48 protein-coding genes, 5 tRNA genes and 5 pseudogenes (2 of these 58 only partly in view) are annotated in these 56,757 nt (G+C 68.7%); 32 read left to right on the top strand and 26 right to left on the bottom strand.

Annotated elements, in window-relative coordinates:
• Window positions 1-451: pseudogene (locus OG413_RS01725) on the top strand (discoidin domain-containing protein); its annotated part reaches 47 nt to the left of the window's first position; the annotation flags it as partial.
• 87 nt (window positions 452-538) lie between these two features.
• Here OG413_RS01725 and tnpA read toward each other — a convergent pair.
• Window positions 539-940: pseudogene (gene tnpA, locus OG413_RS01720) on the bottom strand (IS200/IS605 family transposase); the annotation flags it as partial.
• Window positions 941-966: 26 nt separating this feature from the next.
• On the opposite strand from tnpA, the gene OG413_RS01715 reads away from it, so the two are divergent.
• The 3 genes and pseudogenes from OG413_RS01715 to OG413_RS01705 all read left to right on the top strand — a co-directional run bounded on the left by OG413_RS01715 (window position 967) and on the right by OG413_RS01705 (window position 4,101).
• Window positions 967-2,193, top strand: a complete 1,227-nt coding sequence (locus OG413_RS01715; protein ID WP_266802505.1) for an RNA-guided endonuclease TnpB family protein — start codon at window positions 967-969, stop codon at window positions 2,191-2,193.
• 19 nt (window positions 2,194-2,212) lie between these two features.
• A pseudogene (locus OG413_RS01710) lies at window positions 2,213-2,689 on the top strand (family 16 glycosylhydrolase); the annotation flags it as partial.
• Between the two features lie 44 nt (window positions 2,690-2,733).
• Window positions 2,734-4,101, top strand: a complete 1,368-nt coding sequence (locus OG413_RS01705; protein WP_266802503.1) for a hypothetical protein — start codon at window positions 2,734-2,736, stop codon at window positions 4,099-4,101.
• A 239-nt stretch (window positions 4,102-4,340) separates the two neighbouring features.
• On the opposite strand, the gene OG413_RS01700 is transcribed toward OG413_RS01705, so the two are convergent.
• The 3 genes from OG413_RS01700 to OG413_RS01690 form a co-directional block, all read right to left on the bottom strand.
• Window positions 4,341-4,892 (bottom strand): hypothetical protein, encoded by a 552-nt coding sequence (locus OG413_RS01700; protein ID WP_266802501.1) that lies wholly within the window; start codon window positions 4,890-4,892, stop codon window positions 4,341-4,343.
• Between the two features lie 1,195 nt (window positions 4,893-6,087).
• Window positions 6,088-6,657 (bottom strand): hypothetical protein, encoded by a 570-nt coding sequence (locus tag OG413_RS01695; RefSeq protein ID WP_266802499.1) that lies wholly within the window; start codon window positions 6,655-6,657, stop codon window positions 6,088-6,090.
• 79 nt (window positions 6,658-6,736) lie between these two features.
• A complete protein-coding gene (locus OG413_RS01690) occupies window positions 6,737-7,240 on the bottom strand; it encodes an NUDIX hydrolase (protein ID WP_266802497.1) in 504 nt (167 codons plus the stop codon).
• A 330-nt stretch (window positions 7,241-7,570) separates the two neighbouring features.
• On the opposite strand from OG413_RS01690, the pseudogene OG413_RS01685 reads away from it, so the two are divergent.
• Window positions 7,571-8,098: pseudogene (locus OG413_RS01685) on the top strand (IS701 family transposase); the annotation flags it as partial.
• Between the two features lie 657 nt (window positions 8,099-8,755).
• On the opposite strand, the gene OG413_RS01680 reads toward OG413_RS01685, so the two are convergent.
• Together OG413_RS01680 and OG413_RS01675 are read right to left on the bottom strand one after the other, a co-directional pair.
• Window positions 8,756-9,301, bottom strand: coding sequence for a hypothetical protein (locus OG413_RS01680; protein ID WP_266802495.1), 546 nt, complete (start codon window positions 9,299-9,301; stop codon window positions 8,756-8,758).
• 1,176 nt (window positions 9,302-10,477) lie between these two features.
• On the bottom strand, window positions 10,478-11,104 hold the full coding sequence (locus tag OG413_RS01675) for a hypothetical protein (RefSeq protein WP_266802493.1): 627 nt from the start codon (window positions 11,102-11,104) through the stop codon (window positions 10,478-10,480).
• Window positions 11,105-11,376: 272 nt separating this feature from the next.
• Between OG413_RS01675 and OG413_RS01670 the strand changes: the two genes are divergently transcribed.
• Window positions 11,377-12,192 (top strand): trypsin-like serine protease, encoded by an 816-nt coding sequence (locus OG413_RS01670; RefSeq protein ID WP_266802491.1) that lies wholly within the window; start codon window positions 11,377-11,379, stop codon window positions 12,190-12,192.
• Between the two features lie 59 nt (window positions 12,193-12,251).
• Here the strand turns inward: OG413_RS01670 and OG413_RS01665 are convergent, their stop codons facing one another.
• From OG413_RS01665 to OG413_RS01655, 3 genes are all read right to left on the bottom strand, one after another.
• Window positions 12,252-12,521, bottom strand: coding sequence for a DUF397 domain-containing protein (locus OG413_RS01665; protein WP_266802489.1), 270 nt, complete (start codon window positions 12,519-12,521; stop codon window positions 12,252-12,254).
• On the bottom strand, window positions 12,518-13,339 hold the full coding sequence (locus tag OG413_RS01660; RefSeq protein ID WP_266802487.1) for a helix-turn-helix transcriptional regulator: 822 nt from the start codon (window positions 13,337-13,339) through the stop codon (window positions 12,518-12,520). The genes OG413_RS01665 and OG413_RS01660 overlap by 4 nt, the downstream gene beginning before the upstream one ends.
• Before the next feature lie 127 nt (window positions 13,340-13,466).
• Window positions 13,467-14,705 (bottom strand): MFS transporter, encoded by a 1,239-nt coding sequence (locus OG413_RS01655; RefSeq protein ID WP_266802486.1) that lies wholly within the window; start codon window positions 14,703-14,705, stop codon window positions 13,467-13,469.
• Between the two features lie 96 nt (window positions 14,706-14,801).
• Between OG413_RS01655 and OG413_RS01650 the strand changes: the two genes are divergently transcribed.
• The 3 genes and pseudogenes from OG413_RS01650 to OG413_RS01640 all read left to right on the top strand — a co-directional run.
• Window positions 14,802-15,254 (top strand): helix-turn-helix domain-containing protein, encoded by a 453-nt coding sequence (locus tag OG413_RS01650; protein ID WP_266802485.1) that lies wholly within the window; start codon window positions 14,802-14,804, stop codon window positions 15,252-15,254.
• 100 nt (window positions 15,255-15,354) lie between these two features.
• Window positions 15,355-16,245 (top strand): NAD(P)-dependent oxidoreductase, encoded by an 891-nt coding sequence (locus OG413_RS01645; protein ID WP_266802484.1) that lies wholly within the window; start codon window positions 15,355-15,357, stop codon window positions 16,243-16,245.
• A gap of 146 nt (window positions 16,246-16,391) precedes the next feature.
• Window positions 16,392-16,799, top strand: a pseudogene (locus tag OG413_RS01640) (ATP-binding protein); the annotation flags it as partial.
• Window positions 16,800-16,828: 29 nt separating this feature from the next.
• On the opposite strand, the gene OG413_RS01635 reads toward OG413_RS01640, so the two are convergent.
• Entirely contained in the window at window positions 16,829-17,455 is a 627-nt protein-coding gene (locus OG413_RS01635; RefSeq protein WP_266802483.1) for a TetR/AcrR family transcriptional regulator, read from the bottom strand.
• Between the two features lie 192 nt (window positions 17,456-17,647).
• Between OG413_RS01635 and OG413_RS01630 the strand changes: the two genes are divergently transcribed.
• Window positions 17,648-18,607 carry an NAD(P)/FAD-dependent oxidoreductase gene (locus OG413_RS01630; RefSeq protein WP_266809811.1) on the top strand — a complete coding sequence of 320 codons (960 nt, stop codon included), beginning with the start codon at window positions 17,648-17,650 and terminating at the stop codon, window positions 18,605-18,607.
• 208 nt (window positions 18,608-18,815) lie between these two features.
• On the opposite strand, the gene OG413_RS01625 is transcribed toward OG413_RS01630, so the two are convergent.
• Window positions 18,816-19,427 carry a YceI family protein gene (locus tag OG413_RS01625; protein WP_266802482.1) on the bottom strand — a complete coding sequence of 204 codons (612 nt, stop codon included), beginning with the start codon at window positions 19,425-19,427 and terminating at the stop codon, window positions 18,816-18,818.
• A gap of 317 nt (window positions 19,428-19,744) precedes the next feature.
• Here OG413_RS01625 and OG413_RS01620 point away from each other — a divergent pair, with 317 nt between their 5' ends.
• Window positions 19,745-20,278, top strand: coding sequence for a hypothetical protein (locus OG413_RS01620; protein WP_266802481.1), 534 nt, complete (start codon window positions 19,745-19,747; stop codon window positions 20,276-20,278).
• A 170-nt stretch (window positions 20,279-20,448) separates the two neighbouring features.
• Here the strand turns inward: OG413_RS01620 and OG413_RS01615 are convergent, their stop codons facing one another.
• Window positions 20,449-21,108, bottom strand: coding sequence for a peptidoglycan-binding protein (locus tag OG413_RS01615; protein WP_266802480.1), 660 nt, complete (start codon window positions 21,106-21,108; stop codon window positions 20,449-20,451).
• Between the two features lie 253 nt (window positions 21,109-21,361).
• On the opposite strand from OG413_RS01615, the gene OG413_RS01610 reads away from it, so the two are divergent.
• Window positions 21,362-22,447, top strand: coding sequence for a DUF4185 domain-containing protein (locus OG413_RS01610; protein WP_266802479.1), 1,086 nt, complete (start codon window positions 21,362-21,364; stop codon window positions 22,445-22,447).
• Between the two features lie 92 nt (window positions 22,448-22,539).
• On the opposite strand, the gene OG413_RS01605 is transcribed toward OG413_RS01610, so the two are convergent.
• Entirely contained in the window at window positions 22,540-23,751 is a 1,212-nt protein-coding gene (locus OG413_RS01605) for a glycoside hydrolase family 64 protein (protein WP_266809810.1), read from the bottom strand.
• 429 nt (window positions 23,752-24,180) lie between these two features.
• Here OG413_RS01605 and OG413_RS01600 point away from each other — a divergent pair, with 429 nt between their 5' ends.
• The 4 genes from OG413_RS01600 (at window position 24,181) to OG413_RS01585 (ending at window position 32,727) form a co-directional block, all read left to right on the top strand.
• Complete coding sequence (locus OG413_RS01600; protein WP_266802478.1) at window positions 24,181-28,053, top strand: endo-alpha-N-acetylgalactosaminidase family protein; 3,873 nt, start codon at window positions 24,181-24,183, stop codon at window positions 28,051-28,053.
• A 347-nt stretch (window positions 28,054-28,400) separates the two neighbouring features.
• The gene (locus OG413_RS01595) at window positions 28,401-30,686 is read left to right on the top strand and encodes a polysaccharide lyase 8 family protein (RefSeq protein WP_266809808.1); all 2,286 of its coding nucleotides are present in this window, start codon (window positions 28,401-28,403) and stop codon (window positions 30,684-30,686) included.
• Between the two features lie 187 nt (window positions 30,687-30,873).
• Entirely contained in the window at window positions 30,874-32,457 is a 1,584-nt protein-coding gene (locus tag OG413_RS01590) for an acyl-CoA carboxylase subunit beta (RefSeq protein ID WP_266802477.1), read from the top strand.
• A gap of 66 nt (window positions 32,458-32,523) precedes the next feature.
• Window positions 32,524-32,727, top strand: coding sequence for an acyl-CoA carboxylase subunit epsilon (locus OG413_RS01585; RefSeq protein ID WP_266802476.1), 204 nt, complete (start codon window positions 32,524-32,526; stop codon window positions 32,725-32,727).
• Window positions 32,728-32,872: 145 nt separating this feature from the next.
• Here OG413_RS01585 and OG413_RS01580 read toward each other — a convergent pair whose 3' ends face one another.
• The 8 genes from OG413_RS01580 to OG413_RS01545 form a co-directional block, all read right to left on the bottom strand.
• The gene (locus OG413_RS01580) at window positions 32,873-33,454 is read right to left on the bottom strand and encodes an ATP/GTP-binding protein (RefSeq protein WP_014048542.1); all 582 of its coding nucleotides are present in this window, start codon (window positions 33,452-33,454) and stop codon (window positions 32,873-32,875) included.
• Window positions 33,435-34,145: a DUF742 domain-containing protein gene (locus OG413_RS01575; RefSeq protein WP_266802475.1), complete on the bottom strand. Its 711-nt coding sequence runs from the start codon at window positions 34,143-34,145 to the stop codon at window positions 33,435-33,437. The genes OG413_RS01580 and OG413_RS01575 overlap by 20 nt, the downstream gene beginning before the upstream one ends.
• Window positions 34,146-34,235: 90 nt before the next feature.
• Window positions 34,236-34,649: a roadblock/LC7 domain-containing protein gene (locus OG413_RS01570; protein ID WP_266809807.1), complete on the bottom strand. Its 414-nt coding sequence runs from the start codon at window positions 34,647-34,649 to the stop codon at window positions 34,236-34,238.
• Between the two features lie 10 nt (window positions 34,650-34,659).
• Window positions 34,660-37,866: a nitrate- and nitrite sensing domain-containing protein gene (locus OG413_RS01565; protein WP_266802474.1), complete on the bottom strand. Its 3,207-nt coding sequence runs from the start codon at window positions 37,864-37,866 to the stop codon at window positions 34,660-34,662.
• Between the two features lie 349 nt (window positions 37,867-38,215).
• Window positions 38,216-38,797: an ATP/GTP-binding protein gene (locus OG413_RS01560; protein ID WP_003966011.1), complete on the bottom strand. Its 582-nt coding sequence runs from the start codon at window positions 38,795-38,797 to the stop codon at window positions 38,216-38,218.
• Window positions 38,778-39,185, bottom strand: coding sequence for a DUF742 domain-containing protein (locus OG413_RS01555; protein ID WP_073726950.1), 408 nt, complete (start codon window positions 39,183-39,185; stop codon window positions 38,778-38,780). Before OG413_RS01555 ends, OG413_RS01560 begins: the two co-directional genes overlap by 20 nt.
• 134 nt (window positions 39,186-39,319) lie before the next feature.
• Window positions 39,320-39,742 carry a roadblock/LC7 domain-containing protein gene (locus OG413_RS01550; protein WP_003966009.1) on the bottom strand — a complete coding sequence of 141 codons (423 nt, stop codon included), beginning with the start codon at window positions 39,740-39,742 and terminating at the stop codon, window positions 39,320-39,322.
• Window positions 39,743-43,627, bottom strand: a complete 3,885-nt coding sequence (locus OG413_RS01545) for a sensor histidine kinase (protein ID WP_266802473.1) — start codon at window positions 43,625-43,627, stop codon at window positions 39,743-39,745.
• A gap of 580 nt (window positions 43,628-44,207) precedes the next feature.
• Here OG413_RS01545 and OG413_RS01540 point away from each other — a divergent pair.
• From OG413_RS01540 to gltX, 3 genes are all read left to right on the top strand, one after another.
• Window positions 44,208-44,390, top strand: coding sequence for a hypothetical protein (locus OG413_RS01540; RefSeq protein ID WP_266802472.1), 183 nt, complete (start codon window positions 44,208-44,210; stop codon window positions 44,388-44,390).
• Window positions 44,391-44,472: 82 nt separating this feature from the next.
• Entirely contained in the window at window positions 44,473-45,258 is a 786-nt protein-coding gene (locus OG413_RS01535; RefSeq protein ID WP_266802471.1) for a fumarylacetoacetate hydrolase family protein, read from the top strand.
• Window positions 45,251-46,723, top strand: coding sequence for a glutamate--tRNA ligase (gltX, locus tag OG413_RS01530; RefSeq protein ID WP_266802470.1), 1,473 nt, complete (start codon window positions 45,251-45,253; stop codon window positions 46,721-46,723). The genes OG413_RS01535 and gltX overlap by 8 nt, the downstream gene beginning before the upstream one ends.
• A 68-nt stretch (window positions 46,724-46,791) precedes the next feature.
• On the opposite strand, the gene OG413_RS01525 is transcribed toward gltX, so the two are convergent.
• On the bottom strand, window positions 46,792-47,421 hold the full coding sequence (locus OG413_RS01525; protein WP_266802469.1) for a TetR family transcriptional regulator: 630 nt from the start codon (window positions 47,419-47,421) through the stop codon (window positions 46,792-46,794).
• Between the two features lie 56 nt (window positions 47,422-47,477).
• On the opposite strand from OG413_RS01525, the gene OG413_RS01520 reads away from it, so the two are divergent.
• The 7 genes from OG413_RS01520 to OG413_RS01490 all read left to right on the top strand — a co-directional run bounded on the left by OG413_RS01520 (window position 47,478) and on the right by OG413_RS01490 (window position 49,792).
• On the top strand, window positions 47,478-48,362 hold the full coding sequence (locus tag OG413_RS01520; protein WP_266802468.1) for an oxidoreductase: 885 nt from the start codon (window positions 47,478-47,480) through the stop codon (window positions 48,360-48,362).
• A gap of 112 nt (window positions 48,363-48,474) precedes the next feature.
• The gene (locus OG413_RS01515) at window positions 48,475-49,194 is read left to right on the top strand and encodes an HAD family hydrolase (protein ID WP_266802467.1); all 720 of its coding nucleotides are present in this window, start codon (window positions 48,475-48,477) and stop codon (window positions 49,192-49,194) included.
• 87 nt (window positions 49,195-49,281) lie between these two features.
• Window positions 49,282-49,353: transfer RNA gene (locus OG413_RS01510), tRNA-Gln, on the top strand.
• A gap of 38 nt (window positions 49,354-49,391) precedes the next feature.
• A tRNA-Glu gene (locus OG413_RS01505) sits at window positions 49,392-49,464 on the top strand.
• A 60-nt stretch (window positions 49,465-49,524) separates the two neighbouring features.
• Window positions 49,525-49,597, top strand: a tRNA-Glu gene (locus OG413_RS01500).
• Between the two features lie 12 nt (window positions 49,598-49,609).
• A tRNA-Gln gene (locus OG413_RS01495) sits at window positions 49,610-49,681 on the top strand.
• 38 nt (window positions 49,682-49,719) lie between these two features.
• Window positions 49,720-49,792 (top strand) — tRNA-Glu (locus tag OG413_RS01490).
• A gap of 66 nt (window positions 49,793-49,858) precedes the next feature.
• Here the strand turns inward: OG413_RS01490 and OG413_RS01485 are convergent.
• Complete coding sequence (locus OG413_RS01485) at window positions 49,859-50,500, bottom strand: MerR family transcriptional regulator (protein WP_266802466.1); 642 nt, start codon at window positions 50,498-50,500, stop codon at window positions 49,859-49,861.
• Between the two features lie 92 nt (window positions 50,501-50,592).
• Between OG413_RS01485 and OG413_RS01480 the strand changes: the two genes are divergently transcribed.
• Window positions 50,593-51,090, top strand: a complete 498-nt coding sequence (locus tag OG413_RS01480; RefSeq protein WP_266802465.1) for a DUF4188 domain-containing protein — start codon at window positions 50,593-50,595, stop codon at window positions 51,088-51,090.
• 112 nt (window positions 51,091-51,202) lie between these two features.
• Here the strand turns inward: OG413_RS01480 and ndgR are convergent, their stop codons facing one another.
• Window positions 51,203-51,919, bottom strand: coding sequence for an IclR family transcriptional regulator NdgR (gene ndgR / locus OG413_RS01475; RefSeq protein ID WP_003966003.1), 717 nt, complete (start codon window positions 51,917-51,919; stop codon window positions 51,203-51,205).
• Window positions 51,920-52,093: 174 nt separating this feature from the next.
• Here ndgR and leuC point away from each other — a divergent pair, with 174 nt between their 5' ends.
• The 4 genes from leuC (at window position 52,094) to OG413_RS01455 (ending at window position 55,270) form a co-directional block, all read left to right on the top strand.
• Window positions 52,094-53,518 carry a 3-isopropylmalate dehydratase large subunit gene (gene leuC, locus OG413_RS01470; RefSeq protein ID WP_266802464.1) on the top strand — a complete coding sequence of 475 codons (1,425 nt, stop codon included), beginning with the start codon at window positions 52,094-52,096 and terminating at the stop codon, window positions 53,516-53,518.
• Window positions 53,519-53,523: 5 nt separating this feature from the next.
• A complete protein-coding gene (gene leuD, locus OG413_RS01465; protein WP_266802463.1) occupies window positions 53,524-54,117 on the top strand; it encodes a 3-isopropylmalate dehydratase small subunit in 594 nt (197 codons plus the stop codon).
• Between the two features lie 104 nt (window positions 54,118-54,221).
• Window positions 54,222-54,449 (top strand): hypothetical protein, encoded by a 228-nt coding sequence (locus OG413_RS01460; protein ID WP_073726930.1) that lies wholly within the window; start codon window positions 54,222-54,224, stop codon window positions 54,447-54,449.
• Window positions 54,450-54,592: 143 nt separating this feature from the next.
• A complete protein-coding gene (locus OG413_RS01455; protein ID WP_266802462.1) occupies window positions 54,593-55,270 on the top strand; it encodes an HU family DNA-binding protein in 678 nt (225 codons plus the stop codon).
• Between the two features lie 123 nt (window positions 55,271-55,393).
• Here the strand turns inward: OG413_RS01455 and OG413_RS01450 are convergent, their stop codons facing one another.
• Together OG413_RS01450 and cofC are read right to left on the bottom strand one after the other, a co-directional pair.
• Window positions 55,394-55,597: a hypothetical protein gene (locus OG413_RS01450; protein WP_266802461.1), complete on the bottom strand. Its 204-nt coding sequence runs from the start codon at window positions 55,595-55,597 to the stop codon at window positions 55,394-55,396.
• 10 nt (window positions 55,598-55,607) lie between these two features.
• Window positions 55,608-56,273 (bottom strand): 2-phospho-L-lactate guanylyltransferase, encoded by a 666-nt coding sequence (gene cofC / locus OG413_RS01445; protein ID WP_266809805.1) that lies wholly within the window; start codon window positions 56,271-56,273, stop codon window positions 55,608-55,610.
• Between the two features lie 171 nt (window positions 56,274-56,444).
• On the opposite strand from cofC, the gene OG413_RS01440 reads away from it, so the two are divergent.
• Window positions 56,445-56,757, top strand: partial view of a 1-acyl-sn-glycerol-3-phosphate acyltransferase gene (locus tag OG413_RS01440; protein WP_266802460.1) — the 5' portion only. Its footprint extends 440 nt past the window's final position; the window shows 313 of its 753 coding nt (coding positions 1-313); the start codon lies at window positions 56,445-56,447; its stop codon lies beyond the right edge, outside the window.

The following is a 56,757-nucleotide window of genomic DNA, read 5'->3' as shown; positions in this document are numbered from 1 at the left end:
CCTCTCCGCGCCCCACGCGTTCGCCGCCCCGGCGCCCGGCCCCGTACCCCGGGCGGCGGTCGCCGCCTGGGACACCGACCGCGCCGCGTCCGCCTACACCGCCGACCCGGGAGCCGTCACCGCCTCCGGCAGCGAGAACCCCGACACCACCCCCGGCAGAGCCACCGACGGCAACGGCACCACCCGATGGTCCAGCAACGCCGCCGACGACGCCTGGATACGCGTCGACCTCGGCGCCACCATCCGGATCAACCGGGTCACACTGGAGTGGGAAGCCGCCTACGGCCGTGAGTACGTCCTCGAAGTGTCGAAGAACGGCACCGACTGGACCACGTTCTTCACCGAGACGGAAGGCACCGGCGGCACCGTCACCGCCCACACCCACCCGCAGGAAGTCACCGGCCGCTACGTCCGCATGCGCGGCATCGCGCGCGCCACCGCCTGGGGCTACCGGGCCTAATCGCAGTGCATCGGGCTTCAGTCCGGTGGTGAAGCGATTCTGAACGCTGCTCTGACCGGCAGGCTGGAGCGAATGGTTCTGCTGCTCGATGTACTGACGGACGATGGGCAGAGGAGCCCCGCCCACCGATCCGGCGAAGTAGGAGCCGGACCACAGGCGCTGGGCCCGCCAGTAGTGCCGGACCAGTTCTGGGTACTCCTGGTGGAGCCTGCGTGAGCTGATGCCCTTGAGTGAGTTGACCAGCTTGGACAGGGCCACCTTCGGTGGGAAGTTCACCAGCGGATGCACGCGGTTGTTCTCGCCGTTGAACTCCACCAGCTCGCACTCGAAGTCCTCACAGACGGCTCGCATGATCTCCTCCATGCGTCTCGGGTGCATTTCCTCGAAGACCTTGTGCCGGTACTTCGTCACGAAGACCAAGTGTGTGTGGAGGACGAAGGCGCAGTGACGACCAGTACGAATGTTCTGATACTCACCCATAAACCAAGCGTAGTAGTTTGATTGGTATGCAGCTTCGGTACACCTTCCGCGTGTACCCGAACGGTCCTCAGCGTGCCGCGCTGGCCCGGGCGTTCGGGTGCGCCCGAGTCGTGTTCAACGACGCGTTGCGCGCCCGCAAGGATGCCCGCGATCAGGGCTTGCCGCACCCGAAGGCCGGCGACCTGTCCAAGCAGGTCATCACCGAGGCGAAGAAGACCGGGGCCCGTGCCTGGCTCGGTGAGGACTCTGCCGTGGTGCTGCAACAGTCCCTGCGGGACCTGGACACGGCGTACACGAACTTCTTCGCGTCACTGAAGGGCACCCGCAGAGGACCGAAGATCGCTGAGCCGCGGTTCAAATCCCGCAAGGACAGTCGGCAGTCGGTCCGCTTCACCCGGAACGCGCGGTGGAAGAACACTCCCGGCGGGGACCTGATGCTGCCGAAGATCGGTGCGGTGCGGGTGAAGTGGTCCCGTGCTCTGCCGTCGGTCCCCTCGACGGTGACCGTGATCAAGGACGCGGCCGGTCGGTACTTCGCGTCCTTCGTCGTGGAGACCGGGCCCGAAACGCTGCCCGAGGTGGAACCGGTCGTCGGCGTCGACCTCGGTCTGGGGCATTTCGCGGTCCTCTCCGACGGGACCAGGATCAGCAGCCCCCGGTTCCTGAGGCGTGCGGAGAAGAAACTGAAACGGGAGCAGCGCGGTCTGTCCCGTAAGGCGAAGGGGTCGAAGAACCGGGAGAAGGCCCGGATCAAGGTCGCCCGTGCACACGCACAGGTGGCTGATGCGCGGCGCGAGTTCCACCACCAGCTCTCCACACAGATCATTCGCGAGAACCAAGCGGTGGCTGTGGAGGACCTGGCGGTGAAAGGGCTCGCCCGTACGCGTCTGGCCAAGTCCGTGCACGACGCGGGATGGTCGGCGTTCGTCGCGATGCTGGAGTACAAAGCGGCACTTTATGGGCGTGTGTTCGTCCGGATCGGTCGTTTCGAGCCCACGAGCCAGGTCTGTTCCGGCTGTGGCGTCAAGGACGGTCCAAAGCCCCTGCATGTCCGCGTCTGGCAGTGCCAGGCGTGCGGGGCGGTCCTGGACCGGGACATCAACGCGACGGTCAACGTCGCACTGGCCGCCGGACTGGCGGTGACAGCCTGTCGAGCGCAGGTAGGACCAGGACTTCGTATCCCGGCACAGCGCGGAGAAGCAGGAACCCGCCGAGACGGTCAGTCGACCGTGGCAGGAATCCCCGTCCTTTAGGGCGGGGAGCGGAAGTCAATCCCTCTACGAGTTCCAGGTGTGGGGCACCGGAGGCAGCGCGTACGCCGCGTACCCCCCGCTGCCCAAGAATCCGGGAGGCGCCTACAACACCACCTTCTTCGACGACTTCACCGGCTCGGGCCTGGACCGCTCCAAGTGGCGTGTGGTGCGCACCGGTACGGAGATGGGCCCGGTCAACGGCGAGTCGCAGGCGTACGTCGACTCGCCCGCCACCATCCGCACCGAGAACGGGGCCCTGGTCCTGGAGTCGGCGTACTGCAAGGGCTGCACCACCACGCCGAAGGGCACGTTCGACTTCACCTCCGGCCGCGTCGACACCAACACCAAGTTCGACTTCACCTACGGCAGGGTCAGCGCCCGCATGAAGCTGCCCGTCGGCGACGGCTTCTGGCCCGCGTTCTGGATGCTGGGCAGCGACGTCGACAATCCGGCCGTCTCCTGGCCCGGCGCCGGGAAGACCGACATCATGGAGAACGGGCGGGCGAGGGCGGATGTCGCCCGCCTGGAGTAGCGTGAAGTATGAGGAAACGGCTTTTCCCCACGCTTCTGGCGGGCCTGCTGCTCATCTTCGCAGCCCTGGCTCTCGCCCCGGTGTCAGCTGCCGCCGCCCCCGCCGCGACCATCAACGACGCCGCACAGGCCCTGCGGAAAGATCCGGTCTATGTGGACCCCGGCGCCCGCGACCAGCTGTCCGCCGCCCAGGAAAAGGCCCTGGAGAAGAAGATCACGGACGCCGACAAGCCGGTGCTCGTGGCCGTCCTCCCCGCCACCTCCGCCTTCCCCGCGAAGGATCTGCTCAAGACCCTGCGCGCGGACACCGGCATCACCGGCGTCTACGCCATACGTCTCGGCAACGGCTTCAACGCGGGCGCGGACCCGCAGGTCATGCCGGCCCGCGCGGTCGTGAATCTCACCGACGCCGTGAAGACACCGGCCGCGGACACCGGCACCGCCGCCCAGCTGAACGCCTTCGTCGACCGTGCCGTCGAACAGGCCCGGGGCCGCGCCCCCGCCTCCTGGTCCGGCGGCAGCGCGGACAGCGGCGGATCCCCGTCGACCGGCCTCATCGCTCTCGGCGCGATCGTCGTGGTGGGCGGTGCGGGCGCGTACGCGGTCGTCCGCCGCAACCGGCGCCGCAAGGAGGAAGAGGAACGGGCCGCGCTCGACAAGCTCCGGGTCGTCGTGGACGAGGACATCACCGCGTACGGCGAAACCCTGGAACGGCTCGACTTCCATCCGGCGGAGAAGGGCGCGGACGACGCGATGCGGGCCGACTACGAAAGAGCCCTCGACTCCTACGAGAGCGCCAAGACGAAGATGGAGCACGCGCAGCGCCCCTCGGACGTGCGCCCGGTCACCCAGTCCCTGGAGGACGGCCGCTACTCCCTCGCCGTACTGGAGGCCCGCCGCACGGGCAAACCGGTCCCGGCCCGCCGCCCGCCGTGCTTCTTCGACCCGCGCCACGGCCCCTCGGTCGCCGACGTGCTGTGGACCCCGTCCGGCGGCGCGGCCCGCGAGGTCCCCGTCTGCGGCGCGGACGAGGTCCGGCTGCGCGAGGGCGAGGACCCGATGAGCCGCACGGTCGACGTCGGCGACGGCCGCCGCCGCCCGTACTGGGAAGCGGGCCCGGCCTACGGCCCCTGGGCGGGCGGCTACTTCGGCGGCGGCCTGCTCCCCGGCCTGCTGGTCGGTACGATGCTCGGCTCCATGCTCGCCACCCCGGCGTACGCGGGGGAGTACGGAGGCGGTGACTTCGGCGGAGGCGGCGGTGGCGACTGGAGCGGCGGCGACTTCTCCGGCTCGGACTTCGACTCCTCCGGCTTCGGCGGCGGGGGCTTCGGGGACGGCGGCGGCGGGGGAGGGTTCGACGGCGGTGGCGGGTTCTGAGCCGTTGTGCCGCGACATGGGCTGCGGGCTCGGCACCGGAAGCGGGAATCTCCCAGCGCTCACCGTTGCGCTGAGCCTTTGACGTGTAAGGCAATAGGGACACGCCTGCTGCGCGAGGGCGTAGTGGACTCGCCGACGGACAGTCTGACCTCTACGTGTGGGAGGACGCGCGTTCTGCTGAACCGGCGACGGGCTGGGAAGCCGCCCCGCCGGAGCGCCGACCCCTCCGGACACCGACATCAACTGCCGGTGAAGGCCATCCAGATCGCACCCACGGCGGCCAGCACAACACCCAGGGCAAGGGACGCGTCCGCACTCGGGCATCGCGTCCAGCGGATCTGCGGAGTGTCGGCCTTCGATTCGCTCCCCACTCGCGCGGAGCCCAGCCATGCACTGATCGTCCGCGCTGTTTCTTTGCTCGAACCTTTGAAGTGATCGATCAGAGATCCTCCAAAGGCATACACCGAAACAACGCGATCTCTGTCGAGCTCTACTTCCAGCGTGCCGTCGTCGCTGACCGCTACGTCATGGATCGCCGAGACCGGAAGGATATGGCTACGCAGTGGGTTAACTACCGTGAGTAAGCCCCCGCGCAGGATCACTTTGCAGTTCACGATTCTCCCGATGAATCCCGCGAGCAACATAAAGACGGGGATCCCTTGCCAACCCGTTCGGAATCCATTCACTGAGGTGACTTTATGCACCGCTGCAAGCATGGTGATTCCCGTACCCAGGATGATTATCCAGCAGATCACCATCCAGGAAACCCGCCGCAGCACAACCTCATTCATTTGGCTCGCCCAACTGCCGACTCATCGCGACGGATCGTGATCATGACCGAAGATTATTGATATGTGCATCCGGCGAGTGTCGGCGGAATTTCGGCTGACCCGTCGCTCCCGCATCGCAGAGTGTTGTCGAGAGTCCCGTATCAGGCTCACCGCGCGTACGTGCACTCTCCTGGACCACCGAAGCTCACCTGCTTCCACCGCCTCAAGGAATCCCTTCCGTAATCGCACTATGAGCTTTGGCGGCGAAGGAAGTGGAAATTCTTATCTCTGCGACGCAGGTTTTACCAATCCAATTCTCCAAGTATCTTCTTCCGGACTCTTCCGATAGAAGACATCCGGCTGGACGGGTTCACACAGCGCCATGAAGATGTCGCCCTGTTGTAGCGATATTTCTTTCTTGAAGGAAGTTTCGCGACTCCTTCGAGCGCGGACTACTCGAAAGGTAAGATCGTGATTCCCTGGTGGTAGATCAACGAACATGGGGCGCTTTACCGTCGTACTGCTCATCTCGCAAATCCTATCCCCCCCGGATTCGATCGAGACGATTGACCATTTAAGTGTCCAGCTGCGAAAATAGTCTCGCATCGCGCACCGAAACAGCAGCCCCGTCCGCTGCCTCTTCGTTACACGCCGGAGAAGGAGGCGAACAAGCCAAGGGAACACCTCGTCATCGCCTATGAAATCCACCCTTGGGGGCTGCTCTTTCGACATGTCCTATGCCTTCCTCTATTTCGTCCCAAATTATTGGTGGAGCTTTAGGTCGAATCTCATGATTTTCGCTGCCGCGAAGACCGCGCTCACGAAGCCGACGCCAATAGCCCTGGTCGCGCACCCACTCCAGCACCTTCTCGTACAAGCTTCGCCATCGTTACGGCGGTCAGAGGGCGGAATCGTCAAATTGTGACAGTCCGCCGAATTCCGACAGGACGCCACGAAAGATCCAGGCTATTTTGTTCCACTCGGCCGCTTAGCTCTAACGATGCGACCAACCAGTAGAGCCGAGCCTATCGCGAAAATGGGCGGAATGAATATCTCGTAGAACCCACCGGCATTCCTGGCCGACGCCGTGACTACCACTATCAAAGGTATCAGGGGAAGGAAATACGCTGCACGTCTGAGCAAGATTCCCCTCGTTCCTTGAATCGCACTTATCTACATTCTCTCGGCCCTCGCGCCCTTCGGGGGCAGTAGTGCCTCAGAGCTTCATGAGCAGTGGCGCCACGATGGGGGCCGCCAGCAAGAGTGCATCCACAGGCTGGACATAAATTTTCTTTCCGCTGCTCCCACTTGCGGCTACAGGAATTTCACCCTCCTTCAACCAGGCGGCGATGAATCTACGGGCACTCCGTGCCGACCTGCCTCCTATCAAGCTTTGCGAGAATGACCAGATGCCGTGACTGTGTCTTGGAAGCGCGATCATCAATCCATTATTCTCACATCTTACTGACATGATCTCCTTTCTTGGTATCGCTGTTCTGATGAAAGGCCCCACGTCCCACAGGACGCCGTCTCGATCTATGACCACTCTGGAAGTGATGGTGGCGCGAATAATCAACACATCAATGAGTGCGGTCACTCCTAGGATGCCGGTTCCTCGAAATCCATGTGCTTCGACCTCTGCCAGTCCAAAAAGGATCATAAATGGACTGAGAGGAAGGATGCCAAGCCATCCAAATATGACCGTCCCCTTCCTTCTCAGGTGAATAGATCCGTTCTTCTTGCGTCTAACAAATATGCCTTTGTTTGCCAATCCGGAAGACTTCACGGGCAGTACCCCTCATTGCTTCCGCTCTCAGCGCTTCAGCTGTAGATCGTGATCTTCATGTGGTGACCGTTGTCTGGCGTCACCAGCGGGCGACGAGCGTCTCTTCCATACCCCGGTTGCGATACAGCCAGGTGGTGCCAGGTGCGACGGCCCCGGTCAGATAGCCGACGACGGGGTCCCGCTGCGTTGCGCTGTCCAGCTCGCCGAGGAGCTTCAGTGCGTCAGGCAGGGGGAAGAAGGCGGCCTGTCTGATGTCGTCGTCCTTGGGCGAGAGGTCCCCCGACCACTCGTCGATCTCGAAGGCAACGGCCAACGCCGAAGGGTGCTGCTCGGAGTCGATGTGCATCAGGAATGCAGTCCGTATCGGGTTGCCCGCCAGCAGTCCGGTCTCCTCCCGCAGTTCGCGCTGGAGAGCTTCGTTCATGAGCTCGCCGTCCTCGACTCCACCGCCGGGGAGGGACCAGAGAATCTCGCCGTTGACGCCGAGGCTCTCTTGCACGAGCAGGATCTCGTCGCCTCGACGGATGATGCCGATGACCAACTGCACCCGCGGCTCAGGGGCCTTCGAATTCTCTGCTGTCATGCCGCAGACCGTATGCGATGGCCGGGTCGCCGGTAGCCCGGGACTCCCGAGGAGACGGTTGCGGCCACCGTTGATCATCGTGAGTTGTGTGGACTCACGAAGAGACGGTGGCCGCAGGTCGCAGAGTAGATCCTGGCCGTTGGCGCGAGGCGTTCGAGATCGCCATGGGCCGCATCGCGGGCCGGTTCGCCCGCGCTGAACCTCGGCTGCGGGCCGGGCGTCTGGTGCTGGGCCTGCTGTCGGACCTGCCGCGCAAGAATTGCCGGACGATCGCGGAGCGGGCCGGGGAGAAGGCTCCGGCGGCATGCGGCACCTGCTGTGCAGGGCGTCCTGTCCGCCGGACGCGGCGCCAAGGGCCACCGGTACGACGACTGGGCCGTCATCGACCTCCGCGACGCTGCGCCGGGCCACCGCCAGCTACTGATCCGACGCAACAGCGCCACCGGCGAACTCGCCTATTACCGCTGCCATGCCGCCTCGCCGGTCCCGCTGCACGTCCTGGTCAAGTCGGCCGGCTTCAGGTGGCGGGTGGAGGAGACCTTCCAGAACGGGAAGGGCCTGGCCGGACTCGATGAGCACCAAGTCCGCCGCTACCCGTCCTGGAGCCGCTGGGCCACCCTTGCCATGCTCGCCCATGCTTTCCTCGCCGTCGTCCGGGCTGACGAACATGCCCGACCCCTCAGCCCGGACGACCTGATCCCGCTGACCTGCAACGAGATCCAGCACCTGTTTCTCGCCGTCACTGTCCGGCCGTTGAACGACCTCGCCCACCGACTCGGCTGGTCCGACTGGCGCCGCCGCTACCAGGCACGATCACGGACCAGTCATTACCGCCAACAAGCCGCACCCCAAACATGAAGATCACGATCAACAGCTGGATTACTAATGATTCATGTGGTCAAATATGCGAATTCCGCCAAGACAGAACCCGGCTACGGACAAAATCCCCCAGATAAACCTTAGTGTATTAGGTGTAAATCTAGGGTCAGGAGGGCCGCCAGGCGTCGCCATGGACATGAGGTCATATACCCTGATCGCCAGACCTCGATAGTCCAACGCAATCAGCAGTCCGATCACGCCGACCGCGATACCCCAGATCGAACCTGCCATAATGCAACACCCAATCAATACAGTTCAAATTCTTGACACCCGTAAACTACTAGCCGAATGCGTCGATTCTCGGCTGAAATGATGGCTGATGGTTAATGGCCAGGGCAAGTGGCGGGTCGCGCGGGCGACCTGTTCCACCTTCTCGGGAAGGCTTCATCAGGCGTTGCAAGATTGACCAGAAGTGAGAAGCGTCGAAAAAAGGGAAATTTTGGAGCGCTCGCAACCCTGGATCACCATCAATTCGCAGCACCGGCTTGGTTCTGCAGCAGCCTTGAGTCTTTACTCAAGCCGTGCGAGCTTGAGAATCAGGTGGTCTTCGGCATTCCGAGTCACTCCTGGACGGTGGTGGTGCCGGGGGAGATGAACTATCCCGAGGTAGAGGCTGGTGGTGACCCAGCTCACGGGTCACCATCCGTTTCCTAGCACCACTGCCACCAGCCCACAAGCCAGGGCGCTCACAGTGCAAGCATCTGCAACCCACGCACGACTAAGGTGCCGTGATTCACCAGCAGAGCTGTCCGAGCCTGCTCTTGGCCGTGAGTTGAGGTGAACATTTATTTCACTGACCGCCTTTTCTGTCGACCCAACGAAATGATCGACAAGAGAGCCGCCGAAACCGGTCGCCTCGATTTCGCGACCCGAGCGCGTGATGATGCTCAGCGTGCCATTGGATGCCACGTTGACTCCGCCCACCAATGAGCGCGGAATGATGTATGTGAATACTGGATTGATCACCGTAAGCGTCGATCGATCGAGTACGACCCTCGACCCCAGGATTCTCCTCGACATACCCACAACGCCAAGACAGAGCGCCATCACGCCAAACGCATCGTAATTGATTCCTGTCTGCAGACTGATTGCCGCACCTGCGGACACGGCCAGAAAGATCGCCGTGACCACAACCGAAAGAATTCGAAAGGAAAGCCTGCGCAAGGTTTTCTCCTTCTTCACCCTCGCCTCTTTCCTTCGCTCCCGTTTCGAGCTACGTCGCTGGGGTTGATGCAGTGCGATAGTGAAAACAGGCCGCTGGTCATTTCTTGCACTGTGAGTAACCTCTAACAGGCGGACACTGTGATAAACGACCCGTAGGATTCGAGACTGGCGTTGCCGGACTCGCAGTAGGTGGTGTTGGGCTGTGCGACCAGATGGCAGGGTGGCGCCGTTCAGGTCTCGAAGGACTACGCAAGCAAGATGGAGAGGCACGTCCAAACCAGAGCGACACCCAAGAATGCTCCTAGAAGTCGAATAACGGCGGGACTGAGGCCAGGGCCAGGACCAAACGGTCCTCGGTTGAGGAAGAAGCTGTGTATTCGGTAGGCGGAATCACGAAAGTTCAATGCCAAGAGAATCCCAGCTACCCCGATAATCCCCTGCCCCGTGGCGTACGCATATGACGACCCCGCCCCAGAGGCTGCTGCAAGTATCTCCGCACCAATTGACACTATTTCCGCCTTGAATTTTGTCTGGCAATCTAGTCGCTAGGCAGGAAGATTCTTCAAATTCCTACCTAGCTGTCGCACCGCCAGTACCAGTGGCGATGCGACAGCAGTCGCTACCAGAACTTCAAGAAACCGCCAACGTCGTCGGCAGCGCTACCCACCGTGGTGACGTGAGTGTATCCGGATGCGAAGTTCCCACCAAGTCCGCCGTATGTACCCGCAGAGGTCGTGAACCTATGCGCAATTTCGCCTCTCGAATTTCTCGTGCCGAAAGTTCTGCGATGGCTCACACTGAGAGGGTCTGCACTCCCGCCAAATCCCGCGGCTTCACTCCTCGGCTGGTCAATGGAATCCGCAGTACTTCTCAATGCGTCCACGGTGAAACCTATCGAGGCTTCAACTCCAACTTGGTCCTCTGTGGCCCAGGTGAATGCGTAATCATCGCCCACGTTCATGAAACACACAGAAGCCCCCACGCCGGCACCGGGCATTGCGCTTCCACTTACATAAATGCCTGACGTTGCGCTGTACGAAATGATGTAGGTGCCACCGTTTTTTGATGCCCTTGCCAGTCAACCCGCATCCGACGTCATGGGCAAGCCCCAGCTTGGCGGCGGCAGTGGCGTGCGGACGAATTCACGATGACCGCACGTGCAGCGGTCGGAAGGGGGAGGAGGGAGAAACAGGCTCAGGGGCGCAGCTTCGGCAGGAGGTTCTTGGCGGTGGCTTCCATGGCCGCGAAGGTGATGTCCAGGTCCTGCGCGTTCATCGGATGCCCGCTCTGGGTGTGGAACTCGCAGTCGAGATTGCTGTCCCGGACGACCAGGCGGAGATCGGCCTTCCAGGGGCCGTCCTCGGAGGAGACATAGCGGTACGCCTGGTTCCCGAGTCCCTTGACGTCGGTCAGGGAGGAGTCCGCGACCTCGGCGGTCTCCTTGCCGTGCCGGTGCATGCCGATCGCCTTGCCGATGTCCTTCCAGGCGCTGCACTGGGCGACGGCGCGTGCGTGCACCGTCGTGCCGTTGCTGAGCGACTGCTTGCACTCGGAGCCGCTGGACACCGAGGGATCGCCCCCGATCTCGCGTCCTTGGGCCGCGCTCGCGAAGGGGGCTACGGCGGTGGCGAGTTCGCTGAAGTCGACCAGGTCGCACAGGCGGTCGGGCGGTGCGTAGGTGCCGGGTCCTGCGGTGCGTTCGGGGGAGGGCGAGGGTGCCGATCCGTCGGACGAGTCGTCGCCAGCGCAGCCGGCCAGGACTGCGGACAGGGCCGCCACGACCAGGACCATGTTCCCGCTGATTCTACGTGTACGCGTCATGACGCCCCCCTCGACACCGGCCGATGCGCTCCGGGGGCAGGCTAGCGGACCTCGCGATGCGTGGTCGGTTCATGGCCAGATTTGGTGAACTGGCCGTGCCCTGAGCGGAGTCGGGGCCGACGGTCGGTCCAGGGCGGCCATCGGCGAGGTGGGGCCGCCGGGCGGGACGGGGGTGCAGGCTCCACCATGCTCCGACCTGCTGGCCGGATGGTCCGGCAGACCGCCGACCCGCAGGCTGAGCATGTCCGGATTTCAAAGGGAAGGAACCCTCTGTGTTCAGCTTGAAGTCGGTGCGCCGCCGCGCGGTGCGCACCACTGCCGTCGGTGCTCTCGCCGTCGCCGCCTGCGCCACCCTGATGACCGGCAGTGCCGGAGCGATCGTCAACGGGGCCGATTCCACCGAGCGCTACCCGTTCATGGCGACGATCCCGGAGTCGGCCCCGAAGCATGGCCTGTACGACGGTACCTGCGGGGCGTCGCTGATCGACCGGCAGTGGGTGCTGACGGCGGCCCACTGCGTGCAGGGGGACGGCCTTGAGCTGGATGGCATCGTCCGGATCGGCAGCGCGCACCGGAAGTCCGGGGGAACCGTCCGGGCCATCGAGCGGACGGTCGTCCATCCCGGCTATGTGAACGGCGGTGGGACGGCCGCCAACAAGGATGACGTCGCGCTCGTCCGCCTCGACCGCCCGGTCGCCGAGAAGCCCATCCGTATCGCCGAGCGGGCCGCGCGGCCGGGCACCCCGACCCGTCTCCTGGGGTTCGGCACCACCGTCGACACCGAGATGAAGTTCGCGGAGCGGCTTCAGGAACTCGGTACGCGCAGGGGCTCCGAAGCCGAGTGCGCCCCCGGCTACGCGGACCGGACCCGGTTGTGCACGATCAGCCGCGTGCCCAAGGCCATGGCGTGCTTCGGGGACTCCGGGGGGCCGCAGCTCCAGAAGGGCCGGCACGGACGCTGGGAGCTGGTGGGGGCCACGTCGGGCCCCGGTGCCCCGAACGTCGCGTGCTCGGACGGGCCGGGTCTCTACAGCAACGTGCCCGCCTACGCGGACTGGATCAGCAAGACCATCAAGCGCAACGTCTGATCCCTGGCAGCCGCCGACCGTATCGGGGGGTCACCCCTGATACGGCGGCCGGTCCGGGTCTACTGGACGGTGGCGCTGCTGATGAACGCGTCCCAGGCGGTGGGGGGAACGGTGAGGACCGGTCCGTCGGCGACCTTGGAGTCGCGGATGTGCACGGCGGCCGGGTGCGCGGCCACCTCGACGCAGTCGCCGCCCTGGTCGCTGCTGTAACTGGACTTGCGCCAGTCGTAGGCGACTTCGACGCAGGCCCCACCTTGGTCGTTGCTGTAGCTGGACTTGAACCAGCCGAGGGTGGTCGAGCGGGGATCCGGGTGTGCTGCGCGGGTCATGTCTCTCCAAGCAGTTCGTCCAGGAGGCGCATGCTCAGCTCAATGGATAGCGCCTGCGAACGCAGCATCCCATATTTCTGTTGCAGCACGCTGACGTCGTCCGGATCCACATGCAGGAAGCTGGTGAGCTGCCCCTCGACGTAGGAGTAGTAGTCGTGGTCAGGGGTCTCCAGCAGCACCATGGGCCCCGCGAGCCCCGCGTGCTTGGGCAGCTCCATCGGCATGATCTGGAGCCCCAGGAAGGGGAGTTCCATGCAGCGGCGCAGGTGTTGGATCTGCCGCCGCAGTATGGCGGGGTCACCGATCCGGCTGCGCAGCATGCTCTCCTCCAGGATGAAGTGGAGCATCGGGCGCGGTTTGCGTTCGAGGAGCTTCTGCCGGTCGAGCCGGGCAGTCACCCATTCCTCCTGCTCCGCCTCCTCGACCGGCGGATAGTGGCAGGAGAAGATGAACCGGGCGTACTCCTCGGTCTGCAGCAGGCCGGGCACCACCTGGCTTTGGTAGGAGAGCAGTGTCACCGCGTCCTGCTCGTACTCCACGAAGTCCTGGACGAATGCCGGGTAGCGCTCCTTCTTGGGGATCTTCGCCACGGCTACCTGCAACACCCCCTTGGTGTCCAGCAGTTCGTCCAGCAGGACGGCGAAGTCCATCTGCAGTTGCCTGCGTCCCTGCTCGATCGAGGCGATCGTGTCCTCACCCACGCGGCATGCTTCCGCCAGGGTCGCCTGGGTGTATCCGGCCGCTTTACGGAACGTCGCCAGCTGGACGCCGATCAGATGCCAGGACGTGATCCGCTTGTTGCTCTTTGCCGAGTGCATGGACTGGCTCTCCCCATGTGGAACCCCGAATGACCCGTCAGAGGTCGTACAGATCCGTTGTACGACCTTCTGCGCACTGATTCACGCTAGTAACTTTGGGTGACCGTGGCGGCCGGAATGAGCCAACTCAACTCCCGTACTCCGTGTGCCGCGTGAGCGCCCACAGCAGGAACGCGAGGCCGCTGATCCCGGCGCCCAGTGCGCATACGGCTCCCCAGCCGGCCGCCGCGTACAGGGAGGTCGCGGCGATGGCGCCGGTGGCGCTGCCGATCGCGTAGAAGATCATGTATCCGCCGATCAGCCGCCCGCCCGCGTCCGGGTGCAGGGCGTAGATCAGGGTCTGGTTGGTGACATGGACCGCCTGTACGGCCAGGTCGAGGACGATCACGCCGATGACCAGCGCCCAGAGCGAGCTGCGGGTGAAGGCCAGGGGCAGCCACGAGGCGGCGAGCAGTGCCAGGCCGATGCCTGTGGTCCGCCGGGAGAGCCCCCGATCGTTCAGGCGGCCCGCCGCCGTCGCGGCGAGCGCGCCCACGGCTCCGACCAGCCCGAACGCGCCGATCGCGGTGTGGGACATGGAGTACGGGGCCTCGCTGAGCGGCAGTGCGACGCTGCTCCACAGGGTGCTGAACGCGGCGAAGATCAGCAGTCCGAACACGGCCCGGAGCCGGAGGAGCCGTTCCCGCGCGAACAGGGTGACCGTGGAACGCAGCAGCTGCCCGTAGCGCAGGGGCGCGGTCGGCGGTACGTCGCCGTGGCGTGGCAGCACCCGGTGCAGGACCAGGGCGAGTACGGCGATGAGCACCGCCGAGGCGAGGTAGACGGAGCGCCAGCCCGCGAGGTCGGCCAGGAGGCCGGACACGGTGCGGGCGAGCAGGATGCCGATGACGACGCCGCCGGTCACCAGGCCGACGACGCGTCCGCGCCGGTCGGGCGGGGCCAGCGACGCGGCGAAGACCACCAGCGTCTGTGTGACCACCGCGAGCAGCCCCACCGCGGCCATGCCCGCGAGCAGGACCCCCGCGGTCCCGGCGGTGGCGACCACGGCCAGCGCCCCGACCAGGAGCAGCAGTTGGACCACGATGATCCGTTGGCGGTCGGCCACGTCCCCCAGCGGCACGAGGAAGAACAGCCCCAGCCCGTATCCGATGTGCGTGAGTGTGACGACGCTGCCGATGAGGGCCGGGCTCATCGCGAGGTCATGGCCCAGCGTCACCAGGAGCGGCTGGGCGAAGTAGACGTTGGCCACCGCGGTACCGCACGCGACGGCGAACAGCATGACCACGCCACGGGACAGGGCGTACCCGGTGACACCCCCGCTCCGCGCCGCGGTCCGTGGTGTCACGGCCTCACTGTTGCCGACCATGCGGAACCCTCCGTACATCTGGTTTCATCTTGCTACCAGTGAGGACGGTAACTATTTTGGTAGCATGTTGCAACCATCAAGGGAATGGAGGACGACATGGTGAACAGGACGCGCTTCGATGACAGCGACTGTCCCGTCGCGCGATCGGTCGACGCGATCGGTGACTGGTGGTCCCTGCTGATCGTGCGGGACGCCTTCGACGGGAGCCGCCGCTTCGGGGAGTTCCAGCGCAGCCTGGGCGTGGCGAAGAACATCCTCACCACGCGCCTGCGCTCCCTGGTCGCCGGTGGTGTCCTCGAATCCGTCCCCGCCTCCGACGGCAGTGCCTACCGCGAGTACGTGCTGACCCCGAAGGGGAAGTCCCTCTTCCCCGTCATCGTGGCGCTGCGGCAATGGGGCGAACAGAGCTTCTTCGCACCCGGCGAACCGCACTCGGAGCTGGTCGACCGGCAGCAGGGGAACCGCCTTCGCGCGCTGGAGGTCCGGTCGGAGGACGGGCGGCTGCTGAGCCCCGACGACACCACCGTCCACAAGCTCGCCGCCCGGTGAGCGGGGCGGTGCGACGGGCCGCCGGGTCGCGGCAGCGGTCGCGAGGGGTGAAGATGCACGCGCACCACACCGCACCGGCAGAAGGCAGGCGACCGACGTCATGACCGATCACCTCACCGTGAGCGTCCTGGGCACCGGGATCATGGGGGCCGCGATGGCCCGTAACCTCACCCGCTCCGGACACACCGTCCGCGCGTGGAACCGCACCCGGGCCAAGGCCGAACCGCTGGCCGCCGACGGCGCGTACATCGCCGACACCCCCGCCGACGCCGTCGAGGGCGCCGATGTCGTCCTCACCATGCTCCACGACGGCCCCGCCGCTCTCGACGTCGTGCGCCGGGCCGCGCCCGCGCTCCGGCCCGGTGCCGCCTGGGTGCAGTCCACGACCGCCGGGGTCGAGGCCGTGCGTGAGCTGGCCGACTACGCCCGGGAACAGGGGCTGGTCTTCTTCGACGCACCCGTTCTCGGTACCCGGGAGCCCGCGGAGGCCGGGCAGTTGGTCGTCCTGGCCGCCGGGCCGCTCGGGGGCCGCGCTGCCGTGACGCCCGTGTTCGACGCCGTCGGCGCCCGTACCGTGTGGACCGGCGAGGACGGTGCGGAGGGCAGTGCCACCCGCCTCAAGCTCGTGGCCAACAGCTGGGTCCTCGCCGCCACCAACGCGGCCGGTGAGGTCCTGGCCCTGTCCAAGGTCCTCGGCGTGGATCCGGAGAGCTTCTTCGGCCTCATCGAGGGCGGCCCGCTCGACATGGGCTATCTGCGCGCCAAGTCCGCGCTCGTCCTGGAGGACCGGCTGTCACCGGCGTCCTTCGCGGTCTCCACCGCCGAGAAGGACGCCCGACTGATCGTCCGGGCCGGGCAGCAGCACGGCATCCGTCTCGACGTGGCCGAAGCGAGCGCCGAACGCTTCGCCCGTGCGGCGGCCCAGGGCCACGGCGACGAGGACATGGCAGCCGCCTATTTCGCCAGCTTCGAGGAGCCCCGGACCGACTGACCGGGACGGGAGGCGGCGGGGGCGGGGGGAGAGTGGTCGGCTCTCGCCGTCCCCGAACCGTCGGGCTACCCGTCAGGAGTCGTACGGTTCCGCTGTACGACCTGACTCACTGATCCCGAACGATGACGGTGTGTGACCTTGGCTGCATGATTGAGCCAACTCAACTCCCGTACTTCCGTGAAGCGTTCTACCGCCGTGAGCGCCGGTCCATCCCTTCCGTACGGAAGTTCGTCCGCGAGGCGCTGGTCGACTGGGCGTGCGAGGACCGCGCCGACGATGTCGTGCTCTGTGTGAGCGAACTCGCCACGAACGCGCTGCTGCACGGTGTGCCGCCCGGTCGCGGGTTCCGGGTCCACCTCTACCTGGAGCGCGTCGACGGGCTGATCCGGGTCGAGCTGCACGACAGCGGTGACGGCGAGGTCCGCGCGGCGGCCGGCGCGCCGGGGCCGGACGCCGAGGGCGGGCGGGGGCTGCTGCTGGTGGCCGCCGTGGCCGACCGATGGGGGGTGGGGGAGCGGAACCCGGGCAAGGTGGTGTGGTGCGAGTTCGCCGTGCCGCGCGGCCGGTGGCCGGTGGCCGGTGATCAGCCGGTCGGTGCGGACGCCCGGAGGAAGGTGTCGACGGAGGCGTGCGCCACGCTCCGCAGCTCGTCCTCGCCGATGGTGCGCGTACCCATCCGGGACCGGGCCTCCATCGAGCCCGTCAGCAGCGCCATGAACTGCTCGGCGGCGAGGTCGGGGTCCGTGGAGCGCAGCCGCCCGCTCAGCATCAGCCGGGCCATCCGGTCGGCCAGGGCCTCATTGATGCGGTGGGGGCCGCTCGCGCTGACGATGTCGAGGGTCTCGGGGAACCGGGCGATCTCCGAGTGCAGCAGCCGCCGCAGGGCGCAGGCCCGGTCGTCGCAGTGGAGCCTGAGCAGTTCGAGCGCCACCGACTCCAGTGTTGCGCGCAGGTCGTCCCCCGGCTCCAGCAGCGGTTCGAGCGCGGCGAGGCGCTTGCTCAGGGCGACCTGCGACTCGGTCTCCAGGGCGTGGCGGAAGAGCGTGGCCTTGTCGTGGAGGTGGTTGTACACCGTGGGCTTGGCCACGCCCGCCTCGTCGGCGATCTCCTGGACACCCGCCTGGTCGTAACCCCGGCGGGCGAAGACGGTGAACGCGCCTTCCAGGATCGCCTGCCGCTTGTCGATCCGTCCGCGTACTGGGGCTGTCATGACTCCGATCGTACGCACCGCCTCGTTCCGGCGGCGGGCTCGCGCCCCGGTCCGCCGCCGGTCCGCCCGCGATCCGCTTCCGGTCCGCCTTCGATCCGCTTCCGGCGTTTGCTGGATCGGCAAGCAAAGTTGTCGTTCCGGCAGTGTTGCGCGCACTCTCTCCCGTAACAGGAGGTGTTTCGCATGAACAACATGAAGCAGCGGTACGACGTGGTGATCGTCGGTGGCGGGGCCGCCGGACTGGGTGGGGCTCTCGCGCTGTCGCGGGCCCGGCGTTCGGTGCTGGTGATCGACAGGGGCGAGCCGCGCAACGCACCCGCGTCCCATGCGCACAACTACCTCGGCCGTGAGGGCATCGCGCCTTCGGAGCTGCTGGCGATCGGCCGCGACGAGGTGGCCGGGTACGGGGGCGAGATCGTCAGGGGCGGCGTCGTATCGGCCGAGCGGCTGCCGGGGGACGAGGGTTTCCGGGTCGTCGCGGAGGACGGTTCCACCGTCGAGGCCCGCCGGCTGCTCGTGACGACCGGTCTCGTCGACGAGCTGCCGCAGGTGCCCGGACTGGCCGAACGGTGGGGGCGTGAGGTGCTGCACTGCCCGTACTGCCACGGCTGGGAAGTCGGGGACCGCCCGATCGGCGTGCTGTCGACCGGACCGCTCGCCGTGCACCAGGCGCTGATGTGGCGGCAGTGGAGCGAGGACGTCACCCTCTTCCGCCACACCGGTCCCGAGCCCACCGACGAGGAGTACGAGCAGCTGGCCGCGCGGGGGATCGCCGTGGTCGACGGCGAGGTGACCGGCCTGGAGATCACGGAGGACCGGCTCACCGGAATCCGGCTGGCCGGGGGCCGGGTGGTCGCGCGCGAGGCCCTGGTGGTCCAGGCCCGCTTCACCGCCCGGTCCGCCGTGCTGGAGAGCCTGGGGCTGGTCCCGGTCGTGCAGGAGACGGCCGGGAGCGTGATCGGTTCGTACATCGAGGCCGACCCGACGGGGGCGACGGAGGTCCCCGGTGTGCGGGCGGCCGGCAACGTCACCAACCTGATGGAGCAGGTGATCGGCGCGGCCAACGCGGGACTGCGGGCGGCCATCGCGATCAACGCCGAGCTGATCGCCGACGACACCCGGCTCGCGGTCGAGGCACGCCGGGCACGGTAGGCGGCCGGGGGCCGGGGTCCGGTACGAGGGTGGTGGCTGCCCGCCGCACGGAAGCTGCGCCACACGGAGGCCGCGCCGCACGGCACGGAAGTCGCGCCGCACGCAAGCCGCGCCGCACGGCCGCCGGGCCCGATACACCGCCGGGCGGCCCCGTTCCCATCGACGTGGATGGGTGCGGGGCCGCCCGTGCGGGTGCGTGTGCGGAGGATCAGGCGGCGGCCTTGATCGCGGAGATGTCGAAGTTCAGCTTGACCTTGTCGCCGACCATCACGCCGCCGGCCTCCAGCGCCGCGTTCCAGGTCAGGCCCCAGTCGGAGCGCAGGATGTCCGCGCTGCCCTCGAAGCCGACGCGCTCGTTGCCGTAGACGTCCGTGGCCGAGCCGTTGAACTCCAGGTCGATGGCGAGCGGGCGCGTGACGTCCTTGATGGTGAGGTCACCGGTCACCCGGTACTTGTCGCCGCCCAGCTGCGCGGCCCCTGTGGAGCGGAACGTCATGAGCGGGAACTTCTCGGCGTCGAAGAAGTCGCCGCTGACCAGGTGGCCGTCGCGGTCGGCGATACCGGTGCTGACGCTGGCGATCTTCACGTCGATCGAGGCGGCGGAGTTCGCGGGGTCGGCACCGTCCAGCTTCAGGGCGCCCTCGTGCTCGGCGAAGCTGCCGCGCACGTTGGTGACCATGGCGTGACGCACGGTGAAGCCGATGCTGCTGTGGGCCGGGTCGATCGTGTAGTCGCCGGTCAGGGCGGCCAGCGCCGGGTCAACCGCGGGGGTCTCGGTGGCGGACGGGGCGGTGGTGGACTTGCGGTTGAACAGAGCCATGGCTCCTCCTCGGGGGACGTGATCGAGCGGCGGTGAAATGCGGTTACCGGTTGCGGGTACTGGTTGCGTTCACCAGGTCGTTTAACCTTCAACGAGATTGACTGTAGAGCAATCTCGTTGAAGGTTCAACCTTTGCGTTCCGGGTTCCCCCGCACGGGTGGCCCGTACGACGGCCCGTGCGTCGCGATGTTCACCGCATGGCAACACGTCGACCTCTGGCGGACGCGCGTAGAACTCGGGCACTATCTCCCTGCCGGTGCGTGCGTTCCGCGTGGCCGTGCACCCCACAAATTGTCATGAGCAGGAGGAATCCCCCCATGGTGACCCAGGCGACCCGCCCGAGACTCCGTTCCGCCCTCACCGCCCTGGCCCTCGTCCTCGGCGCGCTCTTCGCCCCCGGCATCGGTGTCCTCGGCGGCGGCGCCACCGAGGCGCACGCCGATACCAAGCTGACCCACTCCCAGGCGACCTCACGCTTTTCCTCGTCCGGGGTCACCTGGTCGTCCTCGGGCGGCTGCTCCGACCGGAACGTCCCCACGTGTACGTCGTTCGACCAGCTGAACCTGGCGACCGCCCAGGGCGCCCAGACGCTGAAGAGCGCCACGGGCTGCGCGCTCAACATCACCGGCGGCACCGAGACCGGGCACGCCGGCGGTACGTACTCCCACTGGAACGGCTACAAGCTCGACTTCGCCAAGAGCAGCTGCGTCACCAACTACGTCACGGGCGTCTTCACCTACATCGGTGTGCGCGGCGACGGTGCGCCCCAGTACCAGTCCGGCTCCGGCAACATCTACGCGGACGAGGGCAACCACTGGGACGTGACGTTCCACAACTGCGGCGGCTGCTGACCGCGGACTCCGGGAACGGCCGGCCACGGACCATCCGGGAACGGCCGACCGAGGGCCGGTGGACCAGCGGACCTGGCGGCCGCGAACCGCTGACCGCGTACCCGCGAACAGACGGGTGCCCCCGTCCCGCCGGACGGGGGCACCCGCGTCTGTGGAGGCGGAACGCCTCGTCAGGGGATCGGGTCGACCGTGGGGCCCTCCTGCGCGAGCAGGTCGCGGGCGAACTGCTCCCACTGCGCGTACCGGTCGGGATACGCGGAACGCTGCACCGCCTGGCACACGTCGCCGGGAGCCATGGACTCCCAGCCGGTGATCTGGATCAGCCCGGGGTTGTTGCCGAACGGGGCCACCCCGTAGAAGGACTTGGACGACGTGGCGACATCCGTGATCTGCTCCGGAGTGCCCCAGCCGGTGCTGGGCCGCTGCTGGAAGATGCCCAGCGAGTCGTGGTCCACGGGAACCGTGTAGTTCACGAACTTCGACTCCTGCATGGCCGTCATCAGGGCGATGACCTGACCCTGTTCCGGTATCCGCGCGCCCTTTCCGACGCCGATGACCGTGCGGGCGTTGGCGAGTTCTTCGGGGCCGAGGTCGGACGGTGCGGTGAAGACCGTACGCAATTCACTGTCCGGAGCCGCGTCGAGCAGCCGGGCGGTGGCGGCGTCCACGGAACCGGTGGGGCGGAGTCCGTGGTTCGCCTGGAAAGCGCGCAGGCCGTGGGATGTGGGGTCGGGGGTGGATGCCGCGTGGGCGGTGACCGGCAGGGAGAGCAGAATTCCGGCTGCGGCCAGACATGCGAGCATGCGGTGGGGGGTTGAGTTCTTTCGCATACCGCACGGTGTCGCGTATCCGAATCCAAAGTCAAGGCTGTTGCATAAAGGGAAAGTTGGCAAAACAGGCAGCCCTTTGCATGCCGGGTGTTCTTTCAGCGGTCGGACCAATGGCAGGGAAAATGCGCCGGTGAACACCACCTGTCGCGCGGGGACATCGGGACCTAAGATCCGAAAGGTCAAGCGACACAGATGAATTGGCGCCAAGCGCCGTCCCGTCCGCAGCGAGCGTCCTCTCCACAGGAGCTGTCCCATGCACGGATCCCCCCACTCCCTGACGCGCCGCTCGCTCCTGCGGGCCGGCACGGGCGTCGCCCTCGCCGCGGCGGGCATCGCCGCGAGCGGCACGGCCGCGGGCGCCGCCGGGCGCGGCCGGAGGCTGATCACCGGCGGGAAGGTGCGCAACCTCACCGGCCCGGCGGAGACCGGCCGCTTCGCCGCCCCCTGGACCGATCTGGGCATCCCCGCCCGCTGCCCCGACGGCTCCATGCTCTTCGTCGGGGGCGACACCTTCGACGGCGGCGGTGTGGGCGGCCCCGACTGGCGGTCGCCGGTGGGCCTGCGGTCCCGCAACGCCTCCCTCGGCTCCCTCGTCATCGACGACAGCGTGGGAGGCGCCCACGCCGTGGGCCTGGTCCCCGAGGGGCACGACGGCGGAACCACCGCCATTCCCTCCGATGTGTTCACCATCGGCGACACGATGTACATGCACCTCATGCGCGGAGTGATCTACCGGACGCACCACTCCGATTTCTGGCGCTCCCGGGACAACGGGGAGACCTGGGAATACCTCTGCCAATGGGCGGGGGACCAGTACAACGGGCAGTTCCAGCAGAAGACCTACGCGGTGGCGGACGACGGCTACTGCTACGTCCTGTCCACGGTGTTCAACCGGGAGGTGACGTCGGACCTGCTGCTCCACCGGGTTCCGCAGGACGCCCTGGGAAATCCCGCGGCATACGAGCCCTGGGGATACGCCGACGGGGCCTGGGCCTGGGGCAACTATCCGACCTCGGTCAGCGGGCCGCGCCGATGGGGCGAGATCTGCTTCCGTGCCATGGACGGCGCATACGCACTCAGCTGGCTCAATATGGCCCCGCTCGACCTGCGTGCCCAGATTTTCGCGCTGCCCACGTCCGATCTGTTCGCCACACCGGAACAGACCATCATCGTTCCGACCGTGCCCGGACTGGAATTCGGCAATGCGGTGGCGAGTCCGTACGGCGGGTTCATCATCCCGGGGTCGACCTTCGCGGACTTCCATATCGCCGTCAGCCAGTGGTACGACGACCAGAACTACCGGGTGATGCAGTACCGCATCAATGGGCTGAGCCGGTAGGCCACCGGCCGTGGACCGGGTCGGCCGGTGAGGCACGAAAGGCGCCCCCGCCCCGCGGTGCGGGGGCGCCCGCGCACCCTGGTGGGGCAGGGTCAGGAACCCACGCTCACCGTGAAGCGGCGCGGATTGCCGTCGTGGGCCGCGCCCGAGACGTCCGGCTGGCCGTCGGGGCGTACGTCGTCGTACGGGAAGGCGTAGCCGATCGGGCTGTTGGCGTGGACGACCCGCGACCAGTGGTTGGTCACCGCGCCCCGGTAGTAGTCCGCCACCGTGGTGCCGTTCGGCTGCTGCGGGTGGCTGAGCATGATCGAGCGGTTGAAGCCCGCCGCCAGCCGGGCCAGGAGCGCCTTCTTGTCGTCGGAGTCGCCCGGGTTGTTGGTGAACGGCCCGTGGTTGCAGGTGAAGATGTCCTTCGACACCGGCTTGGCGAAGGTGTGGCCGCCCGCGAACGTCAGCGTGTCACCGCTGACCCGTCCGGCGAGTGTGCCCCGGCCGCCCTGGAGATCGATGCGCAGGTCGGTGGAGCGGTACTTGTTCCAGACCTCGTCGATCTGCGCCGTGAACAGGTCCCGGAACGGCATCTGGTCCGGCCGGTCGAAGAACGGGGCCATCAGGTTCTGCGGCGAGATGACCCGCAGCACATTGCCGTCCGGTCCCCGGGTGACCAGCTTGTCCCAGGGCTGTCCGTCCGTGGCCGCCTGGGCCGTGAGGCCGTCGGCGATCCGCTGCACGGCGCCGTCCGGGAGCGGGGCGACGGTGTGCGTGGAGTCGCCCTCCAGCGTCAGGCCGATCGGCAGCGCGGTCACCAGGTCGACGTAGCTGATGTTCGCGAACAGCTGCTGCGGGTTGAAGGTGAACTCGCAGAACGACCAGGTCCGCCCGTAGTTCGGGTCCGTGGGTGTCGCGAAGGCCGGTTCCACCAGCGAGGGGCCGGGGTTCAGATAGAAGTCCAGCTTGCCGTCGCGTACGAAGTAGACACGGGCCCCGTACATCTGGGGAAGCGTCACGACGACCGGTCCGGCGCCCGCCGCCTTCAGCGGAATGGCGCAGTCGACCGGCAGCGGGGTCTGCGGCGCGCCGGGGGAGTCCGGGTGGTAGACGCCGCCGTCCGCGCGCAGCAGCACCCAGCGGTCGGTGCCCTGCTCGTGGCCGGTGACATAGGCGTGCACCGTACCGGGCAACGAGCGGTTTTCCAGAGCCAGTTCACAGGTCGCGGGCGCCGCGGAGGCGCGGGGGCTCAGGGCGCTTCCCCAGAGCGGGTAGGTCAGCGCCGTGGCCGAGGCGGCGGCGCCCGTCAGGAACATTCTGCGCGAGATCACGAGGGGACTCCCGAGGTGTGTGTGGGGGGCCGCAGACGGGGGATCGCGGGGAGTGGCGGGGGTAGTGGGAGGCGGTGGAGGGAAACGGGAAAAAGTGGGGCAGCGGGGCGTCTACGGTGCGCACCACTCTCGCGACGCCCGGGGTGAGCGTCAATACTTGTGACTGAGAGCGCTCTCAGAAATTCCGAGTCTTCACAACTCGACGCTGATTCAAGGCACTTGGCGGTCTCCGTCCAAAAGCGGACGGGGGCGGGCCGACAGGGCGGCGGACTCGGTGATCACCAAATGAACGCGCCACCCTGTCCGGCCCGTGCGCTCCCGACTTGGACTAACGCATGGCGGTTGTTGGACTGCGACGGCCCTTGAAGGCGTACGTCGTTGACGCTGTCCCGACACGGCGACTACTCAGGGGCCATGTCGCGAAGATTCACTTCGGTAGGCGCCGTCGCCGCCGCCTCAGCAGCCGTCCTGGCGCTCGTGGGGACCAGCCTCCCCGCCGCAGCCGCCGACCCGCTCCCCGCCGCAGCCGAGGCGGCCGACCCCAGCGGCTCCGCCGTCATCGGATCCGCGCAGCTCTCCGTCGCCGTCGCCGACGACTTCCCGCGCGTCCTGTCGTACACCGACCGGGCCAGTGGGAAGCGGCTCCTCGGCAGCACCCGGCCGGTCACCGCCGTCACCCTCAACGGCACCGCCCACCCGGTCGCCATCAAGGGCGCACCCAAGGTCACCGCCTCCACCGCCCGCTACACCCTCACCTTCACCGACCTGCCCGGCATCGAGATCGACGCCACGCTCTCCGTCTCCGGACGCGCCACCACCTTCAAGGTGACCGCCGTCCGCGACACCGCGGCGTTCCGGGTCGGCACCATCGACATACCCGGGCACGACCTGGTCTCCGTCGGCTCCGCGGACACCGGCGCGGCGACCGCCTTCACCAAGCTCGACCCGGACTCGACGCGGACCGCCGACGTCTTCGGGAAGGTCACCGAGGACACGGCGGCCGACCCCGCACCCGTCGGCGCCAGTTACGCGATCGTCCACACCGGCGCCCTCGCCGCGGCCGTCGAGTCCAACTCCTCCTACGACAAGCCCGCGGGTGCCACCGGTGGCGACGACGCCCGCTTCTGGCACCAGGCCCGCAAGGCCGAGGACGGCGGCGTCCGGGTCGGCGTCTGGTCCGGCCAGTGGACCTACCGGGGCGAGGGCGCGCCGAAGCCCGAGAGCGGGGCGGACCTCCCCTGGGCGAAGGTCGTCGTCACGCCCGACGCCAACGGGGACAGGACCGTCGACTGGCAGGACGGTGCCATCGCCTTCCGCGGCATCGGCATCGCCGCACCCGGTGGCGAGGACACCCCGGACCGGGTCGTCACCCACATCCCGTTCAACTTCGCCAGCCAGGCCACCCACCCCTTCCTGCGCACCCTGGACGACGTCAAACGGATCTCGCAGGCCACCGACGGCCTCGGCCAGCTCGCCCTCCTCAAGGGATACGGCTCCGAGGGGCACGACTCCGCCCACCCGGACTACGGCGGCAACTACAACAAGCGCGCCGGCGGGCTGAAGGACCTCAACGCGCTGCTCAAGAACGGCAAGAAGTGGGGCGCCACCTTCGGCGTCCACGTCAACGCCACCGAGTCGTACCCCGAGGCGAAGGCCTTCGACGAGAAGCTGGTCGACAAGACCAAGCCCGGCTGGAACTGGCTCAACCAGAGCTACTACATCGACCAGCGCCGCGACATCAACAGCGGCGACCTGGCCCGGCGCTTCCAGCAGCTGCGCGACGAGACCGACAAGAACCTCAGCCTGCTCTACATCGACGTCTACTACTCCCACGGCTGGATCGCCGACAAGACGCTCCAGGCCGTGCAGCGGCAGGGCTGGAACGTCGGCACCGAGTGGGCCGACAAGTTCGAGCGCGGCTCCCTGTGGTCGCACTGGGCGAACGACCTGAACTACGGCGGGGCCACCAACAAGGGCCTCAACTCGCAGATCATCCGGTTCATCCGCAACGGCGAGAAGGACATCTGGAACAACGACCCGGTCCTCGGCCAGAGCGCCATCGAGGAGTTCGAGGGCTGGACGGGCGAGACCGACTGGAACGCCTTCTACGCCAACATCTGGCAGCGGAACCTGCCCGCGAAGTACCTCCAGCAGGAGCGGATCACCCGCTGGGCCGGCAACGACATCACCTTCACCGGTGGCGTGCGGGGCACCGTCGAGGACGGAAAGCGCACCTTCTACGACCACGGCCGCAAGGTCCTCAGCGGCAGCGACTACCTGCTGCCGTGGGACGGCGGGAAGAAGCTGTACCACTACAACAAGGCAGGTGGCAGCAGTAGTTGGGAGGTGCCCGGCAAGGGTGCGTACACCGTCTACAAGCTCACCGACAACGGCCGCGAGAAGGTCACCACCGTCCGCCCCACCAACGGGAGGATCACGGTGAAGGCCGCCGCCGGGCAGCCGTACGTCCTCTACCCGGACCACGCCCCGAAGGCCGCCGACCCCCGCTGGGGCGAGGGCACCCCGGTCGCCGACCCCGGCTTCAACGACGACGGGCTCAAGACCTGGACCCGTACCGGCACCGCCGCCCGCGACACCGACGACCAGGGCCGCAACAGCGTCGAGCTCTCGGGCTCACCCGCCGCCTCGGTCTCCCAGCGCGTCACCGGCCTCAAGCCCGGCAAGCGCTACACCGCCTCGGCCCTCATCGAGGTGGAGCCCGGCGGGAGCAGGCACACCACCCTCTCGGCGGGCGGGAAGTCCGTCGCCGTGGACCGCTCCACCTTGAAGGACCAGGTCGCCGCCTCCGACTGGAACGGCACCTACTTCCAGCGGGCCAAGGTGAACTTCACCGCCCCCGCGAACGGCCGCACCACACTCCGTATCGAAGCGGCCGGGGGCAGTACCGTCACGGTCCGCGCCGATGACGTACGCCTCGTCGAGAACGCGCCCACGACCAGGAAGAACACGGTCGTGTACGAGGACTTCGAGGACGTCGACCAGGGCTGGGGGCCCTTCCTCAAGGGTGACGCGGGCGGCAGCACCGACCCCCGCACCAGCGTCTCCCAGCTGCACGCCCCGTACACGCAGGCCGGCTGGAACGGAAAGCGCGTCGATGACGTGCTGGGCGGCAAGGAGTCGCTGAAGGCGCACGAGGAGAACACCGGCCTCGTCTACCGCACGGCCCCCTGGACCGTGCCCATGACCGACGGCCGCCGCTACCGGGTCGAGTACGACTACCAGTCCAGCCACGCCGGGGCCTACGAGTGGGTCGACGGCTACGACCGGATCACCGCCGACGGCACCCCCGCCGCCACCGCGACCCGGACCACACCCATCGGCGAGCAGCGCACCACCGGCCACTTCACCGAGACGCTCACCGCGGGCTGCGGCGACACCTGGACCGGGCTGCGCAAGCGCGGGGACGCCCCCGAGGGCGCCGACTTCGTCCTCGACGGCTTCACCGTCACCGACCTCGGCCCGGCCCCGGCCGGTGAGGAGGCCGTCTGCGCCACCCTCGCCGTCGCCGCCGACGCCGAGACCCTGGTGCCCGGCGAGGCCAACACGGTGAAGGCGTCCTTCAGCAACTTCGAGACCACGGCGGCGACCGGCGTCGAGGTGGCCCTCACCGTGCCCGAGGGCTGGACCGCACAGCCCGCGGGCGCCGTCACGTTCGACTCGGTGGCGCCGGGCGCGAAGGTCACCGGCACCTGGCGGGTCACCCCGCCGCTGGACGCCGAGTACCGGACGTACCAGCTGAGTTCGCAGGCCACGTACACGGTCGGTGGCACGGGGCGGAAGCTGGGCGCGCAGACCTCCGTACGCACCCTGCCGCCGCCGCCCACCACGGACAGCTGGGCCAGTGACCTGGACTGGACGGCCTCCGAGAACGGCTGGGGACCGGTCGAGCGCGACCTCTCCAACGGTGAGACGGGGACCGGCGACGGCTCCCCGCTGAAGATCGGCGGGGTCACGTACGCCAAGGGCCTCGGCGCCCACGCCCCGGCGAAGGTCCGCTACTACCTGGGCGGGAAGTGCACCTCCTTCACCGCCGAGGTGGGCGTGGACGACGTCCAGACCTCGCGCGGCAGCGTGCGGTTCTCCGTCACCGCCGACGGCACCGGGAAGGTGACGTCGCCGGTGCTCAAGGCGACCGACGCCGCCTGGCCGCTCACCGCCGATGTGACCGGCGCGCGGTATGCCGAGCTGGTCGTCGACGACGGCGGCGACGGCAACGGCAACGACCACGCCGACTGGGGCAACGCCCGCTTCCACTGCGGAAGCTGAGAGGGGGAGGGGCGCGGCCGACACCCGGCCGCGCCCCTTCGCCTTCCTCATCCGGCGCGCCGCCCCATCTCCGCGTCCGGCCGCGGCGCCCCACCCCTTTCGCTCCGCCCCCTCTGCCTCTGCTCCCGCTCTTTCGTCCCGACCGGGCCCGTGCTAGACCGGCGGGCGCCCGGTCCACACCGTTCGGGGCCCCGGCCGGCCGCCCGGATCAGGTCGCACGACCGGGTCCGGGCCGGGCGTCCGGGCCCCCCGCCCCCGGAGGTTCATCCGTGCCGCTCACGCCCGCCGCCGCCTGGTCGCGCCGCGCCTTCCTGGCCACCGGCAGTGCCACTGCCCTCGGCCTCTCCCTGCCGGGACCGGCCCACGCCGCCGGCCCGTCACCGGCCCCCGACGACACGGAGTTCGACACCCTCCGCCTGCGCTGGACCGGCCTCGCCCTCGGCACCGGCTACGACGCGGCCGCCGAGCCCTACGCCTCCCGCCTCGCCGCGACCGGCGCGTCCGCCGCCGGATTCCGTACGTCCATGAGCCCGGCCCCGCACTCCCTCTGGCCCGGCCTGACCTTCGACCCGCCGTCCGGCATCACCCAGAGCTACAGCCGCCTGTGGACCATGACCCGGGCGTACGCCCAGCCGGGCACCGGGCACACCGGGGACGCCGGGCTCCTCGCCGATGTCGTGCGCGGCCTCGACCACCTCGGCGCGACGGTCTACAACCCGTCCACCACCCGCTACGGGAACTGGTGGGAGTGGCAGATCGGCAGCCCCCGCCTCCTCATGGACATCGTCGCCGTCCTCCACGACCACCTCACCGAGGAGCAGCGGCAGGCCGCCTGCGCGGCCGTCGACCACTTCATCCCCGACGCCATGCTCCGCGACTACAGCGGCACCTCCACCGGGGCCAACCGGGTCGACCTCTGCCGCTCCGTCGCCCTGCGCGGCATCCTCGGCCGGCAGACCGCCAAGACCGCGCTGGCCCGCGACGCCCTCTCGCCCGTCTTCCCGTACGTGACGAAGGGCGACGGGCTCTACGCCGACGGCTCCTTCGTCCAGCACACCTGGGTCGCGTACTCGGGGACGTACGGGCAGGTCATGCTCGACGGCCTCGGCCGGCTGTTCGCGCTGCTCGCCGGGTCCACCTGGGAGGTCACCGACCCGGGCCGGCAGACCATCCTGGACAGCGTCGAGCACGCCTACGCACCCCTGATCCTCAACGGCCTGGCGATGGACAGCGTCAACGGCCGCGCCATCAGCCGGGGCCTGCTCAAGGGCGACGAGCGCCGGGTGCTGCGCTCCGACCACTTCCACGGGCAGGGCCTGATCGCGGCCATCGCCCTGCTCGCGGGCGGGGCGTCCGCCGCCGAGCGCGACCGGTGGAACGGGATGATCAAGGGCTGGATCGAGCGGGACACCACCTCCCCGATCCTCGCCGCCCCGCAGTTCGACATCGCCGACCTCGCCCGGCTGCACGCCGCCGCCGCGGCGTCCGTGCCCGCCGCCCCGGAGCCCGTCGGCCACACCCTGTTCGCGGCCATGGACCGGGCCGTCCACCGCCGCCCCGGCTGGGCCGCCAACATCGCCATGTCCTCGGAGCGCATCAGCTCCTACGAGTGCGGCAACGGGGAGAACCCGCGCGCCTGGCACACCGGGGCGGGGATGCTCTACTGGTGGCCGGGGACCGAGCGGGGCGACCAGTACACCGACTGGTTCTGGCCAACCGTGGACTGGTACCGCCTGCCCGGCATCACCGTCTCCACCAAGCGCCTCGCCGACCGGGCGGGCGGCGAATGGGGCGAGCCCCGGCCCGCCGTACGGTGGACCGGCGGCGCCCACGACGGGGAATTCGCCGCGGTCGGGCAGCACGTCAAGGGCCTCGGCTCCACGCTGGAGGCCCGCAAGTCCTGGTTCTGCGCCGCCGACGCGGTCATCTGCCTCGGCGCGGGGATCACCGCCACCGACGGGGTGCCCGTCGAGACGGTCGTGGACAACCGCAACCTCGGCCCGGACGGTGACGCCCACCCCTTCACCCTCGACGGCCGGGACCGCCCGCGCTGGGCCCACCTGGAAGGACACGGCGGCTGGGTCCTGCCCGGCGGCGCTGCCCTGCGCACGCTGCGCGAGGCCAGGACCGGCGCCTGGGCCGACATCAACACCACTAGCTCCACCGCCCGCGAGACCCGCCACTGGCAGACGCTCTGGCTCGACCACGGCACGGACCCGGCAGGCGCCGACTACGTCTATCTGCTGATGCCGGGTGCCGACCGGCGCACGGTGGCGGCCAGGGGTGCGGACCGGGGCTGGTTGAAGGTTCTCGCCAACACGGCCGCGGCGCAGGCCGTCGCCGTCCGCTCGCTGGGCCTGACCGCCGCCAACTTCTGGCAGCCCGGCGCGGCAGGGCCGCTTTCCGCCACGGGCCCGGCGAGCGTCCTTGTCAGGCAGGGGCGGCACTCCACTACGCTCTGCGTCAGCGGCCCCGACCGGTCGGGCGCCCCGGTGGACGTGGCCTGGGACCGCCCGGTGCGTACGGTGGTCCGTACCGATCCGGGGATCGAGGTCCGCGCGATGGGCAACCGGCTCGTGCTGCGCGCCTCGCCGGGTACCGAAGGCGCCACACTGCGCTGCGAGGTGCGCTGACCGGCCCTGCCGCGTGATGTACACCACACCACTCCGCTTTGTGGGAGATCCACAAAGCGGAGCGGTGCTGAGCTGGTGGTTCGGCTGCATGGGGAACGGGTTCTGTTCACTCCCACCACCAAACGGGGCAGGAGACTGTCCGGAGTCGACGGCAGGGTTTCTGGGTCGGGGTTCGTAGGGTCGATACATGACCGTTGTGGAGGAAACCCCGGGTGACCCGACCGACACCCGTGGCCGGGTGGCCGAGCTGCTGGCCCTGCGCGAGCAGGCGAGGCGCGGACCGAGCGACCGTGCGACCGAGGCGCAGCACGCGAAGGGCAAGCTGACGGCGCGTGAGCGTATCGGGCTGCTGCTGGACCCGGACTCGTTCAAGGAGGTCGAGCAGCTGCGGCGCCACCGGGCGACGGGGTTCGGCCTGGAGGCGAAGAAGCCTTACACGGACGGTGTGATCACGGGGTGGGGCACGGTCGAGGGCCGGACGGTCTTCGTGTACGCGCACGACTTCCGGATCTTCGGCGGGGCGCTGGGCGAGGCCCATGCGACGAAGATCCACAAGATCATGGACATGGCGATCTCGGCGGGTGCGCCGCTGGTGTCGCTGAACGACGGTGCGGGTGCCCGTATCCAGGAGGGCGTCTCGGCGCTGGCCGGGTACGGCGGCATCTTCCAGCGGAACACGCGGGCGTCGGGGGTGATCCCGCAGATCAGTGTGATGCTCGGTCCGTGTGCGGGTGGTGCGGCCTACAGCCCGGCGCTGACGGACTTCGTGTTCATGGTGCGTGAGACGTCGCAGATGTTCATCACGGGGCCGGACGTGGTGAAGGCAGTGACGGGCGAGGAGATCTCGCAGAACGGTCTGGGCGGTGCGGATGTGCACGCCGAGACGTCGGGCGTGGCGCATTTCGCGTACGACGACGAGGAGACCTGTATCGCGGAGGTCCGGTATCTGATCGGGATGCTGCCCTCGAACAACCGTGAGAACCCGCCGACGGTGGCGAGCGACGACCCGGCCGACCGGCGCGGTGACGTCCTGCTGGACCTGGTCCCCGCCGACGGCAACCGCCCGTACGACATGCACAAGGTCATCGAGGAGCTCGTCGACGACGGCGACTACCTGGAGATCCACGAACGCTGGGCCCGCAACATCATCTGCGCGATGGCCCGCATGGACGGTGCCGTGGTCGGCATCGTCGCCAACCAGCCGCAGGCGCTGGCCGGGGTCCTGGACATCGAGGCGTCCGAGAAGGCCGCACGATTCGTCCAGATGTGTGATGCATTCAACATTCCCATCATCACTCTTTTGGACGTACCCGGCTTCCTGCCCGGTGTCGATCAGGAGCACGGTGGGATCATCCGGCACGGCGCGAAGCTGCTCTACGCCTACTGCAACGCCACCGTGCCGAGGATCTCGCTGATCCTGCGCAAGGCCTACGGAGGCGCCTACATCGTCATGGACAGCCAGTCCATCGGCGCCGACCTCACGTACGCCTGGCCCACCAACGAGATCGCGGTGATGGGCGCCGAAGGTGCCGCCAACGTCATCTTCCGGCGCCAGATCGCGGAGGCCGAGGACCCCGAGGCCATGCGGGCGCGCATGGTCAAGGAGTACAAGGCCGAACTGATGCACCCCTACTACGCGGCGGAGCGCGGCCTCGTCGATGACGTCATCGACCCCGCCGAGACCCGCGAGGTGCTGATCGCCTCGCTCGCGATGCTCCGCAACAAGCACGCCGACCTGCCGTCCCGTAAGCACGGCAACCCGCCGCAGTAGCCGCGGCCCGCGGCGGTGACCCCGCCGGAGACCGCGACACCCTGCCGAGAAGACGGAGACACACCTATGAGCACCACTCCTGCCGAGTCAGTGCTGCGCGTCGAGAAGGGTCACGCCGACCCCGAGGAGCTCGCGGCCATCACCGCGGTTCTGCTCGCCCGCGCGGCGTCCCGGCCCGCAGCCCCCGCCCACCGCGGCCGTGACACGGCCGGATGGCGCCGTCTGGAGCGCACTCCCGGCTTCCGTGCCCCGCACAGCTGGCAGGGCTGAGAACGGCCGCTGAGGGCGGCCGGCGGGACTAGCCACCGGCAGCGGCCCGAGGCGGGCCGCGGAGCCCGCCGCGACGGACCCGGCACACACGGGAAAGCCCCGCACTCCCAGGAGTGCGGGGCTCTTGCGTGCGCGGCCGGGGCCGTCAGCGCAGGCGGGCCATCAGGGCGTGCTCGACCAGCGTGATGAGCGCGCTCTTGGCGTCCGCGCGGTGGCGGGCGTCCGTGGTGAGGATCGGGGTGTCGGGTCCGATCTGGAGTGCTTCGCGTACTTCGTCGGGGGTGTAGGGCTGGTGTCCGTCGAAGCCGTTGAGGGCGATGACGAAGGGGAGGCCGCTGTTCTCGAAGTAGTCGACGGCGGGGAAGCAGTCGGCGAGGCGGCGGGTGTCGACGAGGACGACGGCGCCGATGGCGCCGCGTACGAGGTCGTCCCACATGAACCAGAAGCGGTCCTGTCCGGGGGTTCCGAAGAGGTACAGGATCAGGTCCTGGTCCAGGGTGATGCGGCCGAAGTCCATGGCCACCGTCGTGGTGGTCTTGTCCCCGGTGTGGGTCAGGTCGTCGATGCCCGCGGACGCGGACGTCATCACGGCTTCGGTACGCAACGGATTGATCTCCGAAACAGCACCGACAAACGTGGTTTTACCCACGCCGAAGCCCCCTGCCACCACGATCTTCGCCGAGGTAGTGGAGCGGGCCGCTCCGCCGCTAGAGCTTGCGAAGTCCACTGAGCACCCTTTCGAGCAGTGTCACATCTGGCTGGCCGCCGGCGGCCTCGTCGCCGCCGGGCTGATGGATAGCGACGAGTCCGGCCTCGGCCAGGTCGGCCACGAGGATGCGGGCAACGCCGAGCGGGATCGAAAGAAGGGCCGAAATCTCGGCCACCGACTTGATCTCGATGCAGAGCCGGCAGATCCGCTGGTGCTCGGGCAACTGCCCTTGCAGCCGGGACGGATCGGCCGTGGTGCTGACCAGCGCCTCGATGGCGAGCTGGTAACGCGGCCGGGTCCGGCCGCCGGTCATGGCGTACGGACGGACCAGCGGGTTGTGCGCGGAGTGCGCGGCAGGCTCGGGGGCCTGCCGCGGCTGCACCGGCTGAATGAGGGGCTGCCGCGGCGAGTCGTACCGCTGCGGCTGCTGGGGCTGTTGGGGCCACCCCGCGTCCGGGTGCTGCGGGGGCCAGTCGGATCCCTGCGCACGCCTGGGCTGCTGCGGCTGCTGATACGGCTGCTGGTACGGCTGTTGCGGCTGGTAAGGATAGTGCGGCTGCTGCTGGTACGGCTGGTGGGGCTGTTGCTGATAGGGCTCCTGCGGACCCTGTCCGCCGGGCGTGGAGGGGGAGTTGAAGCGGTTGTCACCGTGCTCACCCGGAACCCTCCGGGCACCGTCGTACGGGTGCCCGTCTGTGGGTGCTGCCACGTTTCCTCCTCCGACTGCCGGTCGCCGATCCCAGTGGGGCCGCGCCAACGCACCTTATGGCGCGGTGGCGAGAAACGCACTGTCCGTCTACTAGTTAAGAAGACTTCCCTGGAGCTCGGCACGGAGGTCCGGGGTCAGGACCCCGCCCGCGCGGTCGACGAGAAGTGCCATTTCGTACCCGACAAGACCGATATCGGCATCCGGGTGGGCGAGGACGGCGAGGGAGGAACCGTCGGAGATGGACATAATGAAGAGGAATCCACGCTCCATCTCCACAACCGTCTGATTCACGGCGCCGCCTTCGAAGATCCGCGAGGCGCCCGCGGTCAGCGACGTCAGACCGGAGGCGACAGCCGCCAACTGGTCGCCGCGGTCGCGCGGGAAACCCTCGGACATCGCCAGCAGGAGTCCGTCGGCGGAGACCACCACCGTGTGCGACACCCCAGGGGTGTTGTCCACGAAGTTGGTGATCAACCAGTTGAGATTCTGCGCCGCCTGGCTCATCGGGCTCACACTAACGCTCCTGGTTGTAGGTGGTACTTGTGTCCGACCCCGCACTGCGTCCCCGCTGGACGCCGCGCCGCAGTCTGCTCAACCTGCCGCGGACGTCCTCGGGGGCACGGGAGACCTGTGGGCCGCCCTGCTGGGTCTGCTCCGCCGTGCCCTCGACCAGATTGGCCTTGGGCACACGCCGGGGAAGACCGGAGGGGGTGATCCCGCCCGCCTTCGGTTCACGGAGCTTCTCGGCCCGCTCCCAGCGCTCGTCGTTCGTCGAGCGCCAGTCGTCGGGGCCGTCCCCGTTCGCCTGCGCGGCCTGTTGCTCCGGCTGCTGCTGCGGCTGTTCCTGCTGCGGCTGCTGCCGAGCTGCGACAGACTGATCGTTTCCGCGGCCGGTGGGCTGCCAGTGCTGCTGACCGCCCCGGCGCGGCAGACCGGCTTCGGTCAGCTCGTGGCCGTCGTTCGGGGTAGGCCCCGGACGATCGAAGCCTACGCGCTCCCGAGGCTCTGCGGGAGCGCTGGGTGCAGATTCCGCTTCGGCTTGGGCAACAGGCTCATACGTGCCCTGATACCCGCTCTGATCAGGCCAACCATCCTGGTGGGGCTGTTCGTTGCCGGAGGTGTACTGATCGGCGTACGGGGCCTGCGGAGCATCAGGGGCGGCATATGCCGATTCCGGATAGTCACCCTGTTGTGTCTGCTCCGGCTGTTGTGCCTGCGGGGGGTAGCCGGTCCCGGTGGCGTACGGATCGTAGCCGTTCCCGTACGAATTCCGCTCGTACTCCTGCTGCCGGGGTTCCTGGGCGTACGGGCCCTGGGCGTACTGCTCCTGGCCGTACTGCTCCTGGCCGTACTGGTCCTGCGCGTACGGCTGGGACGTGGACGGGGACTGGGGCTGCTGGGACTCCAGCGCGGCCCGGCGCTCCTCGCGCAGCAGCGAGCGGCCGACCGGGTCCAGCTGTGACGGGCCCGCAGGTGCCTCGTACCGCGAGTCGTCGAAGCCGAGTTCGGCCGCGGTGCGGATCTGCGGCTGCTGCGGGGCGGCCGGGAAGGACTGCTGCTGCGGAATGATCGAGGAGACGGTGAAGTCCCCCTGGGTGGCGGCCGGTTCGCCGCCGCCGCCGTGGGTGATGGCGTCCGGCAGCATGACCAGCGAGGTGGTCCCCGCCTGTTCGCCCGAGGGACGCAGCTGGACGCGGATGCCGTGCCGGTCGGAGAGCCGGCCGACCACGAACAGGCCCATGCGCTGGGACACCGCGGCGTCCACGGTCGGCGGGTTGGCCAGCTTGTGGTTGATGTCGGCGAAGTCCTCGGGCGTGAGGCCGATGCCCTTGTCGTGGATCTCGACCATCACCCGGCCGTCCGGCAGCCGCGTCGCGTTGACGCGGACCTTGGTCTGCGGCGAGGAGAAGGTGGTGGCGTTCTCCAGCAGCTCGGCCAGCAGGTGCACCAGGTCGGTGACGGCCTGGCCGTGGATCTCGCTCTCCGGTACGCCGGTGAGTTCGATGCGCTCGTAGGACTCCACCTCGGAGGCGGCGGCCCGCAGCACGTCGACCAGCGGCACCGGCTGGTTCCAGCGGCGGCCGGGCTCCTCACCCGCGAGCACGAGGAGGTTCTCGCCGTTGCGGCGCATACGGGTGGCCAGGTGGTCGAGCCTGAAGAGGCTCTCCAGCTGGTCCGGGTCGGCCTCGTTGTTCTCCAGGCCGGTGATGAGGGTCAGCTGGCCCTCGATGAGCGACTGGTTGCGCCGCGAGAGGTTGGTGAAGATCGCGTTGACGTTGCCCCGCAGCATGGCCTGCTCGGCGGCGAGCCGGACGGCCTCGCGGTGCACCTGGTCGAAGGCACGGGCGACCTCGCCGATCTCGTCCCGGGTGGTGATCGGGATCGGCTGGACCCGGGTGTCGACCCGGCCGGGATCGGCCCGCGACAGCTGGTCGACCAGCATCGGCAGCCGCTGCTCGGCGATACCGAAGGCGGCGGTACGCAGCCGGCGCATCGAGCGGCTCATCTGGCGGGCCATGAGCCCGGCCAGGATGAAGGCGGCCAGCAGCGAGACGACCACGACGGCGCCGTTGACGAAGGCGTCGGTCCTCGCGCCGGCGGAGATGTCCGCGGCCTCCGTGACCGCCTTGTCGACCAGCTCGTCCTCGACCGTGGTGTAACCCTCGAACTTGGCGGTGGCGGCGGCCATCCAGGACTCGGGGGTGATGCCCTTGGCCGCCAGCTTCTCGGGCGTCTGGCCCTGGCCGATCTGCTGGGCCATGCCGTCGAAGACCGACCCGTCGACGCTCGGCGGCGCCACGAACTTCTTCCCGGCGGCCTCGGCCTGCCGCTTGGCGGTCCTGATCCGCTCGGCTCCATCGGCCGCTGTGCTCGCCATGACCCGCTGGAGCCGGTCCACGTCCGCCTGGGTGCCGCCCGAGTTGAACTCACCCAGCGCGATCTGTTCCAGATAGTTGTACGAGCCGAACGCCTTGACCTGGCCGTTGAACGTGCCGGGCTCCTGGCTGGGGCGCACCAGCAGATGCATGCCGATGGAGCGCTGAAGCGATTCTGCAGCCTTGGCCAGCTCGATCGCGTAGACCGTACGGCCATAGCTGGTGATGTTGCCGGTGCCGAGTCCGAGCTCGTTGGAGAACTCCATCAGCGAGTGCTGGACCTGGGTGTAACCCTCTTCGGTCTTCACCGGGTCCAGCGCCTCGGCGTAGGCGGCCTTGCGCAGCTCGGGGAGTTTGGGCTCCTCGGCCTTGAAGAGCTTGAGGCGACGCTCCAGGCCCTGCTTCGCGGGCATGTTCCGCACGGCGGCGTCGAACTTCGTCCGCGCCTCGTCCGTGGTGGCGCGGACCCGCTCGACGACGGCGGCCTCGCGGTCGTTGGACAGCAGCGGCTGAGCGGTGAGGTCACGCTCGTTGAGCAGCGCCTGCCCGTACTCCGAGGCGGCGCGCACGATCAACGCGGTCCTCTCGGCGTCCTGGGCCTCGCTCCAGGTGTCGACCGACCCCTTCACCTGGAAGCCGCCCATGACCAGGCCGACCAGCACGGGGATCAGGAGGATCGCGTTCAGCCGGGTGGCCACCCGCCAGTTGCGCGGGGACAGCCGACTGGTGCTGCCACCGGCCGCCTCCGGACCGGACGTGCTCGCAGACGATGCCGCGGCGCGCGGCGGCGGGGTGAAATTACCCCGTTCCGGCCGCGCCGCGGAGCCCTCGTTGCTTCGCCTCACTCGACCAACAACCTCTCGGCGTCGGCACCTACGCTGTGCCGGATTTTTCGTTCAGGGCCGTACTGCTCGGTAGTTCATCGAATTGCAGCACGAGGACCGGTCGCGTTCCAAACAGTCGGAATGAGCCATTCCGAGTGGTCCAAGCCTCAGATAAAAGGGGCATAAAGAGCGAGCCCCGTCAAAAGGCGGGGCTCATGTGAGCGCAGTGGCACCGGTCGGATGCGTCGGGTGTCGGTGTAAGGGCAATTCTCTGTCGAAACGTTATGAACGCGGGGGCGGATCGTGTCAAAGGACACAGGTCGCCCCCGCGTGACTACAGCAACTTCCGTATGCCGATAACGACTTACGCCTACTTGAGGCGGGCCATCAAAGCGTGCTCCACCAGCGTGATCAAACCGCTCTTGGCGTCCGCGCGGTGGCGGGCGTCCGTCGTGATGATGGGCGCGTCGGGTCCGATCTGGAGTGCTTCGCGTACTTCGTCGGGGGTGTAGGGCTGGTGTCCGTCGAAGCCGTTGAGGGCGATGACGAAGGGGAGGCCGCTGTTCTCGAAGTAGTCGACGGCGGGGAAGCAGTCGGCGAGGCGGCGGGTGTCGACGAGGACGACGGCGCCGATGGCGCCGCGTACGAGGTCGTCCCACATGAACCAGAAGCGGTCCTGTCCGGGGGTTCCGAAGAGGTACAGGATCAGGTCCTGGTCCAGGGTGATGCGGCCGAAGTCCATGGCCACCGTCGTGGTGGTCTTGTCCCCGGTGTGGGTCAGGTCGTCGATGCCCGCGGACGCGGACGTCATCACGGCTTCGGTACGCAACGGATTGATCTCCGACACGGCCCCGACGAACGTGGTCTTGCCCACGCCGAAACCGCCCGCCACCACGATCTTCGCCGAGGTGGTGGCACGTCCCGTACCGCCGCTAGAGCTTGCGAAGTCCACTGAGCACCCTTTCGAGCAGTGTCACATCCGGCGCGCCGCCGGCCTCTCCATTGCCCGGCTGGTGGATGGCCACCATGCCGGCTTCCGCCAGGTCCGCGACGAGGATCCGGGCCACGCCGAGCGGCATGGACAGCAGCGCCGAGACCTCGGCCACCGACTTGACCTCACGGCACAGGTGGCAGATCCGCTGGTGCTCGGGGAGCAGGGTTCCCAGATGCGCGGGGTCTGCCGTCGTGCTGACCAGTGCCTCTATCGCTAGCTGGTAGCGCGGCCGGGTCCGGCCGCCGGTCATGGCGTACGGACGGACCAGCGGCTGGTCGCCTTCACCGTCGTACGACGCGTGATGCAGTGCGCCGTACGGATCGTGTGAGGCGGGTGGCGGGGTCATGAATCCTCCGGGCGTGACAACAGGCTGTCGGCTTGCCGTCTGAAGGGGCCGGTGAGGGGGCTGTGGCGGCCGGACGGGTGAGGGTTGTGGGAAGTACCTGGGGGGATCGTGTCGGGTATCCGCTGCATGGCCGCCTAGTGGAGCAGACTGCCCTGGAGCTCGGCACGGAGGTCGGGCGTGAGGACAGTGCCCGCGCGGTCCACCAGCAGGGCCATCTCGTACCCGACCAGACCGATGTCGGCGTCCGGATGGGCGAGAACGGCCAGCGAGGAACCGTCCGAGATGGACATCAGGAAGAGGAATCCGCGCTCCATCTCCACCACCGTCTGACTGACGGCACCGCCCTCGAAGATCCGGGAGGCACCCGCGGTCAGCGAGGTGAGCCCGGAGGCGACGGCGGCGAGCTGGTCGGCGCGGTCCCGGGGGAATCCCTCGGACATCGCCAGCAGCAGCCCATCGGCGGAGACCACCACCGTGTGCGACACCCCGGGGGTGTTGTCCACGAAGTTGGTGATCAGCCAGTTCAGATTCTGCGCGGCCTGACTCATGGGGCTCAACTAACGCTCCTGCTGGTGAGTGGGGCCGAGTTGGAAACTGCCGGTCGACTGGCCGTTGTTGGCCTGCCGACCCTGCTGGATGCCCCGGCGGAGATTGGTCAGACGCCCGCGCACGTCATCGGGCGCACGCGAAACCTGAGGTCCGGTCTGGTGATTCTGCTGCTGTGCGGTGCCCGGCACCAAATTGGCACGCGGAACCCGGCGTGGCAGCCCGGAGGTGGTGACGCCGCCCGCCGCCGGTTTCTTGACCCGCTCGGCCTGGCGGACGAGTTCGTCGTTGGGCGAGGCACGCCACGAAGCGGTGGCCCCGGTGTCGGCCGCCTCACGACGCGGCATGGGGGCCAGGGGAGCCCCGGAGTCCGGAGCGCCCGGTGCCTGCGGCTCGGCGGCGGGCGGCTGCTGGCCACCCTGCTGCGGGCCGTGGAACCAGTTGGTCTCCAGGGTGTCGTACAGCGGCGTCCGCCCGTCCCCGGGACCGGCCGGCGGCAGTGCCTCCGGCTGGGGCTGCTGCGGCAGCATGGGACGGTGCGGCGCCTCGCCGGCCGGTGAGGCCGATGGACGCGGCACGCCGAAGTCGCTGTCGTCCCGGCCGCGCTGACGCGGTGCGGGCAGCCCCTGGTCCTGTGGACGCGGGGCGTTGAAGTCGGGGCGCGCGAACTGCGTGGTGCTCGCCGGGTCCTGCGCGTCCGGGGACTGCGGGAACTGCGGCGCCTGGGGGAACTGAGGTGCCTGCGGCGCCGAGAAGTCGGGGCGGGCGAACTCGGCGGTGGCGCCGGGGCCCTGACGGTCGTCCATGGGCCGACGCCGGACCGGCGGGGCGTCGAACGGCCGGTCCTGGCCCGGTCCGGCGTCCTGGCCGGGTCCGGCCGGCCGGGCGAACCGGCCGGTGGAGTCGGGCTCCTCGTGACCGCGCGGCGCGTCCAGCGGGGTGCGCCGCGGCGCTCCCCGCTCCTCGACGCCCCAGCTGGTGGCCTGCGGGCGCTGCGGCTGCGGGTTGCCCCCGGGCAGCTCGGCACGCGGACCACCGGGCGGCGGCAGCTGACGACCGGGGCCGCCAGGGCCGCCGGACTGCTGGAGACCGCCCTGGGTGCCGGGACCGTTCTGCCCCTGGAGGGGCTGCTGCGGCTGCTGCGGCGGGACGGGCCCGTTCTGGCCCTGCTGGGCGAACGGGTCCCGCTGGGCGAACGGGTCCTGGGGTGCGAACGGGTCCTGCCGGGCGTTCGGGCCCTGCGGAACCGGACCACCGTGGCCGAACAGGTTGGGCTGACCCGATTCCGTACGGCCGGGCGTCTCGCCCTGGCCGCGGGCACCCAGCCGGGCACCGCCGCCGAAGGCGCCGGAGAGGCCGCCGCCGTGGCGCTGCGGTTCCTGGCGCGGGAAGTCCTGCGGACCACCCTGCGGAGCCTGGTTCGGGTGGCCGGGATTCTGCTGACCGGGGTTCTGCTGGCCAGGATTCTGCTGGCCAGGATTCTGCGGGCCGTTGTTCTGCTGGGACTGCGGCTGACGCGGCCCGGTGTCGCGCGAGGGCAGTGCGGCCCGCGGGCCGGTGCCCGCGCCGACCTGGCCGCGCGAGCTGCCGGGACCCGCGCCGAGACCCTTCGCGGGCGGGGCGGACGGACCGCCGCCGAGGCCCGGACGCGGGGCGCTGCCCGGCCCCGGACCCGTACCGGCGAGCAGACCGCCGGGCGCGCCGGAGTGCTGACCGGGGCCCTGCTTCGGCACCGGCTGCTTGCCGCCGTGCGCGACATCGACGGGCAGCATGACCAGCGCGGTCGTGCCACCGGAGTCGGAGGGGCGCAGCTGGATCCGGATGCCGTGACGCAGGGACAGCCGGCCGACCACGAACAGGCCCATGCGGCGGGAGACCGAGACATCCACGGTGGGCGGCGCGGCGAGCCGCTCGTTGATCGCCGCGAGGTCCTCGGGGGACAGGCCGATACCGGTGTCGTGGATCTCGACGAGCACCCGCCCGTCGGGCAGCGCGTGACCGGTGACCCGGACCTTCGTCTGCGGCGAGGAGAACGACGTGGCGTTCTCCAGCAGCTCGGCGAGCAGGTGCACGAGGTCGTTGACGACCCGGCCCGCGACCTCGGTGGCGGGCACCGCGGCCAGTTCGATGCGCTCGTACTGCTCCACCTCGGAGGCGGCGGCACGGAGCACGTCGACCAGCGGTACGGGGCGGGTCCACCGCCGGCCGGGCTCCTCACCGGCGAGAACCAGCAGGTTCTCACCGTTACGGCGCATACGGGTCGCGAGGTGGTCGAGCTTGAAGAGCGAGGACAGCTGGTCCGGGTCGGCCTCGCGCGACTCCAGCTCGGAGATGAGCGAGAGCTGACGCTGGATGAGGCCCTGCGAACGGCGCGAGAGGTTGGTGAACATCGCGTTGACGTTGCCCCGCAGCAGCGCCTGTTCGGCGGCGAGGCGGACAGCCTCGCGGTGCACGTCGTCGAAGGCCGCGGCCACCTGGCCGATCTCGTCCCGGGAGTGCACACCGACCGACTCGACCGAGGTGTCGACATCCTGCGGGTCGGTCTCGGAGAGCTGCTTGACGAGTTCGGGCAGTCGGTCCTGCGCAACACGCGTAGCGGTGTCCTGAAGGCGCCGCAGCGAGCGGATCATCGACCGTGCCACGACGAAGGCGCCGACCAGCGAGACACCGAGCACGAGCAGGATGACCGCACCGTTGATGATCGCTTCGCGCTGCGAGGCCTCGCGCAGTTCGCGGGCCTTGGCCTCCATGTCGCTGAGGAGGGTGGCCTCGATCGTCTGCATCGCGTTGATCTTGGTGGAGCTCTGGTCGTACCAGTCGAGGTACGAGCGGACCTTCTTGGTGTCGTTGAGGTCCGACGTGGTGTCCAGGACCCGCTTCGCGTACATGTTCGCGGCGTTGATCTCGGGGTTGCCGTTGTCCAGCGGGGCCGTCAGCTCGGCCGCGCTGTCCCCGGTGGTCCCGTAGATCGTGTTGAACGAGGTGAGGGCCCGGGATTCCTTCGCCAGCGCGTTCTGACCGAACTGCTGGTCGTTCGGGTTGAGGTGCGGTTCCTTGACGCTGCCGCCGGGAAGCGCCGCGGCGATGATCGCCCGCTGGACCGAGGCGTACTCCTTGGCGGAGGAGAACGCCGCCAGCGCACGGGTCCGCTTGATCATCTCCGGGTTGCTGGTCGCCTGCGCCATGTCCTGCGAGAGGCTCAGCAGCGAGGTGATCAGCTGGCTGTACTGGTCGATCGTGTTGAGGCTGGGGGAGCCGTCCGCGTACGCCGTCTTGCGGATCGTGCGGATGTCGCCGAGCAGCGACGCGATCTGGGCGACGCTCGCGTGGATGCCTTCGAGTGCCTCGTCGCCCTGGGCGTCACCGATGGCGTTCGTGGCGTCGAAGAACGCGTCCTTGGCCCGGTCGGTCTTCTTCCGGGGCTCGGTGACCTTGTAGTCGGTCGCCTTCGACTTGTTGGACAGCGGACCGGCCGACTGGTCGCGCTCCACCTGGAGTGCCTGGGCGAGCGTGGTCGCCTGCTTGGTCATCCTCGTCAGCAGCTGCATGTGCTCCAGCTGCTGCATGTCGGTCATCGACTCGTTGATGCGGAGTCCGCCCAGCGTGGTCGCGGCGACCACCGGAAGGGCGAGGAGGGAGACCAGACGGGTGCTGATGCGCCAGTTACGGAGCGCTATTCGCGAACCCGTGTTGATCGGGCCGCGGGGCTTGAGAGGGGTGACCGGCTCGGCGCCGCCGCTCGCCGTCGTGCCCGAGCGCTGTGCACGGTCGCCGCCTTCACCGGTCGCGGCCGGTCCGGGGTTCTGGGCGTGCTGGGGGGAGGAACCGCGGTCGGTCCCGCCGCGCGGCTCCTGTTCCGCCGGAGCACTGCCATCCCTCTTGAAACGTCCCTGCACTAGCGTCGCAACCTCTGGACCAGGCGTCCCCTCCGCCAGGCGGGTGGGACGGTGTCGGCGTCGTGGGGCGCTGGACGCGCCCCATGGTGGTCGTGAGTGACCGGCGTTCTCCCCCTCCCGCCGCCACTCGGCGCTGCGTTGCGCCCCTGCGCGCCGGCACTGAAACCCGCGGCGGTGCGTGGAATTCCAGCACAGTGCCGGATCTCCAACAAGGCCCACGTACCGGGCTGTGACCTGGGTGACACGTTGTGATGAGGGAGTAACAAGCAGTGCGGAGTGTTCATGGTTAAAGCGGACTATTGCGGATGAGTTGATGACGGGTGGGGGGTGTCCCAGTCGGCATGATCAGGAGCGGAATGGTTGATTCAGTGGTGCAATGTCCGTTTCCTGAAGCAGGGTCAGCTGACCGTAATGTTCGAATTGTCGATAACTTCGTGAGCAAACTCACATGATGATCGTCGTCTCTTCCTTGCTGCTGCGGGGAATTGGATGTTTAGCCTGACGCTTTACTAGGGATGGCGAATCCGACAAGCCGGCGCCCCTCCGGGCGGCGCCCCCACCGACAAGGTCCAGACGGCAGATGAAGACGACGATGATGTTCCGCAACATTGCCAACCCCCGGCGCACCACGCTGGCGCACCTCAAGGACGCCGAAGCGCTGCAGACGCCGGAGCTGCCGGAGCACGCCGTCGACCTGCCCACCCAGACGGCCAACCCGCGCCGCACCATCCTGATGGAAGCGCCGGTCGCGACCGCGCGCTGATCGGCGCGGCTGTCCCCCTCACCCGCGTTAGCCTGGAGCGTCAGTCTTCAGCCAGCCAGCAAGTGAGGGGCGACAGCATCCCGTGCGCATCGCCAGGTTCTCCATCGACGGCAACGTCGCCTTCGGCGCCGTCGAGGGTCAGGGCACCGTGGAATCCGGTGACCTCGTCCTCGACATCATCAAGGGCATTCCGTACGCCGACTTCGAGCTCTCCGGCACCAAGGTCCCGCTGAACAAGGTCCGGCTGCTGCCCCCCGTGCTCCCCAACAAGGTCGTGGCCATCGGCCGCAACTACGCGGAGCACGCCGCCGAACTCGGCCACGAGGTCCCCGATGTCCCGGTCGCCTTCTTCAAGCCCACCACCTCGGTGATCGGCTCGGGCGACGCGATCGAGTACCCCTCCTTCTCCAACGAGCTGCACTACGAGGCCGAGCTGGCCGTGGTCATCGGCCGCATGTGCCGCGAAGTTCCGCGCGAGCGCGTCAAGGACGTCATCTTCGGCTACACCTGCGCCAACGACGTCACCGCGCGTGACGCCCAGCTGCGCGAGAAGCAGTGGGCCAGGGCCAAGGGCTTCGACACCTCCTGCCCGCTCGGCCCCTGGGTGGAGACCGACCTCGACCCGTACGACCTCATCATTCAGGCGACGGTCAACGGCGAGCAACGGCAACTGGGCCGTACGAGCGACATGGTCCGCTCGATCGAGGACATCATCGTCCACATCACGGAAGCCATGACCCTGCTCCCGGGCGATGTGATCCTCACCGGAACTCCCGCGGGGGTCGGACCCCTGCACGTCGGCGACGAGGTCGCCGTCACCATCGAAGGCATCGGCACTCTCACCAACAAGGTGATCAAGCGTGGTTAACGGACCCGTCCGCGTACGTTTCTGTCCCTCCCCGACCGGCAACCCCCATGTGGGCCTGGTCCGGACCGCCCTGTTCAACTGGGCCTTCGCCCGGCACAACAAGGGCACCATGGTCTTCCGCATCGAGGACACCGACGCGGCGCGCGACTCCGAGGAGTCGTACGACCAGCTGCTCGACTCGATGCGCTGGCTCGGCCTCGACTGGGACGAGGGTCCCGAGGTCGGCGGCCCGCACGCCCCGTACCGCCAGTCGCAGCGCATGGACATCTACAAGGACGCCGCCGACAAGCTCCTCGCGGCCGGTCACGCGTACCACTGCTACTGCACCACCGAGGAGCTCGACACCCGCCGCGACGCCGCCCGCGCGGCGGGCAAGCCGTCCGGGTACGACGGTCACTGCCGCGACCTCACGGCCGAGCGGATCGCCGCGTACCAGGCCGAGGGCCGCACCTCCATCGTCCGCTTCCGGATGCCCGACGAGGCGATCACCTTCACCGACCTGGTCCGCGGTGACATCACCGTCCAGCCGGAGAACGTGCCGGACTACGGCATCGTCCGGGCCAACGGCGCCCCGCTCTACACGCTGGTCAACCCGGTCGACGACGCGCTGATGGAGATCACCCACGTCCTGCGCGGCGAGGACCTGCTCTCCTCCACCCCGCGCCAGATCGCCCTGTACCGCGCGCTCATCGAGCTGGGCCTCGCGAAGGACACCCCCGCCTTCGGCCACCTCCCGTACGTCATGGGCGAGGGCAACAAGAAGCTGTCCAAGCGCGACCCGCAGGCTTCGCTCAACCTCTACCGCGAGCGCGGCTTCCTCCCCGAGGGGCTGCTGAACTACCTCTCGCTGCTGGGCTGGTCGATCGCCGAGGACCGCGACATCTTCACCATGGACGAGATGGTCGCGGCGTTCGACATCAAGGACGTCAACGCCAACCCGGCCCGCTTCGACCTCAAGAAGTGCGAGCACATCAACGCCGAGCACGTGCGCAAGCTCGACGTGAAGGCGTTCACCGAGGCGTGCGGCCCCTGGCTCAGGGCCCCGTTCGCCCCGTGGGCCCCGGAGTCCTTCGACGCGGAGAAGTTCGCGGAGATCGCCCCGCACGCCCAGACGCGGGTCACCGTGCTCTCGGACATCACCGACAACGTCGACTTCCTCTTCCTCGACGAGCCGGTCGAGGACGAGGCGTCCTGGACCAAGGCGATGAAGGAGGGCTCCGACGCCCTCCTGGCCACGGCCCGTGCCAACCTGGCCGCCGCCGAGTGGAACGCCGAGGCCCTGAAGAACGCCGTGCTCACCGCCGGTGAGGCCCACGGCCTGAAGCTCGGCAAGGCCCAGGCCCCGGTCCGCGTGGCCGTCACCGGCCGCACGGTCGGCCTGCCGCTCTTCGAGTCCATGGAGATCCTGGGCCGCGAGAAGAGCCTCGCCCGGGTGGACGCGGCACTGGCGAAACTGGCCGCGTAACCGCTACCGCTCCACCACCATGGGGTGGCCGCTCCCGAGGGAGCGGCCACCCCATCGGCGTTCCGCCGTCAGACGGCGTCCAGTGCCGGGGCGATGACCGCGAACGCCCGGTCGGTCAGCGCGGCCGGATCCTCGGCGCCCTCACTGCCGCTCCACCGCTGCAACACGGTGTCGAAGGCGGCCAGCGCCATTCCGGCCGCCAGCCGCGGGTACAGGTCGGTCTCGGCATCGAGCCCCGCGCGGCCCGCCAGCTCCGCCGCGAGGTCGTCGCGCCACTGCGCCTGGTGCTCCAGGAAGCGGGCGCGCAGGGCAGGGGTACGCAGAATCAGCCGCACCACGCGAAGCGCCCGCTCGGAGTGGTCGGCACAGGCGGACATCGCGGCCCAGACGGCGTGCCGCAGCGCCACGGATGGCGGTTCCCCGGCGGGCCGGCGGGCCAGCTCCGCGTGCATGCCGGTCCCCATCCCGGCCAGGAACTGGACGACCACGTCCTCCTTGGACGCGAAGTACCGGAAGAACGTGCGCTTGGACACTCCGGCCGTGGCGACGATCTCGTCCACGGTGACGGCGTCGAAGCCCCGCAGCGCGAGCAGTTGCAGCGCCGCCTCGGTCAACTCGTTCGCGACGAGCTGACGTTTGCGCTGGGCCAGGCTGACTTCGGGGGGAGGGCTCACCCCGCAATGGTATCGGCATGCCATGGATGGCACTCGGTATCTTCTTGGCACCAAGTGCCATCTTCGGCACTGTCTGCCGCATGACACAGAAGCAGCGCTGGACCACCGAACAGATCCCGGACCAGTCCACGAGGGTGTTCGTCGTCACCGGAGCCAACAGCGGCCTCGGCCTGGCCACCACCCGGGCACTCGCCCGCCGGGGCGGGCGGGTGATCCTCGCGGTGCGCGACGAGACGAAGGGCCATCGCGCGGCCGCCGAGATCACCGCCGAGCAGCCGGGCGCCGCCCTGGAGGTACGCCGGCTCGACCTGGCCGACCTCGACTCGGTCCGCGCCTTCGCCGCCCGGCTGCGCACCGACCATCAGCGGCTGGACGTGCTCGTCAACAACGCGGGCGTGCTGGCGCCGCCCCGCACCCTGAGCACGCAGGGCCACGAGCTGCAGTTCGCGGCCCATCACCTGGGCCACTTCGCCCTCACCGGGCTGCTGCTGGACCTCCTCACCGCCGGGCACGACCCCCGGGTCGTCACGGTCAGCTCGGTCAACCACCGCAAGGGGCGGCTGGACTTCGACGATCTCACCGGCGAGCGCGGCTACTCGCCGATGGGCTCCTACAACGGGTCGAAGTTCGCCAACGCCGTCTTCGGACGGGAACTCCACCGCCGCCTGACCGGGGCCGGCAGCCCCGTGCGCAGCGTGCTCGCCCACCCCGGCTACACCGCCACCAACCTCCAGAAGGGCGCGCCGGTCCGCCTGTGGCGGGTCGTGCTCGGCCGCATCGGCAACCCGCTGCTCGCCCAGAGCCCCGCCGCGGGGGCACTGCCACAGCTGTACGCGGCGACGGCCCCGGACGTGGAGGGCGGCGAGTTCATCGGCCCGGACGGCCCGGCGGAACTGCGCGGCGCCCCGACCCGGGTGCCCCTGTCCCCGCACGCGGCCGACAGCGGGACGGCCCGCCGCCTGTAGGAGCTGTCGGAACGCCTGACCGACGTACGGTTCGCGCTTCCGGCGCCCGGAGAGCCCCCGCGCGCCGGGTGACGGTCTGGCTCCCCGGCGAGCCCCCGGCTAATCTCGGGGCATGCCGATCCGAGCCGTCCTCTGGGACATCGACGACACGATCTTCGACTATTCGGGCGCCGACCGCATCGGCATGCAACGGCACCTGGAGCGCGAGGGCCTGCCCAGCGGGTACACCTCCGTCGAGCAGGCCCTCGACGGGTGGCGGGCGGTGACCGATGTGCACTGGGCGCGGTGCGCCGCGGGGGAGATCGACTTCCAGGGACAACGCCGCGACCGGGTGCGGGAATTCCTGTCCCGGGCGATGGAGGACGCCGAGGCCGACGACTGGTTCGGCAGGCACGCGGCGCACTACGAGGCCGCCTGGGCGCTCTTTCCCGATGTGGTGCCGGTGCTGGACCTGCTGGCGCGTGACTACCGGCACGCGGTCCTGTCGAACTCCAGCCTCCATAATCAGCACCGCAAACTGACCGTGCTCGGTGTGCGGGACCGGTTCGAGTCGCTGGTGTGCGCCGTCGAGCTGGGGATCTCCAAGCCGGACGCCGGCGCCTTCCACGCGGCCTGCGACGAGCTCGCGCTCGCGCCGCACGAGGTGGCGTACGTGGGCGACGAGCCGGACATCGACGCGAGCGGCGCGGTCGCCGCCGGGCTGGTGGGGATCTGGCTGGACCGTCGGGGGAGGGGCGGACGGGAGGATCTTGTCCGGATCACCGGGCTCGATCAGCTTCCCGGGCTGCTGGCGGGCAATACCCGTTTTGGAGCGCCGGACACCTTCGGGTAATGTTCTTCCTGCGCCGCCCGAGCGGGCCGAAAGATCCGGCCGGGAAGCGCAGACAGAAATAAGACTCCTCCGGGGGTTACGTTTCAGTGGGCTATGGTGTAATTGGCAACACTACGGTTTCTGGTACCGTCATTCTAGGTTCGAGTCCTGGTAGCCCAGCGCAAGTCAGTGGTAAAGCGCAAGTCAGCAGTAAACACGCCCCCGTTGTGTAGCGGCCTAGCACGCTGCCCTCTCACGGCAGTAGCGCCGGTTCGAATCCGGTCGGGGGTACAGATCCTTCCCGCGAGAACATCTGGGTCGCACCCACGTTCTTGATGCAGGATCGCTAGGGCCCCCGTTGTGTAGCGGCCTAGCACGCTGCCCTCTCACGGCAGTAGCGCCGGTTCGAATCCGGTCGGGGGTACTTGTCACACCATGGGCTATGGTGTAATTGGCAACACTACGGTTTCTGGTACCGTCATTCTAGGTTCGAGTCCTGGTAGCCCAGCGCAAGTCAGTGGTAAAGCGCAAGTCAGCAGTAAACACGCCCCCGTTGTGTAGCGGCCTAGCACGCTGCCCTCTCACGGCAGTAGCGCCGGTTCGAATCCGGTCGGGGGTACAACAGAGCGGTACGGGAAGGCCCTTCACCTCGGTGGAGGGCCTTCTTCCGTTCCTCGGGCGGCGGCTACAGCCCGTACCGCCGGGCCGACTCCTCACCCTGGGCCAGCCTGCGCAGCGACATCAGCAGCGGCTCGTAGAGGACGGCCGAGGCGATGGCGTTCTCGACCTGTTCCGCCTCGGAGGCGTACGTCTCCATCTCGTCCAGATCGTGCACGGCCGCCTGCTCCATGATGCGGGCCTGCCGGGTCAAGTACGCGATGTCACACGGGTATCCGAGCCGGCCGAGGGTGGCCACGGACGCGACCAGCGACCGGTGGACGGGGGAGAGGTCGCCGAGTTCCAGCGCGGTTTCCCAGCCCAACTCACTGAGCAGCCGGGTCACCTCGGCGCGGGCGGTGGCCGTCTCCGGTGCGTCCTCGTCGGGATCGGGGCCGTGCGGCAGGGCCCACAGAGCGGCGCCCAGACGGATCGTCCGGCCCAGCGACTCGTCGTCGACATGGGCCAGCACCTCGCGGGCCGTGGCCACCGGCAGGCGTCCTATCTGGATCAGTGCCCGCACCAGACGCAGCCGGCGCAGATGCCCCTCGTCGTACTCGGCCTGCGTCGCGCTGATCCGTCTGCCCGGCGGCAGTAGCCGCTCGCGCAGGTAGTACTTGATCGTCGCCGTCGAGACGCCGCTCTGCTCACTCAGTTCCGACAGTCGCATTCTCTGCGCCTTCCCTTGCGCCGCCCCTTGGGTGGTGGAACTATCCAATCATTGGATAGCGAAACTCTCCAACGGAACCAGGGGTGCACAGCATGTTCGCGAAGCCGATACCGGGCCGGACGACGGCAGCCGCGGAGGGCGAGGTCGTCGTCCTGCTGATCGGGATGCGCATCAACCACTTCTGGGGGGTGCACCACTGGCTGCCCGTCTTCGCCGCGATGCCGCGCATGCTGCGGGAGTTGGCCAAGGACAAGAGCCGGGGCCTGCTCGGCTACACGCTGCTCTCCGGCTCGCCGCGTACCTACTACGTCGTTCAGTACTGGGAGTCGAAGGAGAAGCTGTACGCGTACGCGAGCGCTTCCGACATGTTCCACCACAGGGCCTGGGCGAGGATCAATCGCAAGGAGAAGAACTCCCGGCAGCACGTGGGGCTGTGGCACGAGAGCTACATCGTGCCCGAAGGGGGCTACGAGTCGATCTACGCCGATATGCCGGCGTACGGACTGTCGGCGGCGACCGGTGTGCTGCCGATCGAGGAGCGGGGCCGCCGGGCGGCGGACCGTCTCGCGCACCGCTCGTCCGAGGGGTGAGAGAGGTGCCGGGGGAGTAGTCCGGGGAAATGAGGGGCCGCCACGGCGCTGGGGCGGCCTTCCGGGGAAGGGGAAAGGGTGTTACCGGGAGGAGCGGGGCGAGCGGTGGGTGTCAGCCCGTGCGGCGCAGGGCCTCGCTCAGCCGTGCCGCCGAGTCGATGACCGCCTGCGCGTGCATCCGGCCGGGGTGGCGGGTCAGCCGCTCGATCGGCCCGGAGACCGAGACCGCGGCGACCACCCGGTTCGAGGGGCCGCGCACCGGGGCCGAGACCGAGGCGACGCCCGGTTCCCGCTCGCCGATCGACTGGGCCCAGCCCCGGCGCCGTACGCCCGAGAGGGCCGTCGCCGTGAACCTGGCGCCCTGGAGGCCGCGGTGCAGACGCTCCGGTTCCTCCCAGGCCATCAGGATCTGGGCGGAGGATCCCGCCTTCATGGTGAGCGTGGAGCCGACCGGCACCGTGTCCCGGAGTCCGGACAGCCGTTCCGCCGCGGCCACACAGATCCGCATGTCGCCCTGCCGGCGATAGAGCTGAGCGCTCTCGCCGGTGATGTCGCGAAGATGGGTGAGCACCGGTCCCGCCGTGGCCAGCAGCCGGTCCTCGCCGGCCGCGGCCGCGAGTTCCGAGAGCCGGGGGCCGAGAATGAACCGGCCCTGCATGTCCCTCGCCACCATGCGGTGGTGTTCCAGTGCCACGGCCAGTCGATGGGCCGTGGGCCGTGCGAGCCCGGTCGCCGCGACCAGCCCGGCGAGGGTGGCCGGACCGGACTCCAGGGCGCTCAATACCAGAGCCGCCTTGTCGAGAACGCCGACGCCGCTAGAGTTGTCCATACGACGATACTCGCGTCTCACTCTGTGAAACGCAAGTTCAATTTTCGACGGAAGTTGCGAACCTGTACGGGCGGCCACACAACGGCCCGCAGCCGCCGCCCCGCTCGGGGGTCCGGACGGTGGCGCACCAAATCTCTAGTTGGGCCGGCGAAGACGCCGGCCGGAGGGAAAGCGATGGGTAGGACACTCGCGGAGAAGGTCTGGGACGACCATGTCGTCCGGCGCGCGGAGGGCGAGCCCGACCTTCTCTTCATCGATCTTCACCTGCTGCACGAGGTGACCAGCCCGCAGGCCTTCGACGGCCTGCGCCAGGCCGGACGTCCGGTGCGGCGCCTCGACCTCACCATCGCCACCGAGGACCACAACACCCCGACGATCGACATCGACAAGCCGATCGCGGACCCGGTCTCGCGTGCCCAGCTGGAGACCCTGCGCAAGAACTGCGCGGACTTCGGCGTCCGGCTGCACCCGCTGGGCGACATCGAGCAGGGCGTCGTGCACGTGGTCGGCCCGCAGCTGGGCCTGACCCAGCCCGGTACGACGGTGGTCTGCGGTGACTCCCACACCTCCACGCACGGGGCGTTCGGCGCGCTGGCGTTCGGCATCGGCACCAGCCAGGTCGAGCACGTCCTGGCCACCCAGACGCTGCCGCTGGCCCGCCCGAAGACCATGGCCATCACCGTCGAGGGCGAACTGCCCGAGAGCGTCACCGCGAAGGACCTGATCCTGGCGATCATCGCCCGGATCGGCACCGGCGGCGGCCAGGGCTACATCCTCGAATACCGCGGCTCCGCCATCGAGAAGCTCTCGATGGAGGCCCGGATGACCATCTGCAACATGTCGATCGAGGCCGGTGCCCGCGCGGGCATGATCGCCCCGGACGCGACCACCTTCGACTACCTGCGGGGCCGTGACCACGCCCCGGAGGGCGAGGACTGGGACGCCGCCGTCGCGTACTGGCGCACGCTGCGTACCGACGACGACGCCGTCTTCGACGCCGAGGTCGTCATCGAGGCCGCCGAACTGGCCCCGTTCGTCACCTGGGGCACCAACCCCGGCCAGGGCGCGCCCCTCTCCGGACACGTCCCCGACCCCGCTTCGTACGAGGACGCCTCGGAGCGGCACGCCGCCGAAAAGGCCCTGGAGTACATGGGGTTGACCGCCGGGCAGCCGCTGCGGGACATCAACGTCGACACCGTCTTCGTAGGTTCCTGCACCAACGGCCGGATCGAGGACCTGCGCAACGCGGCCTCGATCCTGGAGGGCCGCAAAGTCGCCGACGGGGTGCGGATGCTGGTCGTTCCCGGCTCCGTCCGGGTCGCGCTCCAGGCCGTCGCGGAGGGCCTGGACAAGGTCTTCACCACCGCGGGAGCCGAATGGCGGCACGCGGGCTGCTCGATGTGTCTCGGCATGAACCCCGACCAGCTGGCCCCCGGCGAGCGCTCCGCCTCCACCTCGAACCGCAACTTCGAGGGCCGGCAGGGCAAGGGCGGCCGCACCCACCTGGTCTCCCCGCAGGTCGCCGCCGCCACCGCGGTGCTGGGCCATCTGGCCTCGCCCGCCGACCTGTCCGACGCCCGTACGCCCGCCGGAGTCTGAGAACCATGGAAGCTTTCACCGCACACACCGGCCGGGCCGTCCCGCTGCGCCGCAGCAACGTCGACACCGACCAGATCATCCCCGCCCACTGGCTGAAGAAGGTGACCCGCGACGGCTTCGAGGACGGGCTCTTCGAGGCGTGGCGCAAGGACGAGAACTTCATCCTCAACCGCCCCGAGCGGCGCGGTGCCTCGGTCCTGGTGGCCGGTCCCGACTTCGGCACCGGTTCGTCCCGCGAGCACGCGGTCTGGGCCCTGCAGAACTACGGCTTCAGGACCGTCATCTCGTCCCGGTTCGCCGACATCTTCCGCGGAAACTCGCTGAAGAACGGGCTGCTGACCGTGGTCCTGGACCAGCGGGTCGTCGACGCGCTCTGGGAGCTGACGGACGCCGACCCGACGGCCGAGGTCACCGTCGACTTGGAGGCGCGGCAGGTCCGTGCCGAGGGCATCACGGCCGACTTCGAGCTCGACGAGAACGCCCGCTGGAGGCTGCTCAACGGGCTCGACGACATCAGCCTCACCCTTCAGAACGAAGCGGACATTGCGACTTATGAGGCGGCAAGGCCGACCTTCAAGCCGCGTACAATTGTGGTCTGAGCAGCGCTTTTCCAGGACTGCGCCCCCTGCCTTCGGGTAGGGGGCGCAGTCGCTTGTTGAGCCCCCCTCGGGCGACAACTCGCCCCAGATGGCACAATCGGTGCATGGGACGCGACAGCCAACTCAAGCTCTATGGCCAAGTCGCCGACCGATTGAAGGAAGCGCACGCAAGGGTGCGTGCACTGCAAGTCCCGGAGGGCGTAAGGATGGCGCTGTCCCGGAAGCTGCTGGTCGTCACGGCCGCGGCGAAGCACGATCTCCCAGATGCAGCAAGGCGTCTGGACCGGTTGATGAAGGACCTCGATGAGGGCCGATTCCCCGAAGGTGACTGACTCTGCGGAACTGCGCAGCGGTCGACTTCGTTGCGGCACTAGGGTGATTAGCCCGTTTCGTGTTTGATTTGCGGTATATATCTGCCTAACGTGCGAAAAAGCTTGAACACTTTCGTTCTGGCTATGTCTCCGAAGGGGAAGACGTGAACAAGGCGCAGCTCGTAGAAGCGATTGCCGACAAGGTCGGCGGCCGTCAGCAGGCCGCAGACGCTGTCGACGCGGTACTCGACGCGATCGTCCGTGCCGTTGTCGCCGGGGACCGTGTCTCGGTCACCGGCTTCGGCTCGTTCGAGAAGGTCGACCGTCCGGCCCGGTACGCCCGCAACCCGCAGACGGGTGAGCGCGTACGGGTCAAGAAGACCTCGGTCCCCCGCTTCCGTGCGGGACAGGGCTTCAAGGACCTGGTGAGCGGCTCCAAGAAGCTCCCCAAGAACGATGTGGCCGTGAAGAAGGCGCCCAAGGGCAGCCTCTCGGGCGGATCTTCCACCCGTACGACGGCGAAGGCCGCGGCCAAGAAGGCCACCGCCAAGAAGGCCGTGGCGAAGAAGGCCACCGCCAAGAAGGCCGTGGCAGTGGCGAAGAAGACCACCGCCACCGCCAAGAAGACCACCGCGACGGCGAAGAAGGCCACCGCGACGGCCAAGAAGGCCACGGCGGCCGCGAAGAAGGCGGCCCCGGCGAAGAAGGCCGCGACGACCGCCAAGAAGGCCGTCGCCAGCAAGACCGCGCCCGCCAAGAAGACCACGGCGAAGAAGGCGCCCGCGAAGAAGACCACGGCGCGCAAGACCACGGCCAAGAAGGCCACTGCACGCAAGAAGTGAGACCGGGCACACGCTCGCTCCTCACACGCGCCGGGCCGGGCTCCCCTCGGGGGAGCCCGGCCCGCGGGCTGTCCGGGGTCCTTGACGGCCCTCCGCGGGCCGCCCAGGGTTTCCCGGGCCGTCTCAGAACGTCTGCAGCGTCACCAGGGTGATCCGCAGGGCCGCGCCCTCGCCCTCACCCTCGATCCGGACCCGCTGCCCAGGACGCAGCAGCCGCAGGCCGCCCGCGTCGAAGGCCGGGGCGTCGAAATCCACCGGGGTGCCGTCGTCCAGCAGCACACTGCCGGTGCGGGTCTCGGAGTCGTACGTGTACGAGGTCGCCTGCATGGGCGGCAGCCTATCGGTCGTGGGCGGGGGACACCGAAGCGTTCAGATCCGCCGTGTGCGGGCCCACGCCGAGCGTCAGAGCCACCCGCAGATCCGCCCCGGTGTCCACGTCCCGGCGGACCGAGTCGAGACCGGGCAGACGGATTTCCGCCGCTCCCGACGCCAGGTGCCGGGAGCGGGAAGGCCCGCCGAAAGCCGGGCGCAATTCCACCCCCGGCGCAGCGGACAGAAATGTGGTGCCGATTCCCGCCGCATCCGTGACAAATGCGCGAGGAAAAGTGGAAGAAAATTCGAGCACCCGCGCCAATTCCGCGGGGCGCAGCGCGGGCAGATCCGCGTTCAGAGCCGCCACCGCACTGTCGGGCCGCAGCTTCCGGGCCGACCGCGCCCCGTGCGCCAGCGCGGCGTTGAGTCCGGCGGCCGGTGTGTCGGGCAGGATGCGGGCCCCGAGCGCCGAAAGGGCCGCCGCGGCCACCGTGTCGTCCGTGACGACCACCACATCCCGCACCCCGGGGCAGGCCAGCGCCGCGGCCACGGTGTCCTGGGCGAACGCCAGGGCCAGCCGCGGCCGCAGCAGCTCGCCCGCCGCCCGCCCCAAACGGCTCTTGGCCCGTGCGAGCGGCTTCAGCGGGACGACCAGTGACCAGCACCCGGTCAGGTCGGTGTTCGTGGCGATCTCCCCCCTCCGTACGCGTCAGGACATATTCTCGCCTGCCGGTACGACAACCCGGAGGAGCGGTCCCGAAGGTGAGGCGTACGGTGTTCTCGACACAGCAGGGGCCTGGGGCCAGACTTGACCGTCAGTAGCCAGGCAGCAGTAGGTCAGGTAATAGAGGAAGGTGTCCGAGTGTCCCGCCGCAGAATCGGCTTTTGGTACCGCCTGGCGGCGTTCATCGCCAAACCGCCATTGGTGGTTCTGTTCAAGCGTGACTGGCGGGGAACGGAACACATTCCGGCCGACGGCGGATTCATCACGGCGGTCAACCACAACTCGTATCTGGACCCGCTCTCGTACGGACATTTCCAGTACAACACCGGCCGAGTGCCGCGGCTGCTGGCGAAGGCGGGGCTCTTCCGGACCCCGTTCGTCGGAATGATGCTGCGGGGCACCGGCCAGATCCCCGTCTACCGTGAGACGACCAACGCGCTGGACGCGTTCC

Source organism: Streptomyces sp. NBC_01433, from assembly GCF_026340105.1.
Lineage (GTDB): Bacteria > Actinomycetota > Actinomycetes > Streptomycetales > Streptomycetaceae > Streptomyces.
The sequence above is the reverse complement of the archived record's forward strand: the minus strand, read 5'-3'. Positions and strand labels throughout refer to the sequence as shown.

Coding starts and splice junctions, on each gene's coding strand:
- OG413_RS01665 (WP_266802489.1), bottom strand. CDS start 12,521: ATGACCCGCGCAGCACACCCGGATCCCCGCTCGACCACCCTCGGCTGG.
- OG413_RS01645 (WP_266802484.1), top strand. CDS start 15,355: ATGACCGATCACCTCACCGTGAGCGTCCTGGGCACCGGGATCATGGGG.
- OG413_RS01690 (WP_266802497.1), bottom strand. CDS start 7,240: ATGACAGCAGAGAATTCGAAGGCCCCTGAGCCGCGGGTGCAGTTGGTC.
- OG413_RS01605 (WP_266809810.1), bottom strand. CDS start 23,751: ATGTTCCTGACGGGCGCCGCCGCCTCGGCCACGGCGCTGACCTACCCG.
- OG413_RS01520 (WP_266802468.1), top strand. CDS start 47,478: ATGACACAGAAGCAGCGCTGGACCACCGAACAGATCCCGGACCAGTCC.
- OG413_RS01555 (WP_073726950.1), bottom strand. CDS start 39,185: ATGACCCCGCCACCCGCCTCACACGATCCGTACGGCGCACTGCATCAC.
- OG413_RS01620 (WP_266802481.1), top strand. CDS start 19,745: ATGGTGACCCAGGCGACCCGCCCGAGACTCCGTTCCGCCCTCACCGCC.
- OG413_RS01630 (WP_266809811.1), top strand. CDS start 17,648: ATGAAGCAGCGGTACGACGTGGTGATCGTCGGTGGCGGGGCCGCCGGA.
- ndgR (WP_003966003.1), bottom strand. CDS start 51,919: ATGGACAACTCTAGCGGCGTCGGCGTTCTCGACAAGGCGGCTCTGGTA.
- OG413_RS01485 (WP_266802466.1), bottom strand. CDS start 50,500: ATGCGACTGTCGGAACTGAGTGAGCAGAGCGGCGTCTCGACGGCGACG.
- OG413_RS01660 (WP_266802487.1), bottom strand. CDS start 13,339: ATGCACTCGGCAAAGAGCAACAAGCGGATCACGTCCTGGCATCTGATC.
- OG413_RS01585 (WP_266802476.1), top strand. CDS start 32,524: ATGAGCACCACTCCTGCCGAGTCAGTGCTGCGCGTCGAGAAGGGTCAC.
- OG413_RS01705 (WP_266802503.1), top strand. CDS start 2,734: ATGAGGAAACGGCTTTTCCCCACGCTTCTGGCGGGCCTGCTGCTCATC.
- OG413_RS01460 (WP_073726930.1), top strand. CDS start 54,222: ATGGGACGCGACAGCCAACTCAAGCTCTATGGCCAAGTCGCCGACCGA.
- leuD (WP_266802463.1), top strand. CDS start 53,524: ATGGAAGCTTTCACCGCACACACCGGCCGGGCCGTCCCGCTGCGCCGC.
- OG413_RS01650 (WP_266802485.1), top strand. CDS start 14,802: ATGGTGAACAGGACGCGCTTCGATGACAGCGACTGTCCCGTCGCGCGA.
- OG413_RS01615 (WP_266802480.1), bottom strand. CDS start 21,108: ATGCGAAAGAACTCAACCCCCCACCGCATGCTCGCATGTCTGGCCGCA.
- OG413_RS01570 (WP_266809807.1), bottom strand. CDS start 34,649: ATGAGCCAGGCGGCGCAGAATCTCAACTGGTTGATCACCAACTTCGTG.
- OG413_RS01715 (WP_266802505.1), top strand. CDS start 967: ATGCAGCTTCGGTACACCTTCCGCGTGTACCCGAACGGTCCTCAGCGT.
- OG413_RS01590 (WP_266802477.1), top strand. CDS start 30,874: ATGACCGTTGTGGAGGAAACCCCGGGTGACCCGACCGACACCCGTGGC.
- OG413_RS01515 (WP_266802467.1), top strand. CDS start 48,475: ATGCCGATCCGAGCCGTCCTCTGGGACATCGACGACACGATCTTCGAC.
- OG413_RS01635 (WP_266802483.1), bottom strand. CDS start 17,455: ATGACAGCCCCAGTACGCGGACGGATCGACAAGCGGCAGGCGATCCTG.
- OG413_RS01700 (WP_266802501.1), bottom strand. CDS start 4,892: ATGAATGAGGTTGTGCTGCGGCGGGTTTCCTGGATGGTGATCTGCTGG.
- OG413_RS01600 (WP_266802478.1), top strand. CDS start 24,181: ATGTCGCGAAGATTCACTTCGGTAGGCGCCGTCGCCGCCGCCTCAGCA.
- OG413_RS01610 (WP_266802479.1), top strand. CDS start 21,362: ATGCACGGATCCCCCCACTCCCTGACGCGCCGCTCGCTCCTGCGGGCC.
- OG413_RS01525 (WP_266802469.1), bottom strand. CDS start 47,421: ATGGCATGCCGATACCATTGCGGGGTGAGCCCTCCCCCCGAAGTCAGC.
- OG413_RS01675 (WP_266802493.1), bottom strand. CDS start 11,104: ATGACGCGTACACGTAGAATCAGCGGGAACATGGTCCTGGTCGTGGCG.
- OG413_RS01655 (WP_266802486.1), bottom strand. CDS start 14,705: ATGGTCGGCAACAGTGAGGCCGTGACACCACGGACCGCGGCGCGGAGC.
- OG413_RS01625 (WP_266802482.1), bottom strand. CDS start 19,427: ATGGCTCTGTTCAACCGCAAGTCCACCACCGCCCCGTCCGCCACCGAG.
- OG413_RS01480 (WP_266802465.1), top strand. CDS start 50,593: ATGTTCGCGAAGCCGATACCGGGCCGGACGACGGCAGCCGCGGAGGGC.
- leuC (WP_266802464.1), top strand. CDS start 52,094: ATGGGTAGGACACTCGCGGAGAAGGTCTGGGACGACCATGTCGTCCGG.
- OG413_RS01540 (WP_266802472.1), top strand. CDS start 44,208: ATGAAGACGACGATGATGTTCCGCAACATTGCCAACCCCCGGCGCACC.
- OG413_RS01450 (WP_266802461.1), bottom strand. CDS start 55,597: ATGCAGGCGACCTCGTACACGTACGACTCCGAGACCCGCACCGGCAGT.